Origin of the sequence: Paenibacillus sp. 79R4 (assembly GCF_013393165.1) — a bacterium.
Classification (GTDB): Bacteria; Bacillota; Bacilli; order Paenibacillales; family Paenibacillaceae; genus Fontibacillus.
In genome coordinates, this window is record NZ_QJOT01000008.1 from 173,014 (window position 1) to 230,684 (window position 57,671).

48 protein-coding genes, 1 pseudogene and 1 riboswitch (2 of these 50 only partly in view) are annotated in these 57,671 nt (G+C 48.3%); of the genes and pseudogenes, 41 read left to right on the plus strand and 8 right to left on the minus strand.

What is annotated here, in order from left to right:
• From DMN77_RS13430 to DMN77_RS13535, 22 genes are all read left to right on the plus strand, one after another.
• A protein-coding gene (locus DMN77_RS13430; RefSeq protein WP_218652962.1) for a GNAT family N-acetyltransferase crosses the window boundary here: on the plus strand, positions 1–127 show its final stretch. 317 nt of this gene lie to the left of the window's left edge; 127 of the gene's 444 nt are visible here — the last part of the coding sequence; its start codon lies beyond the left edge, outside the window; it ends in the stop codon at positions 125–127.
• A 198-nt stretch (positions 128–325) separates the two neighbouring features.
• Positions 326–1,396 (plus strand): mannonate dehydratase, encoded by a 1,071-nt coding sequence (gene uxuA, locus DMN77_RS13435; protein WP_179015404.1) that lies wholly within the window; start codon positions 326–328, stop codon positions 1,394–1,396.
• 244 nt (positions 1,397–1,640) lie between these two features.
• Positions 1,641–2,957: an ABC transporter substrate-binding protein gene (locus DMN77_RS13440; protein WP_068782590.1), complete on the plus strand. Its 1,317-nt coding sequence runs from the start codon at positions 1,641–1,643 to the stop codon at positions 2,955–2,957.
• A gap of 58 nt (positions 2,958–3,015) precedes the next feature.
• Entirely contained in the window at positions 3,016–5,097 is a 2,082-nt protein-coding gene (locus DMN77_RS13445) for an alpha-glucuronidase family glycosyl hydrolase (RefSeq protein WP_179015406.1), read from the plus strand.
• A gap of 149 nt (positions 5,098–5,246) precedes the next feature.
• Positions 5,247–6,206, plus strand: coding sequence for a carbohydrate ABC transporter permease (locus DMN77_RS13450; protein WP_068782588.1), 960 nt, complete (start codon positions 5,247–5,249; stop codon positions 6,204–6,206).
• Positions 6,203–7,045, plus strand: a complete 843-nt coding sequence (locus DMN77_RS13455; RefSeq protein ID WP_179015407.1) for a carbohydrate ABC transporter permease — start codon at positions 6,203–6,205, stop codon at positions 7,043–7,045. Before DMN77_RS13450 ends, DMN77_RS13455 begins: the two co-directional genes overlap by 4 nt.
• 105 nt (positions 7,046–7,150) lie before the next feature.
• Positions 7,151–8,878 carry a sensor histidine kinase gene (locus DMN77_RS13460; RefSeq protein ID WP_068782586.1) on the plus strand — a complete coding sequence of 576 codons (1,728 nt, stop codon included), beginning with the start codon at positions 7,151–7,153 and terminating at the stop codon, positions 8,876–8,878.
• Between the two features lie 417 nt (positions 8,879–9,295).
• On the plus strand, positions 9,296–10,915 hold the full coding sequence (locus DMN77_RS13465; RefSeq protein ID WP_179015409.1) for a response regulator transcription factor: 1,620 nt from the start codon (positions 9,296–9,298) through the stop codon (positions 10,913–10,915).
• A gap of 159 nt (positions 10,916–11,074) precedes the next feature.
• Positions 11,075–12,205 carry a Gfo/Idh/MocA family protein gene (locus tag DMN77_RS13470; RefSeq protein ID WP_179015410.1) on the plus strand — a complete coding sequence of 377 codons (1,131 nt, stop codon included), beginning with the start codon at positions 11,075–11,077 and terminating at the stop codon, positions 12,203–12,205.
• 39 nt (positions 12,206–12,244) lie between these two features.
• Positions 12,245–13,324: a Gfo/Idh/MocA family protein gene (locus tag DMN77_RS13475; protein WP_179015412.1), complete on the plus strand. Its 1,080-nt coding sequence runs from the start codon at positions 12,245–12,247 to the stop codon at positions 13,322–13,324.
• A 462-nt stretch (positions 13,325–13,786) separates the two neighbouring features.
• Positions 13,787–14,044, plus strand: a complete 258-nt coding sequence (locus DMN77_RS13480; protein ID WP_068782582.1) for a hypothetical protein — start codon at positions 13,787–13,789, stop codon at positions 14,042–14,044.
• Between the two features lie 169 nt (positions 14,045–14,213).
• Positions 14,214–16,043, plus strand: a complete 1,830-nt coding sequence (locus DMN77_RS13485) for an adenine deaminase (RefSeq protein WP_068782581.1) — start codon at positions 14,214–14,216, stop codon at positions 16,041–16,043.
• A gap of 71 nt (positions 16,044–16,114) precedes the next feature.
• A riboswitch (TPP riboswitch) is annotated at positions 16,115–16,219 on the plus strand.
• 241 nt (positions 16,220–16,460) lie between these two features.
• Entirely contained in the window at positions 16,461–17,159 is a 699-nt protein-coding gene (gene tenA / locus DMN77_RS13490; RefSeq protein ID WP_179015413.1) for a thiaminase II, read from the plus strand.
• 299 nt (positions 17,160–17,458) lie between these two features.
• A complete protein-coding gene (gene thiM, locus DMN77_RS13495; protein WP_179015415.1) occupies positions 17,459–18,304 on the plus strand; it encodes a hydroxyethylthiazole kinase in 846 nt (281 codons plus the stop codon).
• Complete coding sequence (gene thiD, locus DMN77_RS13500) at positions 18,301–19,107, plus strand: bifunctional hydroxymethylpyrimidine kinase/phosphomethylpyrimidine kinase (protein WP_068782578.1); 807 nt, start codon at positions 18,301–18,303, stop codon at positions 19,105–19,107. Before thiM ends, thiD begins: the two co-directional genes overlap by 4 nt.
• A gap of 152 nt (positions 19,108–19,259) precedes the next feature.
• On the plus strand, positions 19,260–19,961 hold the full coding sequence (gene thiE, locus DMN77_RS13505; protein ID WP_179015478.1) for a thiamine phosphate synthase: 702 nt from the start codon (positions 19,260–19,262) through the stop codon (positions 19,959–19,961).
• 591 nt (positions 19,962–20,552) lie between these two features.
• Positions 20,553–21,227 (plus strand): response regulator transcription factor, encoded by a 675-nt coding sequence (locus DMN77_RS13510; protein WP_068782511.1) that lies wholly within the window; start codon positions 20,553–20,555, stop codon positions 21,225–21,227.
• Entirely contained in the window at positions 21,224–22,603 is a 1,380-nt protein-coding gene (locus DMN77_RS13515; protein WP_179015416.1) for a sensor histidine kinase, read from the plus strand. Before DMN77_RS13510 ends, DMN77_RS13515 begins: the two co-directional genes overlap by 4 nt.
• Positions 22,604–22,690: 87 nt before the next feature.
• Positions 22,691–23,806, plus strand: a complete 1,116-nt coding sequence (locus DMN77_RS13520; RefSeq protein WP_179015418.1) for an ABC transporter permease — start codon at positions 22,691–22,693, stop codon at positions 23,804–23,806.
• A 102-nt stretch (positions 23,807–23,908) separates the two neighbouring features.
• Positions 23,909–24,592, plus strand: a complete 684-nt coding sequence (locus DMN77_RS13525; protein WP_068782577.1) for an ABC transporter ATP-binding protein — start codon at positions 23,909–23,911, stop codon at positions 24,590–24,592.
• Between the two features lie 586 nt (positions 24,593–25,178).
• A complete protein-coding gene (gene htpG / locus DMN77_RS13530; protein WP_179015420.1) occupies positions 25,179–27,062 on the plus strand; it encodes a molecular chaperone HtpG in 1,884 nt (627 codons plus the stop codon).
• A gap of 200 nt (positions 27,063–27,262) precedes the next feature.
• Positions 27,263–27,766, plus strand: a complete 504-nt coding sequence (locus tag DMN77_RS13535; RefSeq protein ID WP_179015424.1) for a CYTH domain-containing protein — start codon at positions 27,263–27,265, stop codon at positions 27,764–27,766.
• 168 nt (positions 27,767–27,934) lie between these two features.
• Here the strand turns inward: DMN77_RS13535 and DMN77_RS13540 are convergent, their stop codons facing one another.
• Positions 27,935–28,927 (minus strand): chitosanase, encoded by a 993-nt coding sequence (locus DMN77_RS13540; protein ID WP_372775917.1) that lies wholly within the window; start codon positions 28,925–28,927, stop codon positions 27,935–27,937.
• 433 nt (positions 28,928–29,360) lie between these two features.
• On the minus strand, positions 29,361–30,119 hold the full coding sequence (locus DMN77_RS13545) for an SGNH/GDSL hydrolase family protein (RefSeq protein ID WP_179015425.1): 759 nt from the start codon (positions 30,117–30,119) through the stop codon (positions 29,361–29,363).
• A gap of 209 nt (positions 30,120–30,328) precedes the next feature.
• On the opposite strand from DMN77_RS13545, the gene DMN77_RS13550 reads away from it, so the two are divergent.
• Together DMN77_RS13550 and DMN77_RS13555 are read left to right on the plus strand one after the other, a co-directional pair.
• On the plus strand, positions 30,329–31,315 hold the full coding sequence (locus DMN77_RS13550; RefSeq protein ID WP_068782506.1) for a Gfo/Idh/MocA family protein: 987 nt from the start codon (positions 30,329–30,331) through the stop codon (positions 31,313–31,315).
• A gap of 161 nt (positions 31,316–31,476) precedes the next feature.
• Positions 31,477–31,947 (plus strand): AraC family transcriptional regulator, encoded by a 471-nt coding sequence (locus tag DMN77_RS13555; protein ID WP_068782505.1) that lies wholly within the window; start codon positions 31,477–31,479, stop codon positions 31,945–31,947.
• Here DMN77_RS13555 and DMN77_RS13560 read toward each other — a convergent pair.
• From DMN77_RS13560 to DMN77_RS13570, 3 genes are all read right to left on the minus strand, one after another.
• A complete protein-coding gene (locus DMN77_RS13560; protein WP_179015426.1) occupies positions 31,934–33,094 on the minus strand; it encodes a phosphodiester glycosidase family protein in 1,161 nt (386 codons plus the stop codon). The two genes, DMN77_RS13555 and DMN77_RS13560, sit on opposite strands and share 14 nt — an antisense overlap.
• Before the next feature lie 186 nt (positions 33,095–33,280).
• A complete protein-coding gene (gene glgP, locus DMN77_RS13565) occupies positions 33,281–34,897 on the minus strand; it encodes an alpha-glucan family phosphorylase (RefSeq protein WP_179015427.1) in 1,617 nt (538 codons plus the stop codon).
• A 48-nt stretch (positions 34,898–34,945) separates the two neighbouring features.
• Positions 34,946–35,533: an SLOG family protein gene (locus tag DMN77_RS13570; RefSeq protein ID WP_068782502.1), complete on the minus strand. Its 588-nt coding sequence runs from the start codon at positions 35,531–35,533 to the stop codon at positions 34,946–34,948.
• A 448-nt stretch (positions 35,534–35,981) separates the two neighbouring features.
• Between DMN77_RS13570 and DMN77_RS13575 the strand changes: the two genes are divergently transcribed.
• Positions 35,982–36,857 carry a DUF6612 family protein gene (locus DMN77_RS13575; RefSeq protein ID WP_179015428.1) on the plus strand — a complete coding sequence of 292 codons (876 nt, stop codon included), beginning with the start codon at positions 35,982–35,984 and terminating at the stop codon, positions 36,855–36,857.
• A gap of 540 nt (positions 36,858–37,397) precedes the next feature.
• A complete protein-coding gene (locus DMN77_RS13580; RefSeq protein WP_179015429.1) occupies positions 37,398–38,576 on the plus strand; it encodes a YecA family protein in 1,179 nt (392 codons plus the stop codon).
• Positions 38,577–38,750: 174 nt separating this feature from the next.
• On the opposite strand, the gene DMN77_RS23935 is transcribed toward DMN77_RS13580, so the two are convergent.
• Positions 38,751–38,873, minus strand: coding sequence for a hypothetical protein (locus tag DMN77_RS23935; RefSeq protein ID WP_256872382.1), 123 nt, complete (start codon positions 38,871–38,873; stop codon positions 38,751–38,753).
• Between the two features lie 385 nt (positions 38,874–39,258).
• Between DMN77_RS23935 and DMN77_RS13585 the strand changes: the two genes are divergently transcribed.
• Positions 39,259–39,885 (plus strand): SGNH/GDSL hydrolase family protein, encoded by a 627-nt coding sequence (locus DMN77_RS13585; protein ID WP_068782499.1) that lies wholly within the window; start codon positions 39,259–39,261, stop codon positions 39,883–39,885.
• A gap of 64 nt (positions 39,886–39,949) precedes the next feature.
• Positions 39,950–40,945 (plus strand): Gfo/Idh/MocA family protein, encoded by a 996-nt coding sequence (locus tag DMN77_RS13590; protein ID WP_068782498.1) that lies wholly within the window; start codon positions 39,950–39,952, stop codon positions 40,943–40,945.
• Positions 40,946–41,052: 107 nt separating this feature from the next.
• Here DMN77_RS13590 and DMN77_RS24150 read toward each other — a convergent pair whose 3' ends face one another.
• Complete coding sequence (locus tag DMN77_RS24150) at positions 41,053–41,886, minus strand: methyl-accepting chemotaxis protein (RefSeq protein ID WP_179015430.1); 834 nt, start codon at positions 41,884–41,886, stop codon at positions 41,053–41,055.
• Positions 41,887–42,232: 346 nt separating this feature from the next.
• Complete coding sequence (locus tag DMN77_RS13600; RefSeq protein ID WP_179015431.1) at positions 42,233–42,445, minus strand: hypothetical protein; 213 nt, start codon at positions 42,443–42,445, stop codon at positions 42,233–42,235.
• Positions 42,446–42,673: 228 nt separating this feature from the next.
• Between DMN77_RS13600 and DMN77_RS13605 the strand changes: the two genes are divergently transcribed.
• From DMN77_RS13605 to DMN77_RS13665, 13 genes and pseudogenes are all read left to right on the plus strand, one after another.
• Positions 42,674–43,015: a hypothetical protein gene (locus DMN77_RS13605; RefSeq protein WP_068782495.1), complete on the plus strand. Its 342-nt coding sequence runs from the start codon at positions 42,674–42,676 to the stop codon at positions 43,013–43,015.
• Positions 42,967–43,188, plus strand: coding sequence for a helix-turn-helix domain-containing protein (locus tag DMN77_RS13610; RefSeq protein ID WP_068782494.1), 222 nt, complete (start codon positions 42,967–42,969; stop codon positions 43,186–43,188). Before DMN77_RS13605 ends, DMN77_RS13610 begins: the two co-directional genes overlap by 49 nt.
• A gap of 165 nt (positions 43,189–43,353) precedes the next feature.
• A complete protein-coding gene (locus DMN77_RS13615) occupies positions 43,354–44,949 on the plus strand; it encodes a response regulator (RefSeq protein ID WP_179015432.1) in 1,596 nt (531 codons plus the stop codon).
• Positions 44,946–46,727: a cache domain-containing sensor histidine kinase gene (locus tag DMN77_RS13620; protein ID WP_179015433.1), complete on the plus strand. Its 1,782-nt coding sequence runs from the start codon at positions 44,946–44,948 to the stop codon at positions 46,725–46,727. Before DMN77_RS13615 ends, DMN77_RS13620 begins: the two co-directional genes overlap by 4 nt.
• Before the next feature lie 214 nt (positions 46,728–46,941).
• Positions 46,942–48,223, plus strand: a pseudogene (locus DMN77_RS13625) (ABC transporter substrate-binding protein).
• 94 nt (positions 48,224–48,317) lie between these two features.
• Positions 48,318–49,214, plus strand: a complete 897-nt coding sequence (locus DMN77_RS13630; RefSeq protein ID WP_068782490.1) for a carbohydrate ABC transporter permease — start codon at positions 48,318–48,320, stop codon at positions 49,212–49,214.
• Positions 49,211–50,035: a carbohydrate ABC transporter permease gene (locus DMN77_RS13635; RefSeq protein ID WP_179015434.1), complete on the plus strand. Its 825-nt coding sequence runs from the start codon at positions 49,211–49,213 to the stop codon at positions 50,033–50,035. Before DMN77_RS13630 ends, DMN77_RS13635 begins: the two co-directional genes overlap by 4 nt.
• 75 nt (positions 50,036–50,110) lie before the next feature.
• Positions 50,111–51,856, plus strand: coding sequence for a sensor histidine kinase (locus DMN77_RS13640; protein ID WP_179015480.1), 1,746 nt, complete (start codon positions 50,111–50,113; stop codon positions 51,854–51,856).
• Positions 51,857–51,953: 97 nt separating this feature from the next.
• Positions 51,954–53,537: a response regulator gene (locus DMN77_RS13645; RefSeq protein WP_179015435.1), complete on the plus strand. Its 1,584-nt coding sequence runs from the start codon at positions 51,954–51,956 to the stop codon at positions 53,535–53,537.
• 161 nt (positions 53,538–53,698) lie between these two features.
• The gene (locus DMN77_RS13650) at positions 53,699–54,661 is read left to right on the plus strand and encodes an ABC transporter permease (protein ID WP_372775899.1); all 963 of its coding nucleotides are present in this window, start codon (positions 53,699–53,701) and stop codon (positions 54,659–54,661) included.
• An 18-nt stretch (positions 54,662–54,679) separates the two neighbouring features.
• Positions 54,680–55,624, plus strand: coding sequence for a carbohydrate ABC transporter permease (locus tag DMN77_RS13655; RefSeq protein WP_256872383.1), 945 nt, complete (start codon positions 54,680–54,682; stop codon positions 55,622–55,624).
• A gap of 75 nt (positions 55,625–55,699) precedes the next feature.
• The gene (locus tag DMN77_RS13660; protein ID WP_179015436.1) at positions 55,700–57,289 is read left to right on the plus strand and encodes an ABC transporter substrate-binding protein; all 1,590 of its coding nucleotides are present in this window, start codon (positions 55,700–55,702) and stop codon (positions 57,287–57,289) included.
• Positions 57,290–57,395: 106 nt separating this feature from the next.
• Positions 57,396–57,671: the 5' end (the start) of a beta-galactosidase gene (locus DMN77_RS13665; RefSeq protein WP_179015437.1), read on the plus strand. Its footprint extends 1,797 nt past the window's final position; 276 of the gene's 2,073 nt are visible here — the first part of the coding sequence; it begins with the start codon at positions 57,396–57,398; the stop codon falls past the right edge of the window.

A 57,671-nucleotide genomic window follows, 5' to 3' on the forward strand; every position in this document is an offset into this window, starting at 1 on the left:
AGCTTATAAAGGAAAGGCAGCCCGAATCCGCCTTGAGGTGGAGGAAGCGAACGAACGCGCAATCAACATCTATAAGAACAAAGGATATAAACAGCTTGACTACGTTCAAATGTACAAAGGAAAATAATACGGTTTAAGACGTTGATCTTACTTGCGTCTATTGGAAACAGGGATTATCTCAAAGCGCCTCCTATTGGGTGCGGGATGATCCCTGTCTTGTTGTAAATTCTGTTGACTTACACGCCTCAGGGAACAATAATAGGCTTAAGCAACAATATGTATTATCATTTTTGCACACGTTAACATTGTTAAGGAGGAAGCAATCTTGAAGATGACATTCCGGTGGTATGGGCAAGGCAATGACTCGGTGACGCTGGATCAGGTACGGCAAATCCCGGGTGTAGAAGGTATCGTATGGTCGCTGCATGATTTAGCTGCTGGAGAAGAATGGCCGATGGAACGCATCATGGCTGAGAAAGCTTATATTGAGAAGCATGGCTTTCACATCGATGTCGTAGAGAGTGTGAATGTACATGAGGATATCAAGCTTGGACGTCCGTCCCGCGACAAATATATAGAGAATTATAAGCGCACGATTGAGAAGCTCGGACAGGCCGGCGTTAAAGTAATCTGCTACAATTTTATGCCGGTCTTTGACTGGACGCGTACGGATATGTTCAAGGAATTGGAGGATGGCTCTACGGCGCTGTTCTTTGAGAAAGCGATTGTAGACGACATCGACCCGTTCGAACTTGTGCGCAGAATGGAGAGCTACACTTCGGAAATAACGATGCCAGGCTGGGAGCCGGAGCGCCTGCAGCATCTAGGCGAGCTGTTTGAAGCCTACAAGCAAGTGTCGGAAGAGGATCTGTGGGCGAACCTGCAGTATTTCCTACAGGAGATTGTCCCGGTGGCCGAAGCCAGTGGCATTAAAATGGCAATTCATCCCGATGATCCTCCATACTCAATCTTTGGCTTGCCACGTATTATTACGAATAAAGAGAATATCGGCCGTCTGCTGAAGCTCGTCGACAGTCCTTCCAATGGCTTGACGATGTGTACGGGTTCCCTGGGCTCAAGCCGTGATAATGATGTCGCTGATATTATCCGTACCTATGCAGACCGCATTCCTTTTGCTCATATTCGCAATGTTCGTGTGTACGATAATGGAGACTTCATCGAGACCTCGCATCGGGCCAAGGACGGCTCCGTGGACATTACGGATGTCGTTAAGGCGTATCATGAGAACGGATTCACCGGTTATGCCCGTCCTGATCATGGCCGTCATTTATGGGGAGAGAAGTGCCGCCCAGGGTATGGGCTGTATGATCGCGCGCTAGGCATTATGTACTTATGGGGAGTGTGGGATTCCCTGGAACGAGAGAAGAATCGGTAGGTCAAATTTCCCGTCTCCCGACAGAAACAGATCGAAAGCTTCAATCAGGATAGATGTCGGGAGTCATTTATTGGTATATATTTTAATTTAATTCCTTTTAATTGCAAAATTTCTTATTATTAAGGGTTATTTTCGGGCTATTTTAAAATAAATCGTGGATCATTCTTATATGAACCTTCATATTGAATTGATAATATAAAAACACAGCAAGAAATTATTGATTCAAAACAGGAGGGGTTTAAGGATGTTTAAATGGAAGCGTTTCCTGACAGTTTTGGCAGCTACAACTCTGCTGGGATCGCTGGTTGCCTGTGGTGGCGGAGGAGAAGCAAAGAACAACACGCCATCAGACAAAGCTGGCAATTCGACAGCGGCGGCAGGGGATCAGCAAGTAAAACTTCGCATTATGTGGTGGGGCTCACAACCACGTCATGAAGCGACATTGGCAGCATTAGAACTATACACCAAGAATCATCCTAACATTACATTTGAACCTGAATATTCCGGTATGGACGGTTACTTGGATAAGCTGTCTACACAGGCAGCGGCCAAGAACGCACCGGATGTCGTTCAATTGGATCCAGGCTGGACTCCGGACTGGGCGGCACGCAACCAGCTTGTCGAGCTGACCTCGGAAGTTGATGTAAGCAAGATTGATCCGAAGTTGCTGGCCGGTGGACAATCCGATGGCAAACAATATGCGGTTCCCCTCGGATCGGTAGCTTATGGAATGATCTATGATAAAGCCGCGATGGATAAGCTGGGCATCAGCAATCCTCAGAACGGCTGGACTTGGGACGACTTCTTCGCTTTGGCTAAGGACTCCAAGTCTAAGCTTCCAAGCGGTCAATACTTCACCAAGGACTTTGCAGGCGATTACTTTGCTTACTCTGCATTCCAGTACAGCAAAGGCAAAGGCCAGGTTATAACAGATGACGGCAAATTCAACATTGATCAGGATACTTTCCTGGAGTGGACAAGAAAGTTCGAAGAGCTGCGCAAGGAAGGGATCGTGCCTCCAGCGGATGTGAACTCTTCAGACAAAGAATTTGACCCGCAAATGGACCTGATGGCCGCAGGCAAAATCCTGCTTCGTCTGAGCTTCTCCAATAACTACGGTTCTTGGGACAGCTTGCATCCAGCAGCCTACGCCTTGGTGACGATGCCTCGTTCGGAAGAAGCTGGCGGTTGGCTGAAGCCATCCATGTATTTGGCTGTAACGGAAGGCACTAAGCATGAAGCGGAAGCAAAGGAATTCGTTAACTGGTTCCTGAATGATCCAGAAGCAGCAAAAATTCTGGGTACGCAGCGTGGATTGCCTGCGAACAAAGACAATGCGAACGCGCTTGAAGCTGGCATGAGCGATGTCGATAAAGTAGGTCTGGAATTGTTGCGTGCAACTGAGCCAGACGGACAAACCTGGTCTGCGGGTGCTGGTGGCTGGACGAACTTCATCGATAAAGACTGGCTGCTTGTCCGCGATCAGCTCAGCTTCAACAAGATTACTCCAGAGCAAGCTTTTGACCAATTGAAGGAAGCTTCTAAGGCATATGAAAAATAATATAGAGCTGAAGCCCGGGACGATTCGTCCCGGGTCTTAGCATTAGGAGGACTACCTTATGAATACACCTGCATTTCCACATCCAGGGGACGGCTATCAGGCCTGGCTCGGGTATCGCAGAATACCATCCGGTAATTTGCGCGAGCAGTACTTGCCATATAATCGCATCATGATAGAGGAACATGCGGAGCGTGACGTGATCATCCAGGCTGCCATCGCTGAGTTGACCGGGGGTCTTGAAGGGATGCTTGGTCAAGCACCTGCAGTATTAAGCAGCCAAGAACCATCTCCAGGTATTGCGCTTGGGATCTTGGGCAGCAGTGCTGTGATTGATGGAGCATTTCAGGAAGGAACCTCCTTGAGGGTTGGCGAGGAAGGTTATGTCATTCGAACAGACAACTTGACTGGCTGCATCACGATCGGCGCGGTATCCTCCGTCGGTATTCTATACGGAGTCTTCCATCTGTTGCGACTGCTTGGCACGGGCACTCCTCTTGCCGGTCTGGACATTCTGGAGAATCCGGTTAATCAATTGCGAATGGTCAATCAATGGGATAATATCGACGGCAGCATCGAGCGTGGCTACGCCGGCAAATCGATCTTCTATGCAGACAACAAGATTACGAGCGACTTGGAGCGCATCCGTGATTATGCGAGGCTGCTGGCATCTTCCGGAATAAATGCAATCTCCATTAATAACGTGAATGTTCATAAATATGAGACGATGCTGGTTACACCGGAATATCTGCCTGATGTAGCTGGAGTGGCTGATATTTTCCGCGCCTATGGCATCAAGCTGTTCCTAAGTGTGAACTATGCCAGCCCGTTGGAGATTGGCGGACTTGCTACTGCCGATCCGCTTGAGCCTGCTGTCCGCGATTGGTGGCGCAAGGCGGCAGCTGATGTATATGCAGCGATTCCGGATTTCGGTGGCTTCCTGGTGAAGGCTGACTCGGAGAACCGTCCGGGACCGTTCACATACGGTCGTAATCATGCTGAAGGAGCGAATATGCTTGCCGAAGCGCTTGAACCCTATGGCGGCATTGTGATCTGGCGCTGCTTCGTCTATAACTGCAAGCAGGACTGGCGCGACCGGAAGACGGATCGGGCGCGGGCCGCTTACGATCATTTCAAGCCGCTGGATGGGCAGTTCAAAGAGAATGTCATTCTGCAAGTGAAGAATGGTCCGATTGATTTTCAGGTGCGCGAGCCTGTATCCCCACTGATTGGGGCAATGCCTGCGACGAACCAGGTAATTGAATTCCAGATCACGCAGGAATACACAGGCCAGCAGCGTCACGTATGTTATTTGGTTCCGCAGTGGAAAGAAGTGCTTGAATTCGACACCCATATCAAAGGCGAGGGCTCGGCCGTGAAGCGCATCGTTGACGGCAGCCTGCATGGCAGCCGTTACAGCGGTTTTGCCGCGGTATCGAATATCGGTAATGATGCCAACTGGACCGGTCATCTGCTGGCGCAGGCGAACCTGTACGGATACGGCCGCCTGGCCTGGAACCCGGAGCTGTCCTCAGAGCAAATCGCGGAGGAATGGATTCGTATGACCTTCGGCGGAGAGGCTGGCCTAGTTGACGTTATCCTGCGGTTATTGATGGATTCCTGGGGCATTTACGAGGCATATACCGCTCCGCTTGGCGTAGGCTTTATGGTAAGTCCAAATCATCATTACGGCCCGGACGTCGAGGGGTATGAGTATTCGATGTGGGGAACCTATCATTTTGCGGATTGGCAAGGGGTCGGTGTAGACCGGACTCAAGCGACGGGTACGGGATATACCACGCAATATGTGGGGGGAAACTTCGAGGTCTATGAGTCGCTGGACACTTGTCCTGACCATCTGCTGCTCTTCTTCCATCACGTGCCTTATACGCATGTGCTGCACTCCGGCAAGACTGTCATTCAGCATATCTATGATACCCACTTTGAAGGCGCGGAGCGAGCTGCCGAGCTTACGGACAGATGGGCGCAGCTTGCGGATCATATGGACAAAGGGCTGTATCAGCAGGTGGCGGAGCGTCTGGCTGAGCAAGCCGAGCACGCCAAAGAGTGGCGCGACCGGATTAATACGTATTTCTATCGCAGATGCGGTATTGCTGATGAGCAAGGTAGAGAGATTTATTAATTTTGCATGGTTTCCAATAAGAAGGAGAGGCGGAATGCTTCTTCTTTTTTTCGTTATATTTTGAAAGATTTCGAGGATTCCTCTCCTTTAGTCCCCATTGGGCCGCCTATATACTTAATATATAAACTGACTACAAGAGGTGAGCACATATGAAAAGTTCTACGGCCGTCTCCGCGACTGCGGTCAAGACTCCTAAGAAACGCCGTCCTTTTCTAAGCAGATGGAACGCCCCCATCGCAGGCTATTTATTCATTTCGCCTTGGCTGATCGGCTTCTTCTGTCTTACGGCATATCCGTTATTTCTATCCTTGTATTATTCCTTTACAGACTATACCTTAATGGAACCTATCAACTGGATTGGGCTTAAGAATTACGATCAAATTTTCACTGCCGATGCCAAATTCGTACAATCCGTTAAAGTCACTTTTATGTATGTGCTGGCTTCCGTTCCGCTTAAGCTGATCTTCGCCTTATTGGTGGCGATGGTGCTTAACCGGGCGATCAAGGGGATTACCTTCTACCGTACAGCGATTTATTTCCCTTCGCTGATCGGCGGCAGTATCGCGGTTTCGCTCTTGTGGCGGAATATCTTCGGCGTAGACGGTGTGTTCAATAAGATTATCGCCGTATTCGGTATTGCGGGGAAGGGCTGGATCACGAACCCCGATACGGCGCTCGGAACGCTGGTCCTGCTGAGCGTATGGCAGTTCGGTTCGACGATGGTTATTTTCCTGGCGGGGCTGAAGCAGATTCCATCCGACCTGTATGAGGCCTCCGGAGTGGATGGCGCGAACAAGTTCGTACAATTTTTCAAGATTACGTTGCCGATGCTCTCGCCTATTATGTATTTCAACCTGATCATGGCGGTCATTAACTCGTTCCAAATGTTTACCTCCGCGTTCGTTATTACGAATGGAGGACCGATGAACTCGACATATGTCTATGCTCTCTACTTATATGAACGTGCATTTAGCCGTTATCAATTAGGCTACTCTTCTGCTCTGGCCTGGATCATGCTTATTATGATCGTCGCGGCTACGCTTATTATCGCAGGTACTTCGAAATACTGGGTATTCTACGAAGAAACAGGAGGGAAGAAGAGAAAATGACCAAACAATGGAAAGCAACCTCCCGTCATATTTTTATGATCCTGTTCAGCTTATTGATGGTATACCCAGTCCTCTGGTGGATTGGGGCAGCATTAAAAGACAACACAGAGATGAGCTCTCCCAATATATTTCCGTCCGTGCCTCAGTGGAGCAACTTCACAAAAGGCTGGAATTCAGTGCCGGGTCATTCCTTTACCGATTTCTATCTCAACACCTTCGGGCTTGAAATTGCCGTGTTAATCGTTACGTTGCTCTCTTGTACGCTTGTGGCATTCGGATTCGGCAGATTGGATTTTCCACTTAAAAATTTCTGGTTTTCTCTGCTGATGTTGACGATTATGATGCCTGGACAAGTACTGATTATCCCGCAATATGCTTTGTTCCATAAATTGGGCTGGGTAAATACGTACCTTCCGTTCATCGTACCTCACCTGCTGGCAACGGGTGCCGGCGGAACCTTCTTCGTCTTCCTGCTGATCCAGTTCGTACGGGGGATTCCGAGAGAGCTGGATGAATCGGCCAAAATCGACGGCTGCAGCTGGTTTGGCATCTACTGGCGAATCGTTATGCCGTTGACGAAGCCGGCGATCGTAACTGTGATGATCTTCTGCTTCCTGTGGAACTGGGATGACTTCCTGGGGCATTTGCTCTATATTAACTCGGTTGATAAATATACAGTAGGTCTGGCTTTGCGGATGATTAACGATTCCCAATCCGCTCAGGAATGGGGACAATTGCTGGCTATGTCGTTAGTCTCTATCGTACCTGCTACACTCGTGTTCATGTTCCTGCAAAAACACTTTGTAGAAGGTATTGCTACGACTGGCATTAAAGGATAAAATGAAGGGCAACATCCCTATGCTTATATGCGGTAAAGCGATGAACTGTTTTGTTCGCGGCTTTACCGCTCTTTCTCATTTCGCGATTGGAGGAAGCAGACTAGCATGACTAACCCTTTCAAAAAATTCAGGATCGACCGGCTTTTCTTCTATCTGTTCTCGGGTGTGATCGTGATCGTCATCGCTTTGATTGCCTGGACAAGCTATAGCATCTCATCGAAAGCGCTGGTGCGGACTACCTCACATTATCAGCAGCAGCTGCTGGATGAGCTGAACAATGAGATTACGACGCGGCTTCTGATGATCGAGCAAGTCTCACTATCGACCTCCCGCGACTATGAGTTGATTACTTTTCTGATGAACAAAAAAGATGAGTATGATCGCTACCGCAGATATGTTGGCGTAGAGAATGCACTGGCTAATTTGACCTACTCGATCCCTTTAATACAGGGAATTGATCTCTATATGAACCGCCCTTTTCAAGGGGAAACGAAGTACTACATTCAATTTCGGGATATTAACGATTTGAATAGGCAGGAATGGTCCCATGTATTGGATAAAAATGATTTCGCCTGGAGTAGTGAACATGAAGTGACCAGCTTTCAGGGGGAAGTTCCCGTGCTTAGCTTCGCCCGGAAAATTATGTACGATGATAACTTTCTGGGTGTTCTTGTCATTCATATCAAAGCCGAGGAGATTCGATCTCTGTTATCAGGGAATACAGCCGGTTCGAACCGGATGATGACCAACATGGCAGGCGAGCAGATTGTTAAGATCGGCCATGTACTAAATCAGAACGAACTATCTAAATGGATTGATCTGAAGGATCAGCAGTCCGGTTATGTCCATATTCGCGGCAATTCGAATGTGGGCGATTCTCTGCTCGTATATTCGAAGCTGGATAATTCCAACTGGACTCTAATCGAGATGACGTCCTGGAACCAGATTACACAGGACAGCTTCAGATTGGCCGAGGTGATTGCGCTGATCGGTATTGCTGCCATCCTGATCGTCCTGCTGCTGACACACTATATTAGCAAACAGTTCACGAAGCCGATCAAAGAATTGGTGGCGGCAATGAGAATGTATTCAGTAGAGGGCAACAATGTGGAGCTGTCTGCGGACTATGAGAATGAATTCGGTTATCTGTTCTCAGGTTACCGTAAGCAAAATGAACGGATCGAGGAGCTGTATCAGTCTGTGCAGCTTCGTTATGAGCAGCAGCGCAAGGCAGAGATAGAAGCGCTGCAGGCTAATATTAACCCTCATTTTCTCTATAATATGCTGGATCAGTTAAACTGGATGGCGATCGAAGCCGGACAGGATGAGCTCAGTCGGATTCTGGAGCTGATGGGACGCATGTTCCGGATCGGCTTGTCCAATGGGGATACTTTCATTACAATTGGCGATGAACTGGAGCATATCAAGAGTTACCTGGAGATCCAGCAATTGCGCTGGGGCGGGGGCTTGCAATACGCGATAGATGCGCCGGCCGAGCTTCGGCCCTTCTTCATCCCCAAGCTAACACTACAGCCCTTTGTAGAAAATTCGATTGTTCATGGCTTTAATAAAAGGCTGCATGGCTATGTCCATATCAAGCTGGCAGCCTATGAAGATTCGCTATTCATTATCATCGATGATGATGGCAGCGGCTTAACGCGAGCGGTCGATGAACAGCAGAAGCGCCGCACCGGAGGTTACGGCATTCGCAATGTCAGAGAACGGATCGCGGGCTATTTTGGCGAGGAATACGGAATTACTCTCAGTGAACGGCAAGAGGGCGGGACCCGAGTCGAGATTCTCCTCCCTCTATTAACGAAGCCGCCGGCTTAGAGAGAAGATCATTTCAACGCTGAATTCAAGGAATGCTGTTGATTAAGCCAGCTGTTGATTTAAGCCCCTTGCTGCTTCATGTTAGTTCAGAATTGATACCTTATCGGCGAAAGCTGATGAAATTCTGTATTGTAAGAAAACCTATTTGTGGATCGCGGCCGCTCTCTTTGGATGACTGCGATCGGTATTCCTATCAAAGGGATTTGTTAAGCAATCTCTCATATACTTCGGTGTATTTTTAAATAAATCGTGCATCTCTCTTATACCCATGGGAGATGCCGATAAGTATTATAGAAATTGAAAGCGGTTTATTTACCGTTTACCTTGTTATAAATCTTTCAGTCCAGAACTGAATTATATAGCGGACTTTATATCCCTGATACATGAATCTTGGTATAGCTTAAGGAGGTAAGTATCGTGCGGAAGATCGCCATTATTGATGATGAACGCCAGGTACTGCAAGGGATGAAGCGGGTCATCCCCTGGGGGGAACTGAATGCGGAGTGGGCCGGGGAAGCGCTGAACGGACAGGACGGACTAGAGATGATTCGGGAGACACAGCCGGATATTGTCATAACGGATATCTATATGCCGGTGATGGGTGGGCTGGATATGATCGAGCATTTAAGAAAGGATGGTTTCGGCGGGAAAATTATTATCCTGAGCGGATACTCCGACTTTGAGCATGCGAGACAGGCGCTGCGCTACAATGTTAGCGATTATGTGTCAAAGCCGATCAGTGTTCCCACATTAAAGAGCGTCTTATATAAAGTTATTCAAGAGCTTGTTGAAGAGGAAGAGAAGGCTAACATCCAGGTGGAGCTTAAACATAAGCTGATGATGTATGAGCCTTTTATCGAGAAGGAATGGGTAAGATCTGCCGCTGTAGGTACGCTTAACCGTTACTATCAAGATGGCGCCCATCTGCCGGAGGCTTATCAGTATTGGGCCGATTGCAGCCATGTGGCGATGGGGATCGATCTGGTTCGTGACGGCCGGGCGAACGAGCTATCTGTATCCGATTGGAATTTGTTCCGCTTCGCCATCAGCAATATTGTCTGCGAAGTCGCGCGAAAGGTGTTTCCTGTTATCGAGTATACAGAGCTCCATAGTACAAGGGCCGTGTTGATTATCCATCCCGAGCGCGGCCGCTCCTGCGCGCAGTTGGAGGAGGCGCTGAGGGAGCTTGGCATCAAGCTGATCGATAACGTCAAGAGCTACTTAAGGCTGGCTATTTGTGTCGGGATCGGAAAGGTGCGCGAGGATTGGACGAAGCTGCCGGAATCGACAGAGGAGGCTTTTCGAGCGATCGATCGCCGAGAACAGAGGATGGTTCCTTCCTACGATTTATATAATTATAAGGGACAGATGAGAGACGATTCGGAGCAGGTTGCATTGTTCCCGGTTAAATTCTCCTTCAAGCTGGCCAGCGCTATGAAGACGGCTCAGGAGGCCGAGGCGCAGCAGATCGTTGCCGAGTATATCGAGGAGCTTGGGAAGCAGGATGGAATCTCCAAAGATTATGTACAAATGTTAGGCAGCGAGTTATGGGGCATCATGACCTATTGCTTGTATGAGGCAGGTATTTTCCTCGACGATCTATTTACAAATGACCAGATTGCCAAAGAACTGCTAACGTTATACCAGCCTGAGCAGCTGGCGGAATGGCTGTCAGCAAAAATCTCGCTGATATGCAACAGCAGGCAGATGAAAGGGAGCAGCAAGCACAGACAGGTTGTCGATTTTATGACCCAGTATATTCATGAGCATTATGCCGAAGATTTGACGCTTGCTGATTTGTCAGACAAGGTGTATATTTCCCGAAACCATTTATCAATCATCTTCAAAAATATTACCGGTGAGACCTTCAATAACTATTTAACCCGGGTACGGATGGAGAAGGCGCGTGAGCTATTGCTGGAGCGGAATCTGCTGGTCTATGAGGTAGCGGAGCAGGTTGGCTATAAGAATGTTCCTTACTTCAGCACGTTATTCAAGAAGGTTACGGGAATGAATCCGACAGAGCTTATCAAATAAAAAGATTGAAACCATAAATTTCATAGGGAATTCAAGAGAAGTCCATTCAAATGAGTTCAAGAAGTTCAAGGTTCAGTGAGGAAGCTAATGCCTTCGAGGTGCGTTTTTTCAAAGCTCCTCAGTTGGATGAAGCCGGAACTTATTGTAAGGGGGGAGCTTATGATTCGCGTTGCAATAATAGGTACAGGCTCTATTTCCAGAGCTCATCTTCAGGCCTATGCCCTGTTTCCGCAGCGTTGTGAAGTGGTCGCGCTTGCAAACAGACATGTGGAAAGAGCAAACCGACTGAAGGAAGAATTCCTGCTCGATTGCACAGTTACTGAGGACTATCATGAGCTGCTTCACAATAAGGATATAGACTTAATCTCGATCTGTACACCTCCCCATACGCATGCGAAGATCGCAGCCGATTGTTTGCTTGCGGGTAAGCATGTTCTGGTGGAGAAGCCCATGGCGATGTCTCTGGAAGAATGCGATCGCATGCTGGAAGCCGCCGACAAAGCAGGGCGCATCCTGTCTGTCATTGGGCAAAGCCGCTTCGATGATTCGATCATGAAGCTTAAACATATACTGGATTCCGGTCTGGCAGGCCGTATCCTGCATGCCCAAGTAGAGGCGCACTGGTGGAGAGGCTCCAGCTACTATGATATGTGGTGGAGAGGAACCTGGGAGCAGGAAGGGGGCGGCTGCACGCTGAATCATGGCGTCCATCATATCGATCTGCTGCAATGGATGATGGGGATGCCGCAGTCGATACAGGCTGTAATCAGCAATGCCGCGCATAGCAACTCGGAGGTGGAGGATCTCTCGATTGCTATTTTCAGTTATGAGCAAGGCGGACTGGCTCAGGTCACAAGTTCAGTCGTTCATCATGGCGAGGAAAGGCAGATTGTCCTTCAAGGCGAGCATGCAAGTATCTCAACCCCGTGGAAGGTGGTTGCCTCCGCTTCACGACCGGACGGATTTCCGGAGCGAAATGAGGCGCTTCAGCAGAAGATCGAGCAATTTGGAAGCGGCTATGAGCCGTTGAAGTACAGCGGTCATGCCGGACAGATCAATGATATCCTGCTTGCCATTGAGCATGATTCGCTTAAGGTGCTGATCGATGGCCGTGAGGGCCGGAAAGTGATTGAACTGATTACCGCGATCTATGAAGCGGCGACGATGCGCAGGTCGGTTAACCTGCCTTTGAGTACAGATAGCCTATTTTATACACGGGAAGGTCTGCTGGCGAACGCACCGCGCTTTCACAAGAAGGAGATTTCAGCCCTCTCCCGTGAGGAAGAATAATAGCAGAGATAAGCAGGAGCTTATGTCAGGAGGGGAACTATGAAACCGGTGAAATTCAGTATTATCGGCGGAGCCGGCTTCCGCGCGCAGTATTATCTCAGAATTGCTCAGGCAATGCCCGAGCGGTTCCAGGTTAGCGGTATGGTCGTCAGGAATGAGGCTAAAGCGCTGGAAATGGAAAAGAAATGGGGCGTATCAACCTATCGGACATTGGATCAGATGCAGCAAAGCGAAAGCCCGGATTTTATCGTCGTCTCCGTAAGCGGCAATGAAGGTCTGAATTATCTGTGCAGGCTGGCAGAGGAAGGGATACCGGTATTGGCAGAGACACCGCCTGGCCCCGATCTGGAAGGACTGGAACAATTGCATGATCAGCTGCTTGCTACTCGTGCCCGTATTCAGGTGGCTGAGCAATATCAGTTCCATCCGATTCAGGAAGCACGCCTGGCCCTGATTCAGTCGGGGAGATTAGGCCGAATTACAGAGGCAACGGTATCGGTATCTCATCTGTATCACGGCGTAAGTCTTATCCGTAAAATGTTGGGGATCTCATTCGAAAATGTAAAAATTCGAGGAATGCAATTCGAATCGCAGTGGGTTGGCGGGCCAACTCGGGAGGGGAGCCCGACAGAGGATCGAATGATTCCACTGCAAAGAGATTTGGCCTGGCTCGATTTTGGAGATCGCCTTGGAATATATGATTTTACGAAGGATCAGCACCGTTCCTGGACGCGTTCGAACCATTTGTCTGTCAGAGGGGAGCGCGGAGAAATCTTCGACGGTCGCGTTCTGATCCAACAGGAATCGACGATACCGCTCCAATTGGAGCTGAAACGGATCAACAAGGGGGAGCTGGAGAATCAGGAGGGCTACTTCCTGCAAGGGATTTTGTGCGGGGAGAAATGGCTGTACGAAAATCCCTATGCCCCGGCCAGATTATATGATGACGAGATCGCTATTGCCCACTGCTTACAGAAGATGGGGGATTATGTTGCCGGCGGACCGGAGTTCTACAGTGTGGCCGAGGCGTCGCAGGATCATTATCTCGGCATGATGATCGAGAAGGCGATATTATCAGGTGAGGTTGTCGAGACCCGGCATCAGCGCTGGTCCAGATGATGGATAAGATAAGTAGAGAAACGATGGACCCGACCTAGACAGGTATTCCGATAATTGGGCGAAGTATACAGAGATAGATGCCTAATCATTTGTTGCAATCGCGGAATATGATGGTGTGTACTCTTAATCAAGGAGGGATACACGTTGGGTGAAGTAGTTGGTGGATTAGGTTGTGGACCTGGAGTTGGCGGATTATGGACTTCTACTGGAGCGATCTTGGTTCTGTTTATCTTGCTGGTAATTATTACGAGAAGCTTTTGTTTCTAATTAATCTTTGACACACATACCCCTCTAATAAACAGGCCATATTGTAAGCAAATGTGGAAGCTCCGAAATAAGAGAAGCCTGCTAACCTTTAATGGGTTGGCGGGCTTTTTTTACATATTAACGACCCCCGCATATTGATTATCCTGCTGGAAGAGGCATATAATACAAACATATGTTCTGTAAGAGGTGAGAGTAATGTTAAATGATCTGGAACGCAAGGTGCTCCGAATTCTGTACAACTTCTCAACGCAGCGGCGCCGAATGCCGACAAAGCCCGAGTTAGAGCGTACAACGGGCCGTCAATACCGGGATATCAAATCCGCTCTGGATGTGTTGGTGCAGGAAAGGTATATTTTCTGGCCGGATAACCCTCAACTTGATACGATTGTGATTCTGGAAGGATGGGAACGGGATGCATTTATTCCTAAATCCAAGCCAACTATATTCGAGTAACCTTGATTTTCTGAATTATCATTGGGAATAGCCGAGGAAAGTAGAATCGGGATTAAGAATTGCAAAACTAAAATGTATTGTATATGCTTGTTTCATCTAGAAACTGTTGGCTCCAATGAGATTAAGGGCATTAGAGCAGCACAATTACTGAGGGGAGGATTTCATAATCATGAGTACATCACAGTTGTTTGCCAGACCACAGCTTGCTGATTGTGTGCCTGACCTAGTTGCTACGGCGCGGGGAGATAAGAAGGCTACACTGGTTATCAAGAATGCGAAGCTGGTCAATGTATGTTCCGGAGAGATTCAGGACGGTATATCGATTGGCGTTCAAGGCAGCCGGATTGCCTTCGTGGGGACGGATGCCAGCCATATGATCGGTGCAGATACGAAGATCATCGATGCTGCCGGACGTTATGTTGCTCCAGGTTTGCTGGACGGTCATTGTCATATTGAGAGCAGTCAGATCACACCAACCCAATTCGCCAGAGCCGTGCTTCCGAAGGGTACGACGGGCGGATTTTTTGATGCTCATGAGATTACCAATGTATTGGGATTGCCGGGCCTGAGACTCATGCTGGACGAAGCCAGACAAACCCCGCTTGCCGCTTATATGCAGGTTGCTTCTTGTGTTCCGTCTACAGGTCCGGATATGGAGACGGCGGGCGCTGAGATCGGCCCGGCAGAGGTTGCTGAAGCCTTCACTTGGGGGCCTGATATGATCGCTTTGGGCGAAGTTATGAACTTCCCAGGCGTAGTATTTGGTGACGAGAAGATGATTGGAGAGATTCAGGCTACGCTGCGTGCGGGCAGAGTAGCGGACGGGCACTATACGTGGCCGGTGGATGACTGGAGAATATCTGCTTATGCGGCCAGCGGCATTACCGGCTGCCATGAGAGCGTGAACGCTGAGGATGTTATCGAGCGTGTCAGAAGAGGCATGTACGCCAAAATGAGACGCGGTTCAGCTTGGCATGATGTTGCCGAATCGATTAAGGCGCATACCGACTATGGCATTGATACACGTCGCATGATGCTCGTTACAGACGATCGCAGCCCGGAATCTCTTGTTGATGAGGGACATATGGACTTTGTAGTTCGTCATGCGATCTCGCAGGGCGTACGTCCGGTAACGGCTTTCCAGATGGCGACGATCAATACGGCAGAACGCTTTGGGGTTGCCCGGGACGTGGGCACCATTACGCCAGCTTCTATCGCTGACATTATCATCCTTGATGGAAATCTGGCCGATGTGAACGTTGTAATGACGATTGCGGCTGGACAAGTTGTGGCCGAGAATGGCAAGATGACTGTGGAATTGCCTGAATTCGAATATCCGCAGGAGGCTATTAACTCGGTGCACCTTACCCGAGCTGTGACTGAGCAGGACTTTGTGATCGAAGCGCCAATCCAGTCCGGTGAATTGACGGCGCGAGCTATTGGGGTTCGCGAGAACCATGTGGATACGACCGAAGACCTCGTGTATGTACGGATCGAGAACGGACAGGTAGCCCTTAGGGTAGAGGATGGCATTTCCAAGCTGGCTGTCATTGAGCGTCACAAAGGAACGGGCAATAAGACCGTAGGCCTGGCATCGCGCGTTGGCTTCAATGTGCCGGCTGCAATCGCAACGACCGTTGCTCATGACTGTCATAATGTGATGATCATCGGCAATTCCGATGCTCTGATGGCCAAGGCTGCAAATACCGTTGCTGAAATGCAGGGCGGTATCGCGGTTGTTACCGAAGACAAGATCGTCAAGCTGCCGCTGCCGGTGGCCGGATTGATGTCAAATGCGCCGTTCGAACAGGTGGCCGAGCAATCCCGTGCGGTAAGCCAGGCGTTGTATCAAGCAGGCTGCACAATGAACTATGCCTTCATGACCTTGTCACTGCTGGCGCTGGTGGTTATTCCTGAACTGCGTATTTCCGATCTTGGTCTGTTCAAGATGACAGAGCAGGGCTTCGTGAAGGTTCCTTTGTTCGTCGAGGAGCCATAAGACAGGCAACAGGGACTGTCACTATTTGACATACGGCTGCTGCCATAGTTAAATAATAGGTAATTGAATAGGAAATCCACTAGGGGAGTCGTGATAACGACTGAGACAGGATAAATCCTGGACCCTTTGAACCTGATCTAGTTAGCACTAGCGTAGGAAAGTGGAGTCGGACTGAATTGCTATAGCTATATTTGTTAAGTGACAGGCCGCTCCATATCCGGAGCGGCCTTTTTGCTGTGTAAACCGGACAGGGATTTGCATCTGCATTTGATATATTCATGCGAATCAAGGGGGTTCATCAGCCCTCATAGCGGATTTCTTTATTCAGGAGATATGCAAGTTGAACAAATGAAAACTTAGTCATTTGGGAGGATAGTTCAACTTTTATCGTTTCAAAAAAATTTGGAGGTGGAGATCATGAGTTTTACGAGACAGCTTCGTCAGCAAGCAGATTCTATTTTTCAAGCTATTTATAAACATTCATTTGTACGTGGGATCGCGGACGGAACATTGAAGCGGGAGCAGCTGATCCATTATGTGAAGCAGGATTTTGAGTATTTGAACGCCTTTATGCGGATTTATGGCATTGCCATATCCAAGAGCCGGACGCGGGAAGAGATCGAGATGTTCAACGAGCAGATCAACTTCGTGCTGCATAGCGAAGTGCACCCGCATAACAATTTTTGCCGCGTGGCTGGCGTTACTTATGAGGAACTCCAGGGGTTCCCGCTGGCTCCCTCAGCCCATCATTATATCCGCCATATGCTAACCGTTGCGCACGAAGGCAGCCTGGGTGAGATCGTATCCGCTTTGCTGCCGTGTCCTTGGACCTATATCGAAATCGGCCAGCGTTTGCTGGAGGAAGTCAAACCGGATGAATCGCATCCGTTCTACGATTGGATCGATTTCTACGGGGGAGGAATGTCGGATCTGACCGAACGATTCTGCCGTTATGTGGACGATTGGGCTGAGCGCGTGACCGAAGCCGAGCGGCTGCGGATGAGAGAGCATTTTCTGCTGAGCTGCCAACTGGAATATATGTTCTGGGACATGGCCTTCCGCGAGGAAGAATGGCCGGTTGCTATGAATTTAGGAAGCGGGGCTGAAAGAGTATAAGAACTGAAATTTGAGTGTATGTGTGGTGGAACTGAATGAGTATGAGTGCAGAAATGGGAGTGTAAGTGAACTGGAACGGAATGAATATAAAAGCTGAAATTAGGTATGCAGCTGGGAATGATGCAGCCGTAGAGGTAGGAACAGTTAAGGGATCGGAGCTTCAGTATGCTGGCTGGGAATCATCTGGTCTGCCGTGATTCGCCGAGTAGCAGTGAAATGGACTATTAACTTATTGCGCCATCAGATAAACAGATGGGAAGGGTACCGGACTACAAATTTGAGAATGGGGTTGATTTGCAATGAGTACACTCGAACAGGATATTGCTGCACTATTAACTAAAGTACAGAAGGCAAGGCCGCTCGTACATAATATGACGAACGTGGTCGTTACCAATTTCACTGCGAACGGTCTGCTTGCGCTTGGCGCGTCACCAGTGATGGCCTATGCCAGGGAAGAAGTAGCAGATATGGCCAAGGTGGCTGGTGCGCTGGTACTGAATATCGGCACGCTGTCGACGGAGCAGGTGGACGCAATGATCATCGCCGGGAAGTCAGCCAATCTTCATGGTGTTCCCGTACTTTTGGACCCAGTAGGTGTAGGGGCGACTCGCCTTCGTACGGAGTCAGCCCAGCGAATTCTTCGTGAAGTGAAGATTTCTCTAATTCGCGGTAATGCTTCCGAAGTCGCTAACCTGGTTGGTGAGGTCTCAGACATTAAAGGAGTAGATGCGGCCGAGAGCAGTGCGGGAGCAAATGCGGAAATCGCACTCCGGGCGGCTCGCCAATTTAATGCAATAGTAGCCATTACTGGCAAAGAAGATGTTATAGCTGATGGGGTCCATTACCGGGTCATCAGCGGCGGAGATGTGCTGCTGACGCAGGTGACCGGAGCAGGCTGCTTGCTGACATCTGTGCTGGGGGCTTTCGCAGCGGTCGAGCGCGATATGATGCTTGCGGGCACAGCGGGATTGGCTTATTACGGTGCGGCGGCAGCCCGTGCTGCGGAGCGGACCGCCTCGTTAGGTCCTGGCAGTTTCCAGGTTGCTTTTCTGGATGAACTGGCTAAGCTTCATCCACATTCAGTAAAGGGGTATGCAGCTATAGCTGAGCCGAATAGCAAGGCTGCAGGGGGGGAATCAAGATGAGTATTCCTAGAGCTCTGACGATCGCCGGTTCGGATAGCGGCGGCGGCGCCGGAATTCAGGCTGATCTCAAGACCTTTCAGGAGCTGGATGTGTTTGGGATGTCGGCGATTACTGCGATTACAGTTCAGAATACGCTTGGTGTTGAGAAGGTATATCCGTTGCCGCCTGAGGCATCCGCCGAGCAGATCAGGGCGGTAGGTTCGGATATCGGCGTCGACGCGCTCAAGACAGGAATGCTCTTCAACGCGGAAATTATAGAACAGGTCGCGGGACAGATTGCCAGCTTCGGTTGGCGAAATGTTGTTATTGATCCGGTGATGATCGCCAAAGGCGGAGCGTCGCTGCTGCTCACCGAAGCGATTCAGGCGATGAAGGAGCATTTGCTCCCGCTTGCCCTGATCGTTACGCCGAATATCCCAGAGGCGGAGGTGCTATCCGGCATCCAAATCCGTACGATGGAGGACCGCCGCGAAGCTGCGAAGCGTATCGCTGAATATGGTGCGCGAACCGTGGTCATCAAGGGCGGTCATGATCATGGGGAGCGAGTAATAGATCTATTGTACGATGGCAGCACATTTACAGGACTCGCTGGCAGACGCATTAAGACCAAGCATACGCACGGGACCGGCTGCACCTTCTCGGCCGCCATCGCGGCAGGCCTGGCAAAGGGGCTGACGGTAGAGCGGGCTGTTGAGGAGGCGCGCGCTTTCATCCAAGCGGCGATTGAGGACACCTTGGAGCTGGGGCAGGGTCATGGACCAACCAATCATTGGGCCTACTGTCGAAGGAGGGTGAAGGTCTGATGAATGAGGATATGATGTCTGTGAAGGCAAGCGCGGGCGGAAACGATCGGGAAAGCGCAGCGGAAGAAGCCCGGGGAAATGATGGAATGAGGAAAAGGAAATGGGAAGTTGGCAAGTGCGATTTGGTAAATCAAGGTCCGTTAGACGATGGTATGAAGGGGAATGGGGAATTCGGCAGAAAACACGCCAGAATCTCTTCTGATCGGATGCGAGAGTATTTACAGCTCTATCTGGTAGTGGGTACTGTGAACTGCAAAGAAAATCCAGTCAAGGTCGTGCGCGAGGCGCTGGAGGGCGGAGTTACACTCGTTCAGCTCCGGGAGAAAGGGCCCGGAAGTCTGACGGGGGGAGCCCGGCTGGAGCTCGCCAGGCGGCTGCGGGCCTTGTGCCACAGCGCGGGAGCTTTGTTCATCGTCAATGACGATGTAGAGCTGGCGCTGGCGGTGGATGCCGATGGGGTTCACATCGGCCAGGAGGACGGGGCGGCGGACCGCGTGCGTGCCCGTATCGGCGAGCGGATACTGGGGGTATCCGCGATTACGGGCAGCGAGGCAAGGTCCGCCATCCGGCAGGGGGCCGATTACCTCGGTATCGGCCCGATCTCCCCCACGAGCTCCAAGGGGGATGCTCGTGCTGTGCAGGGCCCGCAGGTGCTGGAGGCACTGCGGGCCCAGGGCATTGCCCCGCCGATCGTCGGTATCGGCGGGATTACCGCGGCGCGCGCGGCGGAGGTCATGTCCGCCGGGGCGGATGGTGTCGCCGTGATCTCGGCGATCCCCCAGGCGGACGACGCCCGGGGCGCCGCGGCCGCGATCAAGCGCGAGGTGCTGCGCGCTCTGGCAGCTCAAGCATAGCTTTAGTCTCCTCGCAGGGCTCAGAGGCGTAGCGGGCTCTTGCTAACGATAACGAAACTATGGAACGCTATTTCCTTCAAAACAATAACTAATATATTGTTCGGACCTAACGTTCATAGCTATCTACTACCCCCGACTATTAGCTGTAACTTCTCCCTACTTGACATCGTAGGGGGCCTCCCTCGGAATTAGAATGCGCCCATGCATCATAGGTGGCCTTCTTCAGCAGCGCTGCACTGGCGGCCTGTTTTTTTATACCGTTTCAGCCTGATTGCTTTTTTCACTAGTATCGATATCAAGATGTATCAGGCAAGTCAAATAGCGCCTACCCCGTACTACCACACAACCGGGGAGACGCTATTTTTATGCCAAGATCAAAGGTTTGCCTTCTGTCGTTAGGCTGGGACTCGATAGGCTTTGGCGGGAGATGTGACTGTGGGCCATTGCCATTGCTATGCGACGTTGTCCCCTTGTGCCCCAATGGGCTTCATGTCACAAGGGGTGCCCCAATGGTCGTGTTTGAGATATCGCATGGAGTGCGATATATTGACTGTATTCAGGGATGATTTGTACAGGGGGATGCTAGTAATCATGTTAGATATATTAATCGTTGATGATGATCGGCATATTCGCGAGCTGGTGAGCTATCATTTGCAGAATGAGGGATATCGGGTGGTCGAGGCGGCTGATGGCAATGAGGCATCGGAGCTTCTTTTCTCCCGCCATATTGATCTCGCCATCATAGATGTCATGATGCCTGGCAAGGACGGATTTCAATTATGCGAGGAAATCAGACGGTATTATGATTTTCCAGTGATTCTGTTAACAGCCAAAGATCAGCTGGCGGATAAGGAGCGCGGGTTCTCGGTAGGCACCGATGATTATTTGACAAAGCCCTTTGAACCGCAGGAGCTGTTATTTCGGATCAAAGCGCTGCTCAGACGTTATCAGATGGTGAGTGCGGAGTCGATCAAGCTCGGAGATACAATTATGAACCGTAAAGGATACGAAGTACATTGCAACGGCAAGCAGCTCATGCTGCCTTTGAAGGAGTTTGAGCTGCTATTTCAGTTGGCCAGCTATCCGGGACGAATCTTTACGCGCGAGGAGCTGATCGAGCTGATCTGGGGCATCGATTTCAACGGGGATGACCGTACCGTCGATGTCCATATCAAAAGATTGCGCGACCGCTTCAAGGACAATCAGGATATCGTTATTACGACGGTGCGGGGCGTTGGCTATAAGCTGGAGGCGGCAACCTCATGAGATCGCTGTATATCCGTATTTTGTTCACGTCGATTCTTGTTATTCTGGTCAGCAGCATCACGGCTTTTATCGCTTCGAACATTTATTATCAACACAAGCTGAAGCCGTATAACGACCAGAAGATCAGTAAGATGGCCGAACAAATTCAAACTTTTTATGAGACGAACCGCGAGGTTAATCTGAGCGACTATCTGGAGCATGTTGGCGATCTCGGCTACCAGTTATACATTGTGAACGAGCAGGGAAGCGGTTATTTCTACGGAGGGTCTTTCCGCGGGATAAAACTGGATCAGCAGGTGGTCAAGAGCGTACTTGACGGACAAGTTTATCACGGGATTGCGAATTTTCCTCCGGGCTTGTTCATAACCGGTTTTTTCGACAATGATCTAAAAAATACGATTGGTGTTCCGCTCAAGACGGCCGAGGATTCCTTCGCGCTATTTATCCGCCCTAATGTGGAGGTGCAGTTCGGGGAATTGCGAAATTTCTTCGCGATCATTCTGGCCCTTACCATCGCGATGAGCATCCTATTGTTCGTATTTAATACGCGTTGGGTCGTTCATCCGATCATCAAATTAACGGAAGCGACCAAAATGCTGGCCCAAGGGAAGTACAATATCAAGCTGGATTTGAAAAGAAAGGATGAGATCGGCGAGCTGGCCAATCGCTTCACCCATATGACGCGAAGTCTCGAACAGCTGGAGGAGATGCGGCAGGAGTTCGTCTCCAACGTATCGCATGAGATGCAGTCGCCGCTGGCCTCCATCCAGGGCTTCTCACATACGCTGCTGCATGCGGATTTACCGGAAGAGCAGCGGCGTCATTACTTGTCCATCATCGAGGACGAGAGCAAGCGGTTGTCGCAGTTAAGCAAGCAGCTGCTAATGCTGGCCTCACTGGATAAGGAGGAGGCGATCCTGGAGAAGAGCAGCTTTGATGCCGGCGAGCAGATCCGGCAGGTCCTGTTCATGACCGAATGGAGCTGGCGCGAGAAGGAATTAGCCATCGATATGGATCTTCCCTCGATCATGATCTATGCCGATAGCAGGCTTATGCAGCAAGTGTGGATTAATTTGCTGACGAACAGCATCAAATATACTGAAGAAGGCGGGACGATCTTCGTTCGTCTGAAGCAGCAGGATGACAGATGTATCGTTGAAGTGGAAGATACGGGGATCGGTATTGCCGCGGAGGATATTTCGAATATTTTTCAGAGATTCTATCGCGCGGACAAGACGAGAAGCCGCAAGGAAGGCAGCAGCGGTCTGGGGCTTGCGATCACGAACAGAATTATCACCCTGCACGGGGGACGGATTGAGGTTGAGAGTGAGCCTGGCAAGGGATCGGTATTCCGTATTATTTTGCCGATGAAGTAATTGTTGTTCATATTGCGTTCATATTCTAGTCCTATAGTTATCTGCATAAAGAGATCTACTCTACTTATAGGATAGGAGATGAACACAATGTTTCTAGCAATCCGGGAGATGAAGCATGCCAAGACGCGCTACCTGCTCATTTCACTCATTATGGTTCTCATTGCTTTTCTCGTTCTGTTTGTAACCGGGCTGGCGCAAGGGTTATCTTACGCTAATGCGTCATCCATTCAAAATATGAAGGCAGACTATTTAATTCTGCAGCAGGATGCGGATCACCGCTTGAACCGTTCGATGATCACGGAAGATACCTGGAAGCAAATCCAGCAGGCATCCAGCGATCAGCAGGGCGTCGAATTAAATCCGCTAAGCGTGAAAATGACTTCAATTGCCAAAGTAGACGACACCAAGAAAATGGACGCTACCTTCTTCGGGATCGATCCGGAGGGCACGCTGGCCCCGGTGATTAAGGAAGGGCGGTTGATGGCTGCCGGAGCGGACCATGAGGCGGTCGCTGACAAGACTTTTGCCGATAAAGGGCTTAAGCTCGGAGATATGATCGAGGATCAGGCATCGGGGCAGCAATATGAGCTTGTGGGCTTCACCGAGGGCCAATCCTACAGCCATACTCCTGTTATTTTGATGAGCTTCAAAGGCCTGGAAGCCACCGAGGCCGGCAGGCCAGCCACTGTGGGGAATGCGGCATATAATGCTGTTGCCCTGAGCGGCAGCCAGACGATTGCGGATCAGATCACCAGCAAGGTGCAAGGCATTGAAATCGTAAATAAAGATACAGCGCTGAAGGGAATCCCGGGTTACCAGGAGGAGCAGGGTTCTCTGCTTATGATGATTGCGTTCCTGTTCATAATCGCTGCCTTCGTACTGGCTGTTTTCTTCTATGTTATTACGATTCAAAAAATGAGCCAGTTCGGCGTGCTCAAAGCCATTGGCGCCAAAAATAGTTATCTCGCTCGCAGTCTGGTGCTGCAGGTACTGACCTTATCGCTGGTCTGTCTCTCTATCAGTATTTTGTTAACCTATGGCGTCGCAATGGTGCTTCCGGACAGCATGCCGTTCCAATTGAACACGTCGGTGGTTGCCGGATGTGCGGTATTGTTCATCGCGGTGTCCTTACTGGGCTCGCTGTTGTCCCTGTTCCGCGTTGTTAAGGTAGATGCGATTGAAGCGATTGGGAGGGCGATGTAAATGAGTACAGTCATGAATAAGGCGACGGATTACTTGAATAAGCAAATCGACAACGATGAAAATAATGCTGCTAAGCTTGCAGGCGCACGAGGCACAGCTGCTGTGAATACCAAGCTGCTGCTGCAAAATATCAGCAAGGTGTACGGTGATGGGGACACCTCTGTGCAGGTGCTGGATCACATTTCACTGGAGGTGAAGGCGGGCGAATTTGTCGCTCTTGTAGGCCCTTCGGGTGCTGGAAAGAGTACCTTCCTCTCGATTGCCGGGGCGCTATTGTCGCCAACTAGCGGACAAATCTGGATCGGTAATCAAGAGATTAGCCAATTGCCGGAGAAGAAGCTGAACCAAATCCGGCTCGACAAGATTGGCTTCGTCTTTCAATCGGCCAATTTGATTCCTTATCTCAGCGTCATCGATCAATTGATTCTGATTGGCGAATTAGCCGGCAAATCGCGCAGGGAATCACACGCCAAGGCAGAGAAGCTGCTGCGCGAGCTTGGTCTGGGACATCGCTTGAAGCATTATCCGGACAGCTTGTCCGGTGGAGAACGTCAGCGTGTGTCCATCGCTCGGGCTTGGATGAATGATCCGGAGATCATTCTCGCAGATGAGCCGACGGCCAGTCTGGACTCTGAGCGGGGCCGAGCCGTCGTGGAGATGCTGGCGGCTGAGGTGAAGCAGCGCGGCAAAGCCGCCGTCATGGTCACTCATGACCACCGGATGCTCGACTTGTGTGATCGCATCGTATACATCGAAGACGGCAAGTTGTCGGAGAGAGAACTGTAACGGTTATCCGCCTCGGGCTCTGGTCAGGCAGCATATGGCTTCTTCAAGGGGGCGTCTCAAAGGTCGATCATCCGACCCGGGGACGCCCCGTTTGTGTTTTCAAACCGGCGGTTGCACCCAATTATTCAATTCGACCTAGCGGACAAGATTGACCAGTAGCGTTTGAAGCTTGGATATACCCGCTTTGCCATGGACACTTATTTCGCGATAGGGCAAAAATCGCTTTGGTCACCGCGTTTTTTCCTCTAAAGGCCAGAAGTGACCATTAGGAGAGCGAAGTTGTTTCTTTCTTGCTATAACGGTCATTTTGACCGCTGGATAGAGGCGATCAGGCTGGTTTTAGAATTTCTATGTGATTTCCACGCTTATCTAAACAAGTTCTTGCTGTTGAAATGCTCTTAACAGGTTTCAAATTGGAGAGACGAATAGAAAAGCACGAATATCACAAGGAGATATTGACATTGAAAATTAGGATATTTAATATAAAGTTATGTGTTAGCACTCTGGATGTATGAGTGCTAAGAGTGGAATGTAGAAATTTAACACTGTGATCCTAACGATATCATTGAAGGGAGATTATTCATTCATGGCTAAGAAAGAATTCAGAGCAGAATCCAAAAGATTGCTGGAAATGATGATCAATTCCATCTACACACAAAAGGAAATATTCCTGAGGGAACTGATCTCCAATTCGAGCGATGCGATTGACAAGATTTATTACAAAGCTTTGACCGATGATAATCTGGTCTTTAACAAAGACGATTACTATATTAAGCTCGCGGTGGATAAAGAGAGCCGCACCCTGACTATTTCCGATACAGGTATCGGGATGACGAAGGAAGAACTGGAGAATAACCTGGGGATCATCGCCAATAGCGGATCTTTTGCTTTCAAGAATGAAAATGAAGCGAAGGATGGACATAACATTATCGGGCAGTTCGGCGTAGGCTTCTATTCCGCATTTATGGTAGCCGACGACGTTACGGTAACTAGCCGCGCTTTGGGCAGCAACGAAGCCTATCAATGGCATTCCGCGGGTGCGGATGGTTATACAATTGAGGCTTGTGAGAAGGATAATGTAGGTACGGAAATTACGCTTAAGATTAAGCAGAATACGGAAGATGAGAATTACGACGAGTATCTTGAAGAGTATCGTTTAAGATCGATCATCAAGAAGTATTCCGACTTCATCAGATATCCGATCAAGATGGATATTCAATCGAGTCGTCCTAAGGAAGGCAGCGAGAATGAATTCGAGGATTTTGTCGAAGAACAGACAGTGAACAGCATGGTGCCGATCTGGCGCAAGAACAAAAGCGAGCTGACTGACGAGGATTACGAGAATTTCTACATGGAGAAGCGTTACGGGTTCGACAAACCGATCTCGCATATCCATATCAAGGCCGACGGCGCTATCGTCTACAATGCGATCCTGTTCATTCCGGAGAAGACGCCTTTCGATTATTACACCAAGGAATATGAGAAGGGGCTTGAGCTCTACTCCAACGGCGTGCTGATCATGGACAAATGCAGCGACCTGCTGCCGGATTATTTCAGCTTCGTCAAAGGGATGGTTGATTCCGAGGATTTGTCGCTGAACATTTCTCGGGAAATGCTGCAGCATGACCGTCAGCTGAAAATGATCGCCAAAAACATTCAGAGCAAGATCAAGAGCCAATTGCAAGCCTTGCTTAAGGATGATCGCGACAAGTATGAGAAGTTTTATGAGTCCTTTGGCCGTCAATTGAAATTCGGCGTGTATAATGATTATGGCATGAATAAGGAAGTGCTGCAGGATCTGCTTCTGTTCACGTCCTCTCAAGAGAAGAAGCTGGTGACCCTGGATGAATACGTATCGAGAATGCCAGAGGATCAGAAGTATATCTATTATGCCGCCGGCGAGTCGGTTGAACGGCTTGAGAAGCTGCCACAGACGGAAATGGTAGCCGATAAAGGCTATGAAATTCTGTATCTCACCGATGATATCGATGAGTTTGCGATTAAAGTGATCATGAATTACAAGGAAAAGGAATTCAAATCCGTATCCAGTGGCGATCTTGGTATCGAAGCAGATGCCAATGATGAAGGGGCTAAAGCGGACGAGTCGGAAAATAAAGACCTGTTCGAGTATATGAGCGGCTTCCTTGGCGGTAAAGTGAAGAAGGTCAAAGCGTCCAAGCGCCTTAAATCCCATCCGGTCTGTCTCTCCTCTGAAGGCGAAGTATCGATCGAAATGGAGAAAGTGCTGAATGCAATGCCAAGCGGCCAAGAAGTGAAGGCTGATAAAGTGCTGGAAATCAACGTGAATCATCAAGTGTTCGAGGCGATGAAGGATGCTTTTGCCGTGGATAATAAAGATAAACTGAATCTTTACACGAACTTGCTCTACAATCAGGCCCTGTTGATCGAAGGTCTGCCGATTGAAGATCCGGTTGACTTCACCAACAATATTTGCAAAATCATGCAGTAGCATGGATTGAAGAGTTTAGTCAGATTTGTCATGCTAGATATGAGTAGCGGTTTAGCCAAGGCATATTTGGCAGCGATATCCTGTCTCACGGAGCGAAGTGGGACAGGATATTTTATTTTGAAAGGCAATGTTATACTTAAGAGCAGATGAGATAAAATGGAATGGATCAGAGCTTAGATTGAGGACTAAGGAGAATTGTGATGTCACTTGAAATTGAACGTAAGTTTCTATTGTCGGAGTATCCGGCGAATAGGATCAAAGAAGGCGAGATTCAGATTGAAAGAGAGCAGATCATCGAGCAGACATATCTCGCTTTGCATGGAGATCAGGAGCTGAGAGTCCGTAAAATTCATGATCTGGCCAGCGGGGAAGTCGAATATACGCATACCTTCAAAAAAGGTCACGGGATTGCCCGGGAGGAAGTGGAGTATTCCATCTCCAAAGGGATCTATGAACAAATGATTGATACTCATCAAGCTGTGCCGCTAATTAAAAAACGGACTACGGCGGTATGGGGAGACCGTGTGATCGAAATGGACGATTACGAACAAATTCAGCTGCTGGTGCTGGAGGTGGAGTTTGCTTCGCTGGAAGAGGCGGAGAGCTTTGCTGCACCTGCATGGTTTGGCAAGGATATCAGCTCCGACAAGCAGTACAGCAATAAAAAAGTATGGCAGGAGCTTCAGGCCCGGAAGGGGCAATAGACCGAGAAAGTGTAAAATAGGACGCTCTTTGCAGTTTATGGGGCTGGTGCGTATCAATTGAAATACGAGTGATAATATATATGTAAATGAAGAAAAGCAGGGCGCATCTTCGGCGATGCCCCCTGCTTTTTATTCTAGTATAGCTGCTTATTTACCCGGACATCGGGTTTATTTCAATTTCCAATTAGTCACTTGTTTGATCGCAGCATCGGCGTTTTTCAGATCGGTCTCTCCCATGCTCAGGAGCGTACTCCATTGTTTGACACGATTTTTACCGTTTGGAGGTGTGTTGTATTGATTGGTATCAACTACTTTGGTGCGCTCCGCGTAAAATTTCGTCATAAATGTCTTTTCATCCTTGCTGCTGCCCGAGCGGGACAGGATGCCTTGCAGACTGCCGGAATCGCCTGTTGCCCCTTGGTTCAATGCCGTGTCGACAAAAGAACCGATGGTCAAAGCCGAATTAAAGCCGCGTTTTTTGGCCTGATCGACACTATATTTAATGTAGACATTATAGAAGGTGCGCCACATAGCTTCTCTCCAGGCGGAGTCATTTTGCAGACTGTTGATCTTTTTAACGAAGGTGCTGTTGCTGTCTGAAATAACCAGAATGCCATTTTTCATTTTTCCGTTAATTCCGAGCCGTTTCAGCGCGCCTTCCACACTTGGGTTACTGGCTCCTTTGATCCGGTCGTATTCTTTGAATAATTCGGGAGCATCCGGCCCTTCGTCATTTGGCCCGCCTGTGGTGGCTCCGAAAATGCCGATCGTATAGCCGCGGTCGTCGTCAATATTTTCGCAATAACCGTAATATTTGGTCCAGTTAAGGTCGTCCTGCTCCGGCTTGTTGACAAGCTTCATGATGTTATCCCACTGTTCTGCGTCAAGGCCCGTATTTGTTTTCAAAAATTGAAGGGTTTGCGGTGAAAATTTGGATTCGGGGGTTTCAGCAGCCATAGGGCTGATCTCTTGAGCGTTAGTTTGTTTTTCCGTAAGGGTCAAAGTTTGCGTAGCTTCCGTATCCGTATTGTTATCAAGAAGCTCGGCATATGCCTTTGTTTGCACAGGACCGGAAAATGAGACCATTGAGCTGAGCAGGGCAAAGCTGAGCATAATCGCTGTAAATCTTCCCTTAGGATGAGTTCCTTTTTCGGGTGTCATTTTCATTCCTAATTCCCTCCATCATTTATTTTGGCAAATTTGATAATCAGGCGTGGATGTTAATTTGATAATTAAAGCGCTTTAACTTTTGGGATGAAGAATAACCTCCGGATGTTCCATTGAATGCTGTAATAATTAAAGGAATAATATACTTGGGATGATCGACCTCCTCACACTTTAAATTTAAGCGCTTAAACTTTATTGGGATAAAAAATATCCGGCTCAAACGGAATCTGCATGGTGCGAGGGATATTTTATCCCGGCTGCTTATCTATGGTGCAATATGATTATAATGGATAATTATGGATATGTATAGAGCTATTTTTAAAGGTCAGGATTAAGAGACGTAACATCCTATGCCAATCATTTCAGACCGCAAAAAAGACCCATTCTCGAATCGTTATTATCGAGATCTGGATCTTTGTCTTTAGCTTTATTCCAAGGCCAGATTGTTCTTGGAGTCGAGCAGAAGGTATTGATAGTTGCTCTTCACGAATTCAAGCACCTTCTCGCTGATGATGCGATGGCCTTCCTGATTAGGGTGAATTCCGTCCGAGCACAGGAATTTGGTGAAGTCTGGGTGTTGCAGAAATGCGCCGCGTACGTCGATATACTTGGTCTTCGTCAATTCGGAGACTTTCAGGATGGTAGAGTTGTATCTTTCCTGCCACCAGTATATTTTCGTTACACTGCCCAGCCATTTTAGAATGTTCTTCTCGGCATCCGGACTGCTCCTGCTGACCCATTTAAAATATTTATCTGCATTTAGAGGCGGCAGGTTCATCAGAATAGGAGTAATTTGCTGCTTCTTTAAATATTCAATAGCTTCCGTCAGCATTTTCTCAAATGTATTGAAATCCGTCTTGGGGCTATGCTCCGCTTCGGGGTTATCGGCGATCTCATTCCAATTGAAGTCGCAGTCATTGCCGCCATATTCAATCAAGACAACATTGGGCTTATCCTTGTCCACATCTCGCTTCAGATTGCTGAAGCCCTTCATCAGGGTATTGCCGAACCGGGCTGTGTTGCGGACCGCGCCCTTCAATTTCTGCTGCAGGAGTGAGACATAATTGTCCTCCAGAATAACATATTTGTTGCGCTCTTCATCATAGATGACTCCTTTGGAAATAGAATCACCGGAAATCATATATTTGGTGTCTCCGCTCATCAAGTCAACGTCGCGCTCACTCATCGTACTCACCTCATTTTCATGCTTCATGATCTTGATTCTATTGTAGATTAGTGCCCAAGCAAAACGCAAGTGTGTTGGCGGCTGATTCATTCTATATTGATGAAGGGTTTGTGAAAGGTAGACATGTGATGTTTCTCATGAGAGAATGTTGATAGCGTGTTCAAAATCGGATATTTTATTAATACTAGAGAAAAAAGGGGTTGAATAGTATGGTGCGATTCGGAATTATCGGAACGAACTGGATTACGGAGCGCTTTATTGATGCGGCAATGGAAACGGAACGCTTCGCCTTAACAGCGGTATATTCTCGTACAGAAGAGAAAGGGAGAGCCTTTGGTGCCAAATACGGAAATCCGACCGTATATACAGACGTGTCAGCCATGGCATCTAGTCCGGAAATAGATGCTGTATATATCGCCAGCCCGAATTCTCTCCATATGGAACAGGCTATTATATGTATGGATCAGGGAAAGCATGTATTGTGTGAGAAGCCGATGGCATCCAATGCGGCAGAGACTCGAAACATGATCGAAGCTGCGAAACGCAACAATGTATTGTTAATGGAAGCGATGAAATCCACGCTGATGCCAAATTTTCGGGTAGTTCAGAACAATTTATATAAGCTGGGGCAAGTACGCAGGTATTTTGCGAGCTATTGTCAATACTCCTCCCGTTATGATGCATTTAAGCAAGGAACGGTATTAAACGCTTTTAATCCCGAATTCTCCAACGGAGCGCTAATGGATCTTGGAACCTATTGTATCTACCCGATGGTCACCTTGTTCGGAAAGCCCAAACAAATTAAGGCTAACGGAATTTTATTGCCGTCCGGTGCGGATGGCGAAGGCAGCATTATTATGAATTATGATGAAATGGATGCAGCGGTGATGTATTCGAAGATCGCTGATTCCTATCTGCCAGCGGAGATTCAAGGGGAGAACGGAACGCTGGTAATCGAGCGGATTAATCAGCCTTATGATGTGAAAATCATTTATCGCGATGGCACGATTGAGGATTTGCGGCAGCCGCAAATGCAGGAATCGATGTTCTATGAAGCTCGTGAGTTCATTGATCTGATCGAGACCGGACTGCGCGAGAGCAGTGTCAACTCGCTTATCCATTCTCTGCTTGTGGCGGAGATTATGGAAGAAGCAAGACGGCAAATCGGTATACGCTTCCCTGCGGATTCGAATTAGGGGGCGCAAAAATACAAATGACAAAAAGTACGAGACCATAATAAATGGCTCGTACTTTTTTGATCTTCAGAATTGGAAATAGAAAAAAAGTTATGAATATTTTTTATACCATGTTAGCATTCGAAATGTATCAGATATTCCCTATGAGAGGATGAAAATGCATGAATATTAAGGTCGAAGTGATACCGCAATATCGAATTGCATATGTTCGCCAGACGGGTCCCTATGGTCCAGCCAACCATCAGGCGATGGAGACGCTGAAAAAATGGGCCAAGGAGCGGAATTTGCTTACGGCATCGACGATTTTACTCGGAATTCCCCAGGATAATCCGGCAACCACGCTTCCTGAACACTGCCGATTTGACGCGTGTATTGTGCTATCCGAGGACGATCCACTGGATAATGCGATTTGTGAAGGCATATTGCCTCGTGGTGAATATATGACCTTTAAAGTCAAACATACGGCAGAGGATATCGAAAAGGCATGGTCCAACCTATTCCCCGCTCTTCAAGACAGCGGTTATCAAATGGATCAAAGACCGATTATGGAAAGATACATGGGTGATATGACTCGTAATGAGTACTGCGAGATATGTGTACCTGTCCGATCTACGGAATCTACTGGACTTTAACGACAAGAGCATTGCTGATCTTGCGCCCGGGCGTGGTCAAGTATTTGCCGTTATAGTAGAGTCCGCTGGATGCTCCGCCGTCCAGATTCATCGCCTGGTAAGCACCAGCCTGCTTCATCATCTCGGCCAACTGGGGGATCGTAGCTCCGCCAGTTGTCAGCAGGATCAGCTTATGGTCGCGGGTGATGCCGAGCGCGCTGCGGGCGCCACCGCCAGTCAGAATCTTCGGGTCCTTGAAGCCTTCCTCGACTACATTAAGCGCAACCTTGCCATTTACGATCAGTCGCGGTCCGGCCTGCAGCCCGCCTTGGATGTCCCCCTCAGCGAATCTGGTCGGGAAGTCCGCGCCGGGTATTAATTCAGCCAACAGATTGTGGTCAAAGGTAAATACCGTACGCCGGTCGCCGGAGCTTTTATGAGCTATGCTTCCTCCACTAATGATATAACCGTACGGGCCTTTATAGCTTCCTGTCGTATAGGCATCAAAGAAGGTTCCGTTAATGGCTACGGTCGCTTTACTGCGCTTGGCGATGCTGCTGAGCTCCTCGACATTGCCTGCTTCATCTCCGGCAAGGACAACATCCAGCGAGACCTTTGGATGCAGGAGCGATATGGTGACCATTTGCGTGTTATAGGATTTGCTGCCAACCTTAAATGTTTTCCGTTCGCTGATGATCGGCTTGTCCTGTTTGCCATATGCGGCTTTGGTTATGTAAGGAAGTAAGGCGGTAAGCAGGTTCTCTGTGGAAGCCTCGGATGCCTTGCTATGTATAGTGAGCGAAGCCGTATCCTTCGACCATTCCAGCGATACTGGAAAAGAATCTTTAATAGTCTGCAAAGGCACGAAGGTTATGCCGCCTTCGGTGAATGGAGCATCAGACAGTTTAATGGACTTGTCATTACGGATCGCTTGGGTCTTCCCCAAGTGCATCGTTAGCTGCGTTTCGCCCCGAATGAGGTCGATCCGTTTCTCGGCCGGCGTCCATCCGGTTTTGATGCCGTCCATTCCGTTCAGGGAACGTAGGGGAATGAAGGAATGATTGCTTTTGTCATCCAGGAGCACGAAGTTCTTGGCAGGAGGAGCGGCATAGCTGGCTGGAATCAGGCAGGCGAACAGCAGCACCGCAAGTAGGATTACTTTTTTCATGAAGCTGAATCTCCTTTATAGGTATTGTGTATTAGTGTATTATACCTGAAATGATGCGATAAAAGGGAAATTTTGTCGAATAATTAATTCCTAATAACTAAAAAGATCGCCACTTAGGTTAAATTCAGGAGCTTTAAGCCCCCTGTTTAACCCAATAGCGATCTTTAACTTGCCAGGTTAACCTGGCTACTCCTTGATGTACATTTTATTGTAATATTGTTCAATCATGCGTTTGGTGGCGAACGGCTCGCGTGTGGTTTCAATGCTTTTGCGCATCATCTCGACCCACTTCGGCCTGTTCTCATAATAGGTAGGTAATACTCGCTGCAGCAGCGTCTCGTATAATGCTTCACTGTCATGGCGATCCAGCGCTTCAGTATTGTCTGTCTCCAAGCCGTCACCGAACTGCCAACCGTTCTCACCATCAAGGCAGGCTTCTGGCCACCAGCCATCCAGAATTGAGCAGTTGAGCACGCCGTTCATCGCTGCCTTCATTCCCGATGTACCGCTCGCCTCCAGCGGCCTTCGCGGATTGTTGAGCCAGATGTCCGAGCCGCGGGTTAGCGCCGCCCCGATCGTCATATCGTAATTTTCCAGGAAGACGACGCTTCCCGGGTATTTCTTCATCATGGCGACGAGATTGCTGACGATTCTCTTGCCGGTGTCATCAAGCGGATGAGCTTTGCCGGAGAAGACGATCTGGATCTTGCCGGATTCGAGATAAGGCGCGATCAGCTCTGGCTTGGAGAAGATCAGGTCGCTTCGCTTGTAAGGAGCCGCTCGGCGCGAGAAGCCGATTAATAAATGATCGGCATTCAGGCTTATGCCGGAGCGCTCTTCGATGAAGCGGATCAGCTCACGCTTGAGCTCCATATGCGCGGCCCACAGATCCCCATTACTTTCGTAAGCGGCGGTTATTCTCGGATCAACCCAGGTCGGCGTATGAATGGCGTTCGTGATGCTGATGATCTCTGAGCGGCCGGCTACATCCTGCCACATTTTATTGGCCGTGATGCCATGCAGTTTGGCGACGCCATTGGAAATGCGCGACAGCCTCAGCCCGGCAACCGTCATATTGAACGGATTGCCGCCGATGCGCTCCATTTGCTCGCGGGTGAGATGGTTGAAGGCGGACATATACTCAAGCCGCTCTAACGGATGGGATTCATTGCCTTCCCGGATCGGTGTATGGGTGGTAAATACAACCTCGTCCCGAGTGGCTTGCCAGGCTTCCTCGAAGGAGCGGCCGGCATTCATTTTCTCACGGATCAATTCGATCGCCGCCAACGCCGCATGTCCTTCATTGAAGTGATATACATCGACCGGGATCTGAAGCGCCCGAAGTGCCCTGACTCCCGCGATGCCAAGCACAATCTCCTGAGCGATGCGCTCTTCACCAAACCATCCGTACAATTGTCCGGTAATCCAGCTATCGCTATTTTGCGGAATATCGGTATCGAGCAGATATAGCGGGTTATTGCCGAATTTCTCCGTTTTCCACACTTTGCAGTGAACGTCAATGTTGCGAATTGTTACGCTGACTTGTACCCCTGTATCCTCAAGGAACTCATACATGTAGTTATGATAAGCATCGTAAGGCTTGCCATCGGGATCGATATGCTGATCGGTATATCCCTGCTTCCATTTGATACCGATGCCTATGATCGGGGCACCGACATCTCTGGCGCCCTTGATATAATCGCCGGCAAGAATACCGAGACCTCCCGCATATATTTTGAAACTGGATTCAAGTCCGAACTCCATACTGAAATAAGCTACAGTCGGCAGGTGCTGTTGAGTCATTGCCAATCGCCTCCTTATATCCCATGATATGAGGCCGACATCCGGGCGTTACCAGAGGATATCATCCTGCGCCGTACTTTCCTTCTCCAAATGCTGACGATCATCATCAGCGATGGCCTGGATTTCCTCCGCACCGATCATAATCACGGTATAATTCTCCGTGGCTTGCTTCTTCAAGGCCCGCTGCTTCAAGTATTTTGGACTCGCTTCACCCATCTCTTCGTCATAGACAAGCAAAATGCCATCGGTCTTGCGGAACAGCAGCTCATCCCTGGCGGCAAATTGCCATGGACCTCTATAGGGCTCTTTACTGACAGGAGCATAGAAATCAACCTTAGCGATCAAATCCTGGTAATAAGCCTTTTTATCCTCTTTCCATTGCTCTTCAGGGTGGCTGAAGGCAGTAAGTATTGAGCATTTGAGCGCCGGATACTGTCTTCTTAGCTCGATTGCGGCTTCGCAGGCCCATAGGTCTACGCCGTATTGTCCCGGTGTAATGACCCATTCCAGCCCTTCCTCCAGCAGCGGTATCAAGCGCGAGATAATCGCCTGGCGGATGTACGGGATTCCTTCATGTTTATTGTTATATATTCCGAGTTCATGTGCGCGGTAACCTGTAACCAAAAGATTTTTCAAGATTTAACTTCCTTTCCGAGCGATGCAGATTCGTGTCTATTATATATGTCTTGGCCCAGGAAGGCGATTTATAACGGCAGAGAGCCTACGCACCTCATTGGGAACAGATTAGTTATATTTAGGAGGAAAGTCCCTTTTCTTTTCCATACTGTTTTGGGTAATATAGGGTCTATGTTTCAATCGAGTCCCAAAAGGCCGGTTTTCAGCACCCAAGCTGTTGCTTCCAAGTGCGTTTACATTCAGTTGGATGAAGCCTGGGTCTGAGGAGCGGAGCGTACGTTTTGAGTATATGAGCATCTGGGATGTTTCCGCAGGAAACATGACTTCGTAAGCATATGCTTAGGTCCTGCTGAATTCAAGATTCGGTGTCGAATTTACTTTCTGTGTTACTTCGGGATCAAAAGCGGACTTTTTGGATGACCATTTTAGAAATAGGAGGAGAAACTGTATGAAGAAGATGGTGGTATTGCTATTAGGGGTAGTTCTGGCTTTGGGATTAACAGGATGTGGCCAGGACAAAAAGGCGGACAATAATGCAAGTTCCGGTGCGGAATCAAATGCATCGGCAGCAGTGAAGACAAACGAAGGTGTGGCTGCGCCAGCAGCGGATGAACTGCTCACGAAGCTAACGGATGCAATGAAAGATTTGAAGAGCCTCTCAATGACGGCGACTTCCAAGCAGCATCTCGTTGTTAAGGTGGGCGAGGACACCCAGGAGCAGAACATCGATATGGAAATCAAGTCTGACATTATCCAGGACCCGCTGTCTATGAAGCAGGAATTGCATATGGCGATGGGAGACCTGGGGAATCAGGACGTTACGCAGTATATTACTGCAGACGGGATCTACATGCTTACAGGCGGATCCTGGGTGAAGCTGACAGATGAGACCATGATCGCCACCCTGAAGGACGCTGCAAAGGATACCGCTGATGCTACCCAACAGATCGAGCAATTCAAAACGATCGCCGGCGAAATGAAGGTCACTGAAGAAGGCGGCGACTACGTGCTGAAAGCCAATCTGTCCGGCGACAACATGAAGGAACTGGCTAAATCGCTCTTAAGCCAAAACGGTGGCGAGAACCAGGCAGAGACAATGGCTGTGCTTGATCAAATGAATATCGATAATATTAATATCGTATATTCCATCAATAAGGAGACTTATCTGCCTTCCAAGATGTCTGTTGAAATGAATATGGATATGGAAGCGGAAGGACAGCAGGTATCGATGGAGATGAAAATGGATTCGGCCTTCTCCAAATTCAACGAGATCGACGCAATTGAAGTTCCACAGGAAGCATTGGATAACGCGATTGTTCAATAAGAATCAATAACTTGAAGACGCATCATTCATTTGGCAGTCATTGCCGTGAATGATGCGTCTTATTATTTGCTGAACTTTACAAAAAGCGCGCTTCTTCTACATACTTAGGTATAAAGTCCTTATCTCTGGATTTAGAAATATGATCAATTATTAGGATATAGCTTATCATTTGGAGGATTCAGATGAATAGAGGGCTGCGAATGGACAGGGCTTCTCCATGCATTTGACGCAGGACTCGTCCTGCTCTCAATTTGGGGCGATCAAACCGATTCTTATCCCACAGGAAGCTATTGATACGGCTTATTCGGAGTAGAATAGAAGAGGTATCCGGGAATAGTAAAAATTAAGGCTAACTAGCTACAGCGGTTGATTTAGTGCTAAACAGCAGTTAGTCTTTTTATAAAAACAATGGGAATTATTAGTGATTTGCAGCCCGGACTTGCGCCTATCGTGTATAATAGATAAATAGAGCGCGGCCTGACTAATTTCTGTTAGGGTGTTTGAGCTGCGCATAAGGATTGGATTGGATGAGGTGTATACATGTTAGACAACAAAGCCCAATTTGAAGCAACGAACATACAGCATGCTATCATTGGCGAAGTTACGACTAGTCTGAAGGAAATTCTCCATGGTCTTACCAAGACAAGACTAGCTGCATTGGCGTCGGTGTACAAGGTGCCTGGGCGTTCTAAATTGAAAAAGGGCGAGCTTGCCGACAAATTGCTGGAATGCATTACAGATCGGGAGGTTCTGAAGACAACGCTTCTGCTGGCCAGAGCCGAGGAATGGAAAGTGCTCAAAGCGATTGCGGAAGATTCCGTATTACAGGACAATTATGTCCCTTACGGATATTATGCCTATTGGCTGGAGCGCGGATTGGTGGTCAGCTACTTTACGGACAATAAGCTGTATTTGCTTATACCGGATGAAGTCAAGGCTGCATATGCTGAGCTGGAAGCCAGCTCATTTGGCAAGGTTCTGAACAGATATCAGCTTGTATTCCGCTATATCTCTGCTGCTACGAATTTATATGGTGCGATCAAGCCGGACAAGCTGGTGGAGATTTTCAATGAGCAAAATGATGACAAGCTTACTGTTGAGGAGCTCAAAGCTTTATACGAAGAGTTTAGCGGCAGAGACCAGCTATTCCGTATGTACAAGGGATACCTGATTGTTGAGGATCTGGTCTACTCCGATGATGCTTCTGAATTCAAGGGGCTGCTGGAGAAGATGAAGGGCAAGAGCTACCATGTGCCCGATAAGGACGAATTGTTGAAATATTCGAATGGTCTCTATTATGAGATGACTCCTCAGCTTACGGCGTTAAGAAGCTATATTATCAAGGAATTACGTCCTGATCCTGAATTTGTGGATGATTTGGTCGACGACATTCAGCTGGCCTGCTCTATGGAAGCGCCAATTCAGGAGATCATGCATGAATTTGAACGAAGAGATATCGAATTTGATAGTATGGAGCAGGTGCAAATGGTCGTCTATCTGGTGACCGAAGCATATAACCATACACGTCTGGCTTCGAACGGCGGTTATACACCGCTAGAGAGACGCGCGATATCGAAGGACCTGGAGTCAGGCTACAGAGCGGCGGTGCCTCCATTCCGGGCACAAGTCAAGAATCAGGTCATTTCCAAGAAAATTGGCCGTAATGATCCTTGTCCGTGTGGAAGTGGTCTGAAATACAAGAAATGCTGCGGTAAATAAAAAAGAATATAAACCTGAGGCGTCATGCCTCAGGTTTATTCTGAATGAAAGCTCGTATTGGTTGAATGTCTACTTACAGCAGATGTTCAAAAAGTCGGCTTTCTTTCTTCTCCAGGCCAACTTTTTCGATCTTCCGCTAAAATATTTTGACAACGGTTACATATCCCGTTTACATTAGTGATGAACTGCCATAAGGGTAAACGCGATATAAAATGCAGCATAGAAAATGCCCAGACCAATAATCAGTCCAAAGACATTGCTCTTGGCTTTGCTGCTTCCTGGTTCCCACATCATCATAATCAGCCCCTTTGTCGCTGTTGATGTAATTGTGAACGATCTGTGTCTAATCTAATTATTGAACATTTTGTGTCAAATTTCAAACATTTTTTTGAACTTTTTTAAAATATTTTTTTCTTGCGCTTAAATACATATACTTTTGTCGGCTCAAAGGGCGGATTTTCAGTACCGAAGCGGCTGTTTCCGAGGTGCGTTTTACGAAACGCTTCCGTTTGCGTGAAGCTAGTAGCTAAAGAAACGGGGTTTTCACGTTTTCGTGGAGAACGACCTCATAAATATTAGCCTTTTGATCAAGAGTGGACTTTTTGGACAACCTCTTTTATTCTGAATTTGGTTGAATGTTTATAGTTAAAGGATTGTAGTTGAAACTAAAGGAGACGAGAAAATGCTGCTGAATAACGATGAAATCGTACTCTTTCAGGGAGACAGCGTTACGGATTGCGGTAGGGATTATTCCAACCCGGCATCACTTGGAAACGGTTACGCCAATCTGGTCGCTTCCCGGCTAGGCTATCTGTATCCGGAGAAGCGGCTGACTTTCTACAATCGGGGGATTAGCGGCAACCGGGTAGTAGATCTGCAGAATCGCTGGGAGGAGGATAGCCTTGCTCTAAAACCGACCTGGGTATCGATTCTGATCGGCATCAATGACACCTGGCGACGGTTTGACAATAACGATGAGACTCCGGTCGAGAGCTATGAAGCAGGTTGCCGTGAAGTACTGGAGCGTACGAAGAAGCGGCTGGGAGCGAAGCTGATTTTGATGGAACCCTTCGTATTGCCGACACCGGAAGATCGGTTGGCCTGGCGCTCTGATCTGGACCCGAAGATCCAGGTAGTACGTAAATTGGCGAGGGAATTCGACGCCTTGCTTGTTCCGCTTGACGGATTGTTCGCAGCCGCCGTATCCCGGGCAGACGCTGCTTATTGGGCGCCGGATGGCGTACATCCGTCTGCGGCAGGTCATGCGTTGATGGCTGAAGCATGGCTTCGTGCGGTTAAGGCTTTGTGAGACTGCTAAGCTTTTTGGAACATCTCTAACAGGAAATTATTCTATGGAAGAAGGGTAAAAGGTTATGGGAGAGTTCGCAGGGAAGAAATTGAAGTGGGGAATTTTGGGTACAGGCTGGATTGCCGAGCAATTCACGAAGGATTTGGTTCATGTGACGAATGGGGAAGGATTTGCCGTAGGCTCACGAACACAAGAGAAGGCGGATGACTTTGCCAAGAGGCATGGACTTCCCCGTGCTTATGGCAGCTATGAACAGGTATTGAAGGACCCGGAGATTGATGTGGTTTATGTAGCAACGCCGCATCCGCAGCATCATGACAATGTGATAGCAGCCCTGCGAGCGGGCAAAGCGGTGTTGTGCGAGAAGCCGTTTACGGTCAACAGCTCCGAGCTGGAAGAGATGATCAAGCTGGCTGCCAAGAAGGGCCTGTTCCTGATGGAGGCGATGTGGACCCGCTTCCTGCCAGCCATTGTTAAGACGAGACAATGGATCAAGGATGGACGAATCGGTGAGATCAAGCTGTTGAAGGCGGAGTTTGGATTCTGCGCGGATTGGAACCCGGAAGGCAGATTATTCAATCCGCAGCTAGGTGGGGGAGCCCTGCTGGACGCTGGGATTTATCCGGTCTCCTTCGCTTCGATGATCTTCGGAACTCATCCTGTACGCATACATAGTGCAGTACAGCTTGGAAAGACCGGTGTGGATGAGCAATTTTCCGTTCTGCTGGATTACGGTGTTGGCAGAAGCGCCTCCCTGCATGGGGCCACCCGGCTTAATATGAACAATGATGCGCATATTTACGGAACGAAAGGCATGATTCATGTTCCATCCTTCCTGAATGCAAGGACAGCTTCGCTGCGAGTAGAAGGCGCGGAGGAGGAAGTATTTACGGATGATCGGATTTCGATCGGCTATGCCTTTGAAGCGCAAGAGGTGGGCGAATGTCTGCTTCGGGGGGATAAGGAGAGCTCGCATATTTCGTTAGAGGAGTCTCTGTCAATAATGGGCCTGCTCGATCAGTTAAGGGCCGACTGGAAGCTGAAGTATCCGTTTGAGTAAGCGGAAGGATCATTTTGTATAAAAAAAGCCGTTGGTTCAACTCTCCGTTAAGAGGGGCGAACCAGCGGCTTCTGTATTACGCAAACAGGAATTGAATGAAATTGGCTCTATTCATGGGAGAAGCGGAGCAATCCTTCGATAAAGCTCTTCATATTGTTGTTGGACTCATTCAACCGTTCGATGACATTCATGAAGTCAGTGACGAGCTCGGCCTGCTCCTGAGACGAATGGGCGATCTGCTCGAAGTCTCTCTCCAATTGCAGGATGGATTCCTGAACGCTACGCAGTGTAGCAGCGATATTAGCGCTTGCGTCTCTGGTGCTGACAGACAGCTTCCTTACCTCTTTGGCAACCACGCCAAATCCGGCTCCCGCTTCACCTACCCGCGCCGCTTCAATAGCGGCATTTAATCCGAGCAGGTTTGTCTGATTGGAAATCTCTTGAATGAAACCGACGGTCTCATTAATCTCCGCCGAATTATCCACAGCTTGCCGGGTATTCGTCATAATATGCTCACTTGTCGCTGTGAGCTCTTCTGCATGTGCCGCGACGGTTTGCACCATGTCAACCAGCTGCCCGGTGATCGTGTTCATCATCTGCATGCCTACCTCTAGCCTTTGTCTGTTCTCATAAGATTCTGCGGTCGCGATGGCGCCGATAATGGCTCCGTGTTCGTCGTAGACCGGAGAGGCAGTAGCTATGATTGGAAATCCGTAGATATGCTCCGCAATATGGGTGACGGAGTTCTCCCCGTTCAGCGCCTTGCGCAGGTTCTCATCATCCTTGGGGATCGGGGTACCTGAAGTAATACCGAAATCTATTTTTTGTGAAGGCATATAGAATAGAAATTTCTCCAAGTCTGTTATACCGATCATAATATCTTCTTTGACCAGCTTCTTGATATAAGGTACCGCTTCGATAAGGATATCCAATGGATTCATATACCGACCTGCCTATCTCATTAAATTTTGAAGTAATTATATCTTTTCTCGACATTATTTGACAATGATAGTGTAGGCCTATTTACAACAGAATGAATGCATAAAACGCCAAAGACAATAAATAACCAGTATATGCAGTACTTCTAAAATTATTGATCGGGTCATACGCTAAATATATACGATATGATGAACATTCGTTATAGAATTGAATGCAGCAAGACGAGGAAGTAACCCGGGGGCAGTGAGGAATTGGCTGCTGCGGATTACTTCCTCTTCGACACCTTATTTAGGCTACTGGGCGATAAGCGGAACGTTGCGGGATTTAGGTGCGGATGGAGATCAGCGTTCATTCTTTTTTGGAGTCGGCTTGTTCCATGGCTCTCGCTTCATGAACCTTCTCATCCAGGCTTTTGATCTCCTGGGAGAGAACTTGCAGTACACTGTCCATACTGTTGAGTTTGTCGTTCACATTTTGCAGCACGTATTTAATCAGAATGAAGCACAGAGTGACGGGGAATCCAACATTAGTGACCAGAGATACGATATCAGCAACTTGCATGTTCACGCCCTCCTCTCATGGAAGTTCCCTTTCATAGAGCTATTCAAACACCATTTTCTGATCTTTGAAATTACCGCTCTCACTATATAGAGAAAATAATAGCCTCAAAATACAACCATAAATTAGAAAAAATGTTATAATGATAAGCATCCGACATATTAATGGTTGTAAGACTACCCTCAAAAATGCCCTATAGGTAGAAGATGAAAGTGGAAGGGGGAGGTAGTTTTGAAAGAACACAAAACCGCTTATGAGCAATATCGCAAAGAAGTGTACAGAATCGCTTGGAGGGTGCAATATCGGGCAAAAGTCGTGAAAAGACGGGAATGTTCATTAGGCGTATACGAGCCAGCCATAACCAATTTTGCTACATCTTCTGATGATAAAATTGTAGTGCAGCAGTTGATCAACGATCTTCCCTCCAGTACTGGAAGGACGATTATTTTCAAGCTCTTTATGCAGGACAAGACGGAAGGAGAAGTAGCCCGTGAGTTAAACATGACTCAGCAAGGGGTGAGCAAATGGAAGCGCAAAATGCTCCAAGAGATGTCCCGGATGATGAGTTCCTGAGTTTGCTGCAGCTAGCGAAGCAGAATGATGAAGAAGCTATTTTGAAATTAATCGATTTATTCAAAGGTGACATTTTGCGAGTAAGCAAGTACATTTACACTTCGGAGGAAGACGCCGTTTCTGATATTATTTTGGAGTTTCTGGAAATGATCAAAGAAGAGAACAAGGAATGAGATAGAATTGATGTGTAATGTAGATGCTGTTCATACGAATTAAGAGTAAGGCCTTCTATTCCACAGTTCAGTGGCGGATGGGGGCCTTTTTTCTATGGGCTGTGGCTGGACGGATGAATAAGCTTTGACCTATAATGAGGACAATTTTTTGAAGGAGAGGTCCAGGTGAGCGAATTGTATAGCGTATTGGTCGTAGATGACGAGCTGCTCGTTCGGCAGGGAATCAAATACATACTGAACTGGGAGCAGCATGGCTTCCAAATTGTAGGCGAAGCCTCGAACGGCAAAGAGGCTTTAAACCTGATCGAGAAGCTTCAGCCGCAAATCGTGCTGACAGATATTGTGATGCCTGTGATGGATGGAGAAGAGCTGACCCGATTGATCAAGACTAGCTGGCCGGACATTGAAGTCATCGTCCTTAGCAGCTTTAGCGAGTTCGATTATGTCCGGTCCTCGTTTCAGAGCGGGGTGTCGGATTATATCCTGAAGCCGCAGCTTGAGACGGGAGCTCTGCTGGATGTGCTGCACAAAACGGTGAGCAGGCTTCCGTCCCGTTGCAGGAAGGGGACGAAGAAGGGGGAATCTAGCGAAACTATCAACTTGGTGTTGGAGAAACTTCTCTCTGATTATGAAGTGGAGTTGGATTCTCGGCTGGGAGCGGCTTGGCTGCCGCATCCCTGTTTCTATTTGCTGGGGACACCATCCTGCCTCCAGGCAGAAGCGGAAACAGATTATGTCCGGACGGAGAGCAGCGTACTGGGAAAACTGAAAGCGTTCTTTTGCGAGATGGTGGCGTTTGAGCTTCCTGGGGCAGAGGTTCCGGGGTATCCGGATATGGCTGTATACCTGCTTAATGTTAAGGAAGAAGACCACGAGATGATTCCGGAAAAGTTGAAAATGCTCTACCCTGGTTCCATCTCGGAAACGGGTGAGGTTATTTGGGTGTTAAGCAGGGGATTTGATCAGTTGGATCAGTTAAGGGCTGCATATCGGGACAGTCTGCTTAAGCTGCTGGAATACCGCTTTTTCCTGCCGGTTGACATCGTGCTGATTCATAGTGAGCTTCCAAAGATTCAGAAGCAGGCGGGAAGCTTTCCGCTAAATTCCTTTATGGAGCTGGTCCGCAGACTTCAACTGGAGCAGGCATTTGAGGAGCTGCGGCAATATGTGCGCTCACAGGAGCTTGATTATACGGCCGATGTGTTTGAATTCAAGTCATTGATCAGCAACATCATTTTTAATTTGATCCACTTGCTGGGAAGCATGCATTATGAAGTGAAGAAGCTGGATGAGGCCAAATACGCTTATTTCAAGATCATTGATCAAGCCCGGCATTTGGAAGAGCTCGTGAGGCTTCTGGATGAATTCCAGCGTTTGACGCAGCAATGTGTCTATGCGATGGGGGATGGATCTGGAGGCAATCCAAGCATGAAGCTGCTGCTTGACTATATCGAAGAGCATTATGCGGAGCCCGTTACGCTGACGGAGATGGCTAAGCATTTCCACTTCAACCCGTCCTATTTGTCGAGCTTCTTCGCGGCGCATCATCACGAAGGCTTCAAGGAGCATTTGAATCGGGTGCGGATTCATAAAGCCGCAGATTTATTGCGATACGGAGATACAGCAATCTCTGAGATCGGCTGCAGAGTCGGATATGGGGACCATAGTTATTTCTGCAAAGTGTTTAAGAGAAATACAGGTATGTCACCGAGTCAATATCGAAGACATTATTTTCAAGCGCAAGGGACAAGGGAAACATGAGGGCGATATTGGAGCGTCTTAAATTTCATGGGTTGTTCATAAAATTATTCGTTGTTATGGTCATTTGCATCATATCGATTGCGGTATCAGTGGTTTGGGTCAATTTACGAATGTCTGAGCAGCTGTTCCTGGATACTTTCAGCATCACCAATTCCAAAGTTATCGATCAAATTCGCAGCAATTTTGAGTCCTTTCATTACTCCATCGTGTTGGCAGCGGGCAATGCGCAGCAGAGCGGGACACTTAAAACCTTTTTGACGGAGAAAGAGTCGGAGCAATCGATCAAGACTTTTTCAGCTTACTATAACATGACCCAGCAGATGAAAAAGATTCAGTCGAACGTCGATGCATATTCTGTTGGTATTGCCATCGTCGGGTCCAATGGAAGGAACTATTCCGGAAATTATAACTTTGCCAAGCCGCTGGCACAGGAGCTGAAGGAAAGTCCCTTGACGTTGAGAGCGGAGGCCGAACCGAAGAAGCTAATGTATCAGCTCTATAAGGACTCCGGCGGTACACTTGGCAACAGGCCGACGATCGTCGCTACGAAGGTGCTCAGAGAGCAGACGACGGGGCAACAATACGGAATGCTCTATATTACGATTGACGAAAATGATTTTAAGCCGTTCTACAGCAGTTTTACGAGCGAGGGCAATGATGTCATGATCATGGATCCCGAAGGAATTGTAATTTCCAGCAACCGATCGGAAATGATCGGACAGCAGAATGCCGAGCTGTTGTCTTTGGCCAGGGAAATTCAGCAGGATGGCCTCGACTTAAAAAAGGTGAGTGTTGGGGGAAAGGACAAGCTTGTATTAGCCGAATACCTGCCTTCTTACGATTTTTATCTGGTGAATATGATCGACCAGAGATATGTGTTAGGCCAGATGGTCAATACCCGGTCGATCATTGTTATATGTCTCTTGATCGTGCTAGCCGCACTTATCGTTGTCTTCCTGATTTCGCGTAAAATGACCCGCTCCCTAACCTTGCTGGCCAGGCAGATGTCCAAGGTGCATCTGAGAAATTTTCATAACTACGTAAATGTGTCGGGAAGCTATGAGATCCGCCAGCTTAGTCATGCTTACAATTACATGCTGAATGAAATGAATGATTATGTGAAGCAGTTGGTCAAGACGGAGAAGGAGCAGCGTACAGCCGAGCTCGCTGCTCTTCAACAGCAGATCAACCCGCACTTTCTCTACAATACGCTCGCTTCGGTCAAATTTTTGGTGCAGCAAGGCAGCAAAGAAAAGGCGGAGGCGACGATTCACGCCTTGATCTCCCTTCTGCAGAACACGATAAGCAATGTTAGCGAGACGATATCGGTGGAGCAGGAGCTGGTGAACCTGAAGCATTATGTTTTCATTAATCATGTCCGTTATGGAGAGCGGATCCGGGTCAACTACTATGTTGCACCGGATTGCGAGAGCTGCCATGTACCGAAGTTGATTATTCAGCCCTTTATCGAGAATGCCTTCTTTCATGCGTTTAATGTGAAAGGGGAAGGGGTTATTCGTGTACTTGTCTCCATGGAGTCGCAGAAGCTGATCTGTGAAGTGCTTGATAACGGAGAGGGAATGGATGTACAGCGGATTTCTGAGGCGAAGTCGAAGCAGCGTCAAGGTTCCAGACAGTTGTTCTCGGGCGTTGGCATCGCCAATGTCCATGATCGAATCCGACTGTTGTATGGGGATGATTACGGGGTAACGATTCAGAGTGAGCTTGGCGAGGGAACAAGGGTACGGATTACGCTGCCGCTCGTGGGAATCCAATAATAAGACCAGAATCCAAAGAAAAGACAATGGATTATAGTTCCAAAATAAAAAGCGCATCTATGGAGGCAAAAAAACAACAAAACGATGCAAAGAAATTGCTAACGATGGTTTAAGGCCCGATGCTACGATAAATTCAGAACTTATGGTAAGCGCTTGCAGCGGCAGGTACCGCCATAAGATCAACATGATAAATTATTGAAAAGGGGCTGAAACGATGAGAAAGGCATTGGTTTTAATGATGGCTTGCATGCTGTTATTAACCGCCTGCTCCTCCGGAACCAAAGACAAAGATCAAGTGGCTTCCGGCGGCGGAGGGGAAGCGAAGGAGATTACGATTTGGGCATGGGATCCCGCATTTAATATCGCAGCCTTGAACATTGCGAAGGAAGCCTATAATGCGAAGCATCCGGATGTGAAGGTCAATATCGTTGAATACGCGCAAGCGGACGAATACGGGGTTGAACTCCGGTACGACCAAAGGGCTGCCCAATATCGTGCTAATTGAAGATTACCGGGCTCAAGGTTTCCTGCAGTCTTACCCTGATTCATTTGTGGATTTAAGCGGCAAGATCAAGGCGGAGGATTTCGCTGATTACAAAATTGGGCCAACCAGTTTAAACGGCAAGCAATATGGGGTTCCATTTGATTCGGGTGTCGCCGGTTTATATGTTCGCAAGGACTATGTGGAGCAGGCGGGATACAAGCTGGATGATCTGAAGGATTTGGACTGGGGCCAATATATCGAAATTGGCAAGCAAATAAAAGCGGCTGCCGGCAAAAATATGATATCACTTGACCCGAATGATCTTGGCATTCTGCGCATGATGATTCAGTCTGCAGGCTCATGGTATTTGCAGGGAGACGGGAAAACGCCGGATCTTGGCGGCAATGCCGCGCTGAAGAAAGCGTTGGAGCTGTACAAAGAAATGATGGAGGCCAACATCGTCCAAGTAAATGCGGATTGGAGCCAGTTTATCGCAGCGATTAACCATGGCGATGTAGCGACCGTGCCGACCGGGAACTGGATTACGCCTTCCGTTAAGGCGGAAGCATCCCAATCCGGCAAATGGGCGATTCTGCCGATGCCAAAGCTGCCGGATATGCCGGATTCCGTCCATGCGACGAATCTTGGCGGAAGCTCCTGGTATGTCATGAATGTTCCGGGCTCGGAGACGGCGGCAGACTTCATGGCGGAAACGTTTGGTGCAAATGTGGATATGTATCAAACCTTGCTAACCAAAATCGGAGCGATCGGAACCCTGAAGGCGGCAGCTCAGGGGGAGGCGTATTCACAGCCGGATGAATTTTTCGGCGGCCAGCAGACCGTGAATGATTTTGCAAAATGGACAGGAGAAATTCCCAAAGTGAACTACGGTACCTCGACGTATGCGATTGAAGATATTCTGGTTGTTGAGGTGCAGAATTATTTGAACGGCAAAAATATCGATCAGGTTCTCAGTGACGCCCAATCCCAGGCAGAAGCGCAGATTAAATAAAGCTTATTTCACATGAATAACCCCAGGGCGCGTTAAGTGGGAGCTTGAGGCGTCCCGGGGTTTTATTTTGCAGCAGAAAGGGGCTAAGGCAGTGATGAGAGCGGATAAATCAGGAAATGTCAGCATACGTGCCAGAGTCGGATTCACAGGATGGGGCTTCATTTTGATAGCCGTGTTGATGATTGCTATCTTTTACTTCTATCCGATGATTCAGGCGCTGATCTTATCCTTCAAGAGCGGAACAGGCTCCCGGTTAAGCTTCACAGGCTGGTCCAACTACGAGAGGCTGTTAACAGATAAGATGTTCTTGACAGCGCTCAAGAATACAATGATTTACCTGTTGATTCAGGTTCCAATCATGATTATTCTGGCTTTATTTATATCCGTGCTGCTTAATGACAGCCAGCTTAGATTCAGGGGGTTCTTCCGGACGGCGATCTTCCTGCCATGTGTTACATCGCTGGTTGCCTATTCCGTCGTGTTCAAGTATTTGTTCGGGAATGAGGGACTTGTGAATGCCATACTGATGAAGCTGTCGATCAGTAGCGCGCCGATTGGCTGGATCACCGATCCGTTTTGGGCCAAGATTACGATTATACTGGCGATTACCTGGAGATGGACGGGATACAATATGATCTTCTATTTATCGGCGCTGCAGAATATCGACCCCTCCATCTATGAAGCAGCCCGGATAGACGGAGCTTCGTCTACGAAGCAATTTTTTCGTATTACGATTCCGATGCTGAAGCCAATTATTCTGTTCACATCGATTACTTCTACGATTGGCACGCTGCAGCTATTTGATGAAGTTGTCAATATTACGAAGGGGGGTCCCGGGAACGCGACACTCTCCATCTCGCAGTACATCTATAATCTGTCGTTCAAATATACGGCGGATTTCGGCTATGCGGCAACCGTATCCTATTCTATCGTCATTATCATTATTGTGCTCTCGATCCTTCAATTTAAGGTGGCAGGTGATCAGAAATGAAGAAGCTAAAGCGTATATCCACGTACACCTTTCTAAGTATTGCTGCGTTTGTATCGATATTTCCTTTTTTGTGGATGGTCGTCAGCGCTACGAATAAATCGGTGGATATCACCAAAGGCAGACTGCTCCCCGGCGGCTATTTACTGGAAAATTTCAAGAAACTGCTGGATACGACAGAGCTAGGGACGGCCTTGTGGAATTCAGCGAAAATATCTGTGCTCCTCACCATTTTGGCGATTCTGATCGCCTCCTTGGCAGGTTACGGGTTTGAGATTTTCCGCAGCAAAGTGAAGGATATCGTGTTCAGCATTTTGCTGCTCTCGATGATGATTCCGTTCGCGGCGTTGATGGTGCCGCTATACCGCATGTTCGCCGGGATCTCAAGTGCCGTGCCGGCGATTGGCATGGACACGATGTCTGCCGTGATACTGCCAACAGTGACGACCGCATTTCTTATTTTCTTCTTCCGCCAGAATTCAAAGATGTTCTCGAAGGATTTAATCGAGGCAGGCCGGATCGACGGACTCGGCGAACTAGGCATATTCTTCAAAATTTATATGCCAACGATGAAGACGACCTTTGCGGCGGCAGGCATTATCACGTTCATGTCGAGCTGGAACAGCTACCTCTGGCCGCTCATTGTTCTGCAATCACCTCAGCAGAGAACGATCCCGCTGCTTATATCAACCCTCGGATCAGGGTATGCTCCGGATTACGGCTTATCCATGCTGGCGATCGTCATCGCGACCTTGCCGACAGCGCTCGTATTTTTCCTCATGCAGAAGCATTTTGTGGCAGGTATGATGGGCTCGGTCAAATAAATACTGTTTTCTTTTCCTCAAACTCGATATGATTGATTTATAGGACCGTACTGGGGGAGAAGGGAACATTCGGTGATGAAGAAGTATATTCCGTTTACATACAAGATGCTTGTTCCATACTTGCTGCTCGTCTTAATTACCGATGTTGTAATCGGTTACATTTCCTATGCGATGCTGATTCAATCGCGGACGGAAATGGCCGAGACGAATGTTCGCACAGGTATGGAGCAAGCCAGGAACAATATCCGGTACCAGATGGACGAGATTCAGCGGATGTCCGATACGTTGTTTGGCAGCCTGTCATTTCAGCGGGCTCTACAGACGAAGGGCGATCCCTATCAAATCTATCTGATCATGCTTGATGACATCGTGCCGCAGATTACCGCGCCGTTGAAGCTGTTCGGGAATAATATCCGATTGATGGTGTATACGATGAACGAAGATATGTATGTGGTTGCAGGGGATGACCAGGCCTCGCCCATTGCCAACAGCGATTATTACATCCTTCCCTACGAGCAGATTATGAATAGTGATTGGTACCGGAATTTCAAAGATTCGGAACGGGACAATATTTGGCTGCAAATAGATACAGATCAACGTTTGGAAAATATATCGCATATCCGCAGACTGGTATCCTACAGCGGCAAAAATACGGTGATCGGCTATGTCCGCATTACGGCATCATTAAACGATTTGTTCGGCAACTTCGATACCTTCCCGGTAGAGGAGGGGATTACCTTGCGCCTGGTCGATTCTGCATCGGGTGAACAGACGCTGTATCAACGCGGGAATGCAGGGCCCGATGCCGATACCGATTCCTATTTAATTTTGCAGGAGAACATACCCGGCACGGATTTCATGATTGAGACATTGGTTCCGGAATCCTATTTAAGCAAGGACACGGCCAAGCTGCAGCGTTCCATCTTTGCCGTCTGTGCGCTCAGCTTCGTCGGGATGGCCTTGATCGGCTCGATGGTGGCGCGAATTTCCGGGCGAAAGATGGCGCGGATCGTCAGACTGCTGCGCTCGTTTCAGGAGGGGCATTTTCAAAGGCGGATTCGTTTTGCGGGCAATGATGAATTTGTGCATATAGCCGATGCCTTTAATGTAATGGCCGATAATATCGAAGAGCTGATTAATAGTGTGTACGTCCAGGGTATGCAGAAGAAGCAGGCGGAGCTTGAAGCGCTGCAGGCGCAGATCAATCCGCATTTTCTGTATAACACTTTATCGACGATCAGCAGCCTGACCAATTTGGGCGAGACCGGTAAGGTGACCGAGATGGTGCAGGGACTCTCACGATTTTACAGATTGACGCTAAATCAAGGCAAAGTATTTACGGCGCTGGAGAATGAGCTGAAACAGGTCGAGACCTATCTCGATATTCAAAGGGTAAAGTATGCGGACGGATTCCGGGTTTATGTCGATGTGGAACCGGATATTTTATCCGTTCAGGTTATCAAACTGATTTTGCAGCCATTCGTGGAAAATATCTTCAAGCATGCCTGGTTCGGAGAGACGATTGCGATCATCCTTAAGGGGAGAAGGATCGGCGAGTGCATCGAGCTGAAGGTGATCGATAACGGGATTGGGATGAGAGAAGATACGGTGCAAAGATTGCTGCTTCAGCCGAGCCAGACCGAGGGGGACGGTTATGGCGTCAAGAACGTAGATGATCGAATTAAGCTCAGGTACGGGGAGGATTACGGAATTCACATCGCCAGCCTATACGGGGCAGGAACTACAGTGCAAATCCTGCTCCCTGTGGATGAGGATAATGTTAGGCATGAAATCATTGAAGAAGCTCAGGCAAATCGGTGAAATAGTATATGTTTTCATTGCTCAGCGCCATGTTCAGGCGAAATGAGGTAAGTTATGCTCAAGTCATCAAGTCCGGAAAGCCGAAAGGAGCATGCAAATGGATATTAACGTCTTGCTGGTCGACGATGAAGCGGTGGATTTAGAGTGGATGCGGCGCCGCGTAACCGGAAATGAAATTCCATATCCAATTCATGTATCGGGAACGGCCAACAGCGGATTTAGCGCACTGAAAATGCTGGAGCAGGAACGGATTGATATTATATTGTCCGATATTCGCATGCCGATCATGTCGGGCATGGAATTTGCCAGACGGGCCAGAGAAATAAATCCCGACGTTAAAATTGTATTCATCAGTGGTCATGAGGATTTCGGATATGCCAAAAAAGCAATCGAGCTAAACGCTTCAGGATATTTGCTTAAGCCGGTCGAGGATCTGGAGCTGTATGCGATGCTGGCCAACCTGTGTGAGAGCGTAGAACGTGAACGTGAGGAGCATCGCTCTATTTCGGCAGCCTGGTCGCTGGTTAACGAGGAGTTGCTGCTCCGCTGGCTTAACGATCCGGCGCCAAGCAAGGTAGGAACGCATATCATGGAGATTTTATCCCCGCTGCTCCGCTTCGGGACAACGGCCGCCCTGATTGAGATTGACGATTTGGAATGGAAGGCCAGCGAAATGGGAGAAGCGGAGAAGCATCATCATATCAATCAGCTGGCCGGGTTCATCCGGTATGATGTAGAGGAGAATATGCTTGGCACGTTCTTTCGCAGTCAACAGACGAAGTTCCTTATTTTGTCGTCCGTACCTGAGCCGGAATTTCCATCATTGTTGGAGAAGCTTATTTCCTCCGTACGGAATTCCTTTCCGTTTACCGTTACAGTGGGGATGGGGAAGTCTGCGCGTGAGGAAGATCAGCTGCGTGAGTCTTATCGTCAGGCGCAAGCCGCGTTAAGCATTAAATGGCTGCTCGGCAAGGACAGGCTGATCTCTTGGGATATCGTGGAATGGGCGCCCGGCGAACACTTCCCCGTTCCTTCGGTAGAGGAAATTCTGGACCGTATGCTGCTGGCTATCATGGACTATGATCTTGTCGCCATCGATGATTGTCTGGGAGAAATTTTTAACGTGCGGATGCCGATCAATCAGAAGAAGGAAGTATATGATCTCATTTTGCGAATGACGACGAAGCTTCATGCCGATCTGCGACAAAGAGGCGAGGATTTATATGAGCTGATGAAATGGGACTCCTATCAGCCGGTCATATTGTTTCAATTCGAGACGGTCCATGACATTACATCCTGGCTGAGAAAAAGATTCTTCGAGTTATCCGAATTGCTGTATGCCAAAAATCAGCGTCAGAAGCGGAAGCTGATCCAGGAGATCATGACTTATGTCGATCATAACATCGAGAAGAAAATCACATTAAAAGAGGTCGCTGCATTTTTCGATTTTACCCCGAATTATTTGGGATATGTATTCAAGGAAGAGACAGGCACAAACTTTAGCGATTATTTAAATGTGCAGAGGACTCGCCGCACTTGTGAACTGCTATCCGATCCTATGCTGAAAATATATGAAATCGCCGAACGCATGGGCTATAAGAACATCATTTATTTCAATCGGCAATTCAAGCAAACGATGAATATGACGCCGGGGGAATATCGCAAAAGAAATAAAATATGAGAGCTGTTAAGGGTCAAAAACCGAATTCGCGCTTTGCAGCCGGCTTCGGTTTTTTTGTCTTGAAGTTTTACCGATTGCAGCCGGCCCTCTAAGGCTATCGTGGAAAAAGTACTATATTTAGTTGCGGCGCTGAATTTCTGAATAGAAGAAGCCATTCTATAATGATGGCAGAGATAAAGAGAAGGGAGCTGGTTAAGGGGATGAAGAAAAGCCGCGGTTTTTGGAGCGATGTGAAAAAGTATAGAACTTTGCTATTGATGCTGCTGCCTGCCGTATTCTTTTTTCTATTATTCGCCTATATACCGATGGCAGGAATCGTCCTTGCCTTCAAGCAGTTCAATTACAGCGGCGGTATATTCGGAAGTCCTTGGAACGGGCTTAGCAATTTCCGCTTTTTCTTCGATTCAGGGGATGCTTGGCGTGTAACGAGAAATACGGCACTGTACAATGTTGCGTTTATCGTAGTTAATAACTCGCTGCAGATTTTCGCCGCCATTCTATTGTTTGAGGTTGCCGGTAAATGGTTCCGCAAGATTACGCAGACCATTATGTTCCTGCCTTATTTCATTTCATGGGTCGTTGTGGGGGCGATTGCCTATAACTTGTTCAATTATGACGTTGGAATGGTCAATGTTCTGTTGAACAAAATCGGGTTTGAATCTGTCGATATCTATAATACAGCTGCGTATTGGCCGATTATATTAGTCTTTGTAGCCGCCTGGAAGACGCTAGGTTACGGGACGATTATGTATTTGGCGGCCATTACTGGCATCGATACGGAGATGTATGAAGCTGCCGAGATCGATGGGGCCAACATTTTTCAGCGAATCCGCAAAATTACGATCCCAAGCTTGATGCCAACAATTATTATTCTGGTCTTATTGGCGATTGGCAACATTTTCCGTGGAGACTTCGGGATGTTCTACAACATGGTTGGCAACAACGGCCTGTTATTCTCGTCGACGGATGTTATCGATACTTTTGTATTCAGAATGCTGATTACCTCGAATGAAATCGGCATGTCTGCCGCTGCCGGATTCTATCAATCCGTTCTCGGATTTGTTACGATCCTGCTCGCGAACTATGCTGTACGCAAATACGACAAAGACCGTGCTTTGTTCTGATTACGGAGGGGAAAGCTTATGAACGAAATAGTACCGGCGTCCGGAGGAACGGGGCGAAAAATCGATACATCATCGCGCAGAACGAAGCCAAAGGATCGTCTGCTCCTGTCCATCATTGGTTATGTGTCATTAGCCATTTTTGCACTGTTTTGCATCATTCCATTTGTACTGGTCATTTCCTCTTCACTTACGGACGAGAGCACAATTACGAGAGAAGGCTATCAACTATTCCCTGCGGTCTTCTCGACAGAGGCCTACCATCTGCTGTTCAAATATCCGGCGGATATGCTTAAGGCCTATGGCGTGACCATTACGGTGACGGTGCTGGGAACGCTGTTCGGATTGTTTTTAACCTCGATGACCTCCTATGCGCTGGCGCGAAAAGATTTCAAGTGGCGCAATGCCTTTTCCTTCTTTTTCTTCTTTACGACGCTTTTTAGCGGCGGGCTCGTTCCCTGGTACCTGCTTATCGTTAATTACCTGCATCTGAAGGATACACTCCTGGTGCTGATCCTGCCGATGCTGATGAACGTGTTCTATATTATCGTGATGAAGTCGTTCATGGGGGGGATCCCGGAGGCGATCATAGAATCGGCGAAAATAGACGGAAGCGGAGACTTCCAAATCTATACCCGTTTTATTCTTCCGCTGTCCAAGCCGGCTCTGGCAACGATCGGCCTGTTTATTGCGCTGGCTTATTGGAATGATTGGTACAATGCGCTCCTGTTCATCTCCAATTCTGATTTGATGCCGCTGCAATACTATCTCTATCGATTGCTCGGCAATATGGACGGGATGAGGAGAGCGATTATGCAGTCGGGGGCAGTTGTGAATTTCGATTTGCCAACCGAGAGCTTGAAAATGGCGATGACGATCGTCGCTACCGGACCGATTTTGCTCGCTTATCCATTTATTCAACGTTATTTTGTGCAAGGTTTGACGATTGGAGCGGTAAAAGGATGACCACAGGATAACCTGGTTATCGATATAAGTGAAGAGGTTGTTATAAAGTCAAAATAATCGGGGGAGGATTTTGTCATGAAACACAAACAGAAGAGATTTATGTTTTTGCTGGCGATGGTATTTGCTCTATCCACTTGGCTGACAGCTTGCGGAGGCGAAGGGGGGAGTGCCTCAAATCAGGAATCAAACAGCAGCAGTGGCAAGAGCGCTTCTGCCAACAACGCCGCCGTGAACCAGACCGATGACAGTCAGCCTGACCTATCCCAGGAGGTGAAGCTGAAGATGCTTATGATCGGCGGGAAGCCGGCCGATTATGATGAGGTTTTTGGCGAACTGAATCAATTGCTGAAGGAGAAGATCAACGCTACCGTGGAAGTCGAATTTCTCGATTGGGCGGACTGGTCACAGAAATATCCGTTGAAGTTTGCCGCTAACGAGAATTTTGATATCGCTTACACGGCGAACTGGGCGTACTACAACGACCAGGCGCGGAAAGGCGGCTTTGTTGAACTGACGGAAGACTTGTTGCAGAAATATGCGCCGCTGACGTGGGAAGCGATGCCGGAGTTTGCCTGGCAACAGGCAGAAGTAGACGGCAAGCTGTACATGGTGCCGAATAACAATAATGAGGTTACAGATAAGGTCGTGCTAATTCGCGAGGATTTGCGCAAGAAGTATCATCTTGAGCCGGTCAACAGCCCGGAAACTTATAGTGCTTACGTGAAGACGATCGCTGCGGGCGAGCAAGGCATCAGCGGTTTTGGAGCCAAGCCGGCGGACGGCTGGAAATGGCATGAATTGGATCAAATTTTGCTGGAACAGCAAAACAATTGGAATTTGATAGATTACAGCATACCGTTTGCCTATAAGCTGGACGATGAGAAAGGCCAGGTTTTTAATGTGTACGATACGCCTGAATTCTCGCAATTGCTCGCTTATTACAAGGATCTTGCTGTGAACAAAGTCTGGTCGAAGAATATCGTCAGCAACAAAAATGACACATGGCAGGATATGAAGGCAGGCAAAACGGCTTCCTATGCACAGAACCTGGGAACCCTTGCTTTCAATTTGGCAGAGATGCGGCGTGATAAGCCGGAATATGAAGTGGCGATTGTGGATCTTACCCCGGATAAGAAGAAGATCGGCGCGATTTCCACGCAGAACGGAATGGCCGTCCATGCCGGCTCGAAAAACGTGGAGCGTTCCTTGATGCTGATTGACCTGCTGCAAAATGACAAAGAGATTCATGATTTGACGATGTACGGTATTGCCGGCAAGCATTACGAGCCGTCGGGCGACGACAAGTATACTCCGGGTCCAAGCTCGGAGAGCTACACAGGGTTCTCCAATTGGGGCTGGAACTCGCTTCTGAACAGAAAGGATGCTTCCTATCCGGTAGAGGCTGACCAAATACTGGAGGGCTGGATGGATAAAGTCTATCATTTTCCGCTGGAAACCTTCGTATTTGACGATACCCATGTTAAGAACGAGGTTGCTAACGTAGGCAATGTGATGCTGCGTTATGCGATTCCACTGGAGTATGGCTTGATCGATGACCTCGACAAGGGGCAGGCCGAATTGATCAAGCAGCTGGAGGCTGCGGGGATCGATACCATTCGGCAGGAGCTGCAAAGTCAAATTGACGCTTTTCTGGCAAATCAATAGCCCGCGTTTCGATTTCATTTACGGGTTTGCTATGACAAGTAGGGGACGCCCGTCCCCTACTTTGTTCCAAATAACGACATGATTGGATTAGAGGAGGAAGCTGGAAATGAACTACAAGCATTCGCCAATCAGCAGCAAGCTGCCGGTCTTCATGTACGGCGCTGATTATAATCCGGATCAGTGGCTGCATGATCCTGGCGTGTTGGATGAAGATATTCGGCTGATGAAGCTGGCCCACTGCAATGTCATGTCCGTGGGGATATTCTCCTGGGTGGCCCTGGAGCCGGAGGAAGGGAAATTTACGTTTGAATGGCTTGACCGCCTCCTGGATCGGTTAGTTGAGAATGGCATATATGTATGGCTTGCTACGCCTAGTGGTGCG

Excerpts from the sequence above, each read along its gene's own strand:
- DMN77_RS13440 (WP_068782590.1), top strand. The coding sequence starts at position 1,641 with ATGTTTAAATGGAAGCGTTTCCTGACAGTTTTGGCAGCTACAACTCTG.
- DMN77_RS13445 (WP_179015406.1), top strand. The coding sequence starts at position 3,016 with ATGAATACACCTGCATTTCCACATCCAGGGGACGGCTATCAGGCCTGG.
- DMN77_RS13450 (WP_068782588.1), top strand. The coding sequence starts at position 5,247 with ATGAAAAGTTCTACGGCCGTCTCCGCGACTGCGGTCAAGACTCCTAAG.
- DMN77_RS13455 (WP_179015407.1), top strand. The coding sequence starts at position 6,203 with ATGACCAAACAATGGAAAGCAACCTCCCGTCATATTTTTATGATCCTG.
- DMN77_RS13460 (WP_068782586.1), top strand. The coding sequence starts at position 7,151 with ATGACTAACCCTTTCAAAAAATTCAGGATCGACCGGCTTTTCTTCTAT.
- DMN77_RS13470 (WP_179015410.1), top strand. The coding sequence starts at position 11,075 with ATGATTCGCGTTGCAATAATAGGTACAGGCTCTATTTCCAGAGCTCAT.
- DMN77_RS13475 (WP_179015412.1), top strand. The coding sequence starts at position 12,245 with ATGAAACCGGTGAAATTCAGTATTATCGGCGGAGCCGGCTTCCGCGCG.
- DMN77_RS13480 (WP_068782582.1), top strand. The coding sequence starts at position 13,787 with ATGTTAAATGATCTGGAACGCAAGGTGCTCCGAATTCTGTACAACTTC.
- DMN77_RS13485 (WP_068782581.1), top strand. The coding sequence starts at position 14,214 with ATGAGTACATCACAGTTGTTTGCCAGACCACAGCTTGCTGATTGTGTG.
- tenA (WP_179015413.1), top strand. The coding sequence starts at position 16,461 with ATGAGTTTTACGAGACAGCTTCGTCAGCAAGCAGATTCTATTTTTCAA.
- thiM (WP_179015415.1), top strand. The coding sequence starts at position 17,459 with ATGAGTACACTCGAACAGGATATTGCTGCACTATTAACTAAAGTACAG.
- thiD (WP_068782578.1), top strand. The coding sequence starts at position 18,301 with ATGAGTATTCCTAGAGCTCTGACGATCGCCGGTTCGGATAGCGGCGGC.
- thiE (WP_179015478.1), top strand. The coding sequence starts at position 19,260 with ATGAAGGGGAATGGGGAATTCGGCAGAAAACACGCCAGAATCTCTTCT.
- DMN77_RS13510 (WP_068782511.1), top strand. The coding sequence starts at position 20,553 with ATGTTAGATATATTAATCGTTGATGATGATCGGCATATTCGCGAGCTG.
- DMN77_RS13515 (WP_179015416.1), top strand. The coding sequence starts at position 21,224 with ATGAGATCGCTGTATATCCGTATTTTGTTCACGTCGATTCTTGTTATT.
- DMN77_RS13520 (WP_179015418.1), top strand. The coding sequence starts at position 22,691 with ATGTTTCTAGCAATCCGGGAGATGAAGCATGCCAAGACGCGCTACCTG.
- htpG (WP_179015420.1), top strand. The coding sequence starts at position 25,179 with ATGGCTAAGAAAGAATTCAGAGCAGAATCCAAAAGATTGCTGGAAATG.
- DMN77_RS13535 (WP_179015424.1), top strand. The coding sequence starts at position 27,263 with ATGTCACTTGAAATTGAACGTAAGTTTCTATTGTCGGAGTATCCGGCG.
- DMN77_RS13540 (WP_372775917.1), bottom strand. The coding sequence starts at position 28,927 with ATGACACCCGAAAAAGGAACTCATCCTAAGGGAAGATTTACAGCGATT.
- DMN77_RS13545 (WP_179015425.1), bottom strand. The coding sequence starts at position 30,119 with ATGAGTGAGCGCGACGTTGACTTGATGAGCGGAGACACCAAATATATG.
- DMN77_RS13550 (WP_068782506.1), top strand. The coding sequence starts at position 30,329 with ATGGTGCGATTCGGAATTATCGGAACGAACTGGATTACGGAGCGCTTT.
- DMN77_RS13555 (WP_068782505.1), top strand. The coding sequence starts at position 31,477 with ATGAATATTAAGGTCGAAGTGATACCGCAATATCGAATTGCATATGTT.
- DMN77_RS13560 (WP_179015426.1), bottom strand. The coding sequence starts at position 33,094 with ATGAAAAAAGTAATCCTACTTGCGGTGCTGCTGTTCGCCTGCCTGATT.
- glgP (WP_179015427.1), bottom strand. The coding sequence starts at position 34,897 with ATGACTCAACAGCACCTGCCGACTGTAGCTTATTTCAGTATGGAGTTC.
- DMN77_RS13575 (WP_179015428.1), top strand. The coding sequence starts at position 35,982 with ATGAAGAAGATGGTGGTATTGCTATTAGGGGTAGTTCTGGCTTTGGGA.
- DMN77_RS13580 (WP_179015429.1), top strand. The coding sequence starts at position 37,398 with ATGTTAGACAACAAAGCCCAATTTGAAGCAACGAACATACAGCATGCT.
- DMN77_RS23935 (WP_256872382.1), bottom strand. The coding sequence starts at position 38,873 with ATGATGATGTGGGAACCAGGAAGCAGCAAAGCCAAGAGCAATGTCTTT.
- DMN77_RS13585 (WP_068782499.1), top strand. The coding sequence starts at position 39,259 with ATGCTGCTGAATAACGATGAAATCGTACTCTTTCAGGGAGACAGCGTT.
- DMN77_RS13590 (WP_068782498.1), top strand. The coding sequence starts at position 39,950 with ATGGGAGAGTTCGCAGGGAAGAAATTGAAGTGGGGAATTTTGGGTACA.
- DMN77_RS24150 (WP_179015430.1), bottom strand. The coding sequence starts at position 41,886 with ATGAATCCATTGGATATCCTTATCGAAGCGGTACCTTATATCAAGAAG.
- DMN77_RS13600 (WP_179015431.1), bottom strand. The coding sequence starts at position 42,445 with ATGCAAGTTGCTGATATCGTATCTCTGGTCACTAATGTTGGATTCCCC.
- DMN77_RS13610 (WP_068782494.1), top strand. The coding sequence starts at position 42,967 with ATGGAAGCGCAAAATGCTCCAAGAGATGTCCCGGATGATGAGTTCCTG.
- DMN77_RS13620 (WP_179015433.1), top strand. The coding sequence starts at position 44,946 with ATGAGGGCGATATTGGAGCGTCTTAAATTTCATGGGTTGTTCATAAAA.
- DMN77_RS13630 (WP_068782490.1), top strand. The coding sequence starts at position 48,318 with ATGAGAGCGGATAAATCAGGAAATGTCAGCATACGTGCCAGAGTCGGA.
- DMN77_RS13635 (WP_179015434.1), top strand. The coding sequence starts at position 49,211 with ATGAAGAAGCTAAAGCGTATATCCACGTACACCTTTCTAAGTATTGCT.
- DMN77_RS13640 (WP_179015480.1), top strand. The coding sequence starts at position 50,111 with ATGAAGAAGTATATTCCGTTTACATACAAGATGCTTGTTCCATACTTG.
- DMN77_RS13645 (WP_179015435.1), top strand. The coding sequence starts at position 51,954 with ATGGATATTAACGTCTTGCTGGTCGACGATGAAGCGGTGGATTTAGAG.
- DMN77_RS13650 (WP_372775899.1), top strand. The coding sequence starts at position 53,699 with ATGATGGCAGAGATAAAGAGAAGGGAGCTGGTTAAGGGGATGAAGAAA.
- DMN77_RS13655 (WP_256872383.1), top strand. The coding sequence starts at position 54,680 with ATGAACGAAATAGTACCGGCGTCCGGAGGAACGGGGCGAAAAATCGAT.
- DMN77_RS13660 (WP_179015436.1), top strand. The coding sequence starts at position 55,700 with ATGAAACACAAACAGAAGAGATTTATGTTTTTGCTGGCGATGGTATTT.